The sequence below is a fragment of the Coriobacteriia bacterium genome (genome assembly GCA_018368455.1).
In the GTDB taxonomy this organism is placed as follows: domain Bacteria; phylum Actinomycetota; class Coriobacteriia; order Coriobacteriales; family UMGS124; genus JAGZEG01.
Genome location: JAGZEG010000016.1, coordinates 1 through 57671 on the forward strand (window position 1 = coordinate 1; position 57671 = coordinate 57671).

Sequence of the window (57671 nt, forward strand, 5' to 3'; positions counted from 1 at the left end):
GAGGCCGCGGCCGAGGCTGGCCTTGCGGAGGCCGGCACGAACGACGCCGGCCAGCGGACGTGGACGCTGCACTACACGGTGGCCGAGGACACGTCGGATCTGCCGCTGGGCATGGGGGCCGTCACGGGTTCCGTGAGCCTGACGGTCGTGGTGACCGATGAGGGTGACGGCGTGCTGAGTGCTCTCGCCTCGACGGCCGACGGCGCCGAGGCGGGTACGGCCGAGTACCCGGTCTCGTTCGTAAACGCGTTCGACAACGCCGAGGTAAGCGTGCCCGTTTCTGGCGCGAAGGCGCTCGAGGCGCCCGGCATGAGCACGACGCTCGCCGACATCGCCGGCAAGTTCACGTTCACGCTGAGCGGCTCCGACGGCGCTCCCATGCCCGAGGGCGGCGTGGCGAGCGCCACGAACGCCGCCGACGGCTCCGTCGACTTCGGCGGCATCACGTTCCACCGCTCCGACCTGGGCGGGGAGGCGTCCAAGGAGTTTACGTACACCGTCACAGAGTCCGGCTCGGCTGCGGGCGTGACGAACGACGAGGCTGCGACGAAGACGTTTACGATTACGGTGAGCGATCTGGGCAAGGACGGCCTGAGCGTTTCCGTTGACCCGACGAGCCCTGCGCCACTGTTCAGCTTCACGAACACGTACAAGGCGACGCCGGCCTCCGTTGAGCTCGGCGGCACGAAGGCGATCGACAACGGTGACCACGGCACGACGCTCGAGCCCGTGACCGGCGCGTTCTCGTTCGAGCTGCGCGCGTTGAGCGGCACGCTGGCGGATGGTACGCAGCTTGCCGTCGCTGATATCCCGATGCCCTCGGGTGCCCAGGATGGCGTGGCGAGCGTCGAGAACAACGGCGCGGCGTTTGTGTTCGGCTCGATGTCGTTCGATCAGGTCGGCACGTTTACGTATGAGGTGAGCGAGCGCGCCGGCTCCGACGAGACCATCACGTACGACAAGACGGTGTACACGGTGACGGTCACGGTGAGCGATGACGGCACGGGCGCACTTGCGGCAAGCGTTTCGTACGCTGCGGCTGATGGCGCGCCCGTCAAAGGCCTTGCGTTCACGAACGCCTACGCGCCAAAGGCCGTCGAGGCTCAGATCGGCGCGCGCAAGGTGCTTGAGGGTCGCGACCTGGCCGAGGGCGAGTTTACGTTCGATCTCTACGAGGGGATGCTCTCTGCAGAGGATCTCGCTGCGGGCGGCCACGCGCCGCTGGCGAGCGCCACGAACGCCGCTGACGGTACGGTGAGCTTCCCGGCTCAGAGCTTCGATGCGACGGGTACGCACGAGTACTCGATCGTCGAGCGTGCGGGCGACGCGGAGGGCGTGGTGTACGACGACGCCGTTCACCACGCAACGGTCACGGTGAGCGAGAACGACGATCACGAGCTTGTCGCAAGCGTGAGCTACGACGGCGCAGGCACGGATGTTCCGACGTTTACGAACACGTACACGCCGCCGGAGACGCCCGGCAAGCCCGAGACGCCCGAGACGCCCGAAACGCCGGAGAAGCCCAACAAGCCGGGCATCCCCAAGACGAGCGATGACACGTCGCCTGTGGGAATGGCGCTGACGGCTGCGAGCGGCATGGCGCTGGCCGGCGTGGGTGTGCTGCTCGGCTGGCGTGGTCGCCGGGACGAGCGCGACCAGGGCGGGGATACCCGCTCGCTGTAAGAGGCGCGACGGTTGGGGGCGCCGGGCATTGCGGGCGCCTCCAACCGAGTTCCAACGTGGGGCCGTCTCACGGTGTTCGCTGGCAGGGAGTCTTTCTCCGAGGATTCATACATGCCTGTCAGCGAGCACCATGAGGCGGCCCCTTTTGTATGCGCGACGGCCCTTGGCGGCCAGGAATCCCACCAATGTATGTTGCAACCCGCGCACTCGGATTCGCCCCCGAGATGTCTAAGCACACCGGCAGTAAGCCTACCTGCGAGTTTGCTCCCAGGCGAGAGGCGGGCCGTCCCATCGGCGGCACCTGCTCCGATCGGTGCCATACACGGCGCCGCTTTCTGCCCAGAAGGCGCCTCTCTTTGCGCAGAAGCGCGCCCGGGCTCTCTTCCGGTGCCGACGGCGGGTCTGGTGCGCGCCCAAAGCGGTCTTGGCCCGCTGTACCGCGCATCCAGCCGCGCACGCAAAAAAGAAGGCGCCGCGCGGATGCATGGCCGCGCGGCGCCTCGTGTCAAGCTTGGTGTTCGAGGAGGGCTCGGGCTTACAGTGCTGCCACCGTCTTGCCGACGAGCCAGCCCCACGTCAGGCAGCGCCCGTTGGAGTTGCCCGGCATGTTGATCGGGTAGTCGACGGCGTACAGGTCACCCGAGGTGTTGCCGATGGCGTACAGGCCGGGGATGGCCTCGCCCTGCGCGTCGATGACTGCGAGGTCGGTGTTCACCTTGAGGCCGCCCACGACGGCAAGCATGCAGGGGCCCGTCTTCGTCGCGTAGAACGGCGCCTGCTTGATCGGGTAGAGGAAGTGCGCTTCCTTCTCGAACTGCGTGTCCTCGCCGGCCTCGCACATCGCGTTGTACTCCTCGACCTGCTTGAGGAAGTTCTCCTTGTTCACGCCGATGGCGTCGGCCAGCTCCTCGAGCGTGTCGCACTTCCATGCGGTGACGGCCGTCTCGTTGCCGAGCACGTCCTTGCCCGCGGCGGCCTCGCCCTCCACGAGGTCGACGATCTGCTGCGGGTCGAACTCCTGCTCGACCGTGCGGCTCATCGTGTCCCAGAACATGCCGCCGCCATACTGCAGACTGTCCTTCGTGTCCTCGCCGAAGTTCGCGTCGAAGATGGAGAATGCCACGGCCTCGGGCTGGTTGAGCATCTGCAGCGACTTGGCCTGCACCCAGTTCGCCTCGTTGAAGAAGCGCTGGCCGTTCTTGTTCACGAACATGAACGGGCCGTGGAACATGGAGTACGCCTGCGGGTGCAGCGCCGTGGGCAGCGGGCCGTCCTGCATGACGCCGCCAGCCCACATGCCCATCTTGTGCCCGTCGCCGGTGTTGACGCCGACGGGGGCGTAGTCGTTGCGCAGGATGCGCTGCATGCGGCTCTCGCAGTAGTAGGTCATCATCTCGGGATCGCCGGCGATGTCACCGGTCGCCAGGATCGTTGCCTTGGAGGCGAGCACCTTCTTGTAGCCGTCGGCCGTGCTGACGATTGCGCCCTGAACGCGCTTCGTCGCCTCGTCCTGGACGAGCTGGACGGCTGGCGCCTCAAACATGTACTCGGCACCCCGGTCGATGGAGCTCTGGTAGAGCAGGGCGGTCGGCACGAAGTAGCCCGTCTCAGGAGGCATCGCGAAGTCGCCCATGCCGAAGCTGTGGGCGTCGGGCTCTTCCGGGATGATGGCGTTGCCCGCGTAGCCCGCATAGATGCTGTACGTGGCGCCGTACTGGTCTGCCTTGTCGAGCAGCCAGTCCATGGCGGGGCCGGAGTTGCGGAACCACATCGTGATGAGTGCCTCATTGGCACGGCTGCCACAGGTGCGCACCCAGCGGTACTGCGCGGCGACGGGCTCGATCTCCATGCCGAGCTCCTTGTTCAGGCGCGAGTTGCAGGCGCCGACGACGCCGCCGCGGCCGTTGACCTGGGCCGTCTTCTCGCACACGAGCACCTTGGCCCCGTTCTCGACGGCGGAGCAGGCGGCGGAGCAGCCGGCGTTGCCCGCGCCGAGGATGAGCACCTCGGTCTCGATGGTCTCGACGATCTCGTCGTCGGAGATGGGCGCGGGCTTCGTCGCCCACGACGGCGGGTTGAATGCGGGAGACGTCGGCGTGGGCGCGCCGGCAACGTTGGCGTCAGCCTCGGCACTGCCGGCCTTCTCGCTGGCGAACGCGGAGGTGGTTGCGAGGCTCGACGCGGCTGCGACGGCTGCGCCGGCGACAAAGCTTCTGCGGGAGAATGCCTGGTCCATAAGAGTTCCCCTTTTCTTTTCTGAGGAGGCGCGGCGCCCATTGGCTTCCGAGCTTGTTCGGCGTCGCGCTCGGTACGCCTTCCACTATGTCGCGTGTGGGGACTCTTGGGGAAGGGCCAAATCGTCATGGCGGAAGTACACGGGCAGGTTCGGAGAGTCATGACGAAACGACCTATGTCATCTACCTGCGGAAACTGCGCGTGTCAATACGGGCGAGCGAATGGGCCTGGCGACTACTCTGCGTGATGGTCCCGTCCGTCGGCCTGCTCGATCGCGTTGAGCAGGCCTTGGCGATCCGCAACGCCCGCCTTGCGGTAGATGCCGCTGATGTGGTTCTTCACCGTTCCCAGCGCCAGCGTCAGCTCGTCGGCGATGAACGGGGCGCTGCGACCTCGCGCGAGCAGGGCGAGAACCTCCGTCTCGCGCGCGGTGAGCCCGTGAGCCTGGGCGAGCAGCACACAGCGGTCTTGCTCGGAGGCCGTGCTTTCAAGGGCTTGCGGGGAAGGCGTCTGGTAAAGGAAGCGCAGTTGGACGGAAGAGAACAGGGCGCAGCCTACGATGACAACGATCAGCGCGCACAGCAGAAGAACCGTCTCGGGCAGACCGTCGGGCAGCGGGGCCGCCATGTTGTACGTCATGCGGCCCACGAGCGATCCTGCCCTACCAACGAGCAGGGCCCCGCCCAGTGTGAGGGCGACGGGGCGCCTCGTCAGGAAGGCGAGGTCAGTTGCAGCGAGCATGACAAGGTTGTCGAGGCACGCTCCTCCAAACACGCCGAGTCCGCTACCAACGAACGCGAGCTGTGGGGGAAGCGCCATGGACAGGAGCACGCCGCCGGCGAGAGCGCAGATGGCTGGCGCATGCAGCGCGAACGCCTCGACTTCGGGTCGCGCCGTCATGATGTACAGCAGCAGGCAGGCGAGGCATGCCAGTGCCACGACATAGCCGAGCTGTCCCGATGACAATGCCGCGTCGAGCGAGATGCCGTCGAGTTCGCCCAGGAGCGGCATACCGAGGCCCCACACCAGGTTGAGCGCGAAGGCTGCGACGAGGGCACGGGCGAGCAGGGAGGGGGATGGGCTGCCGGCGTGGGGAGCTCCGCCGGTGCTGCGGCGAGGCTCTCGACGAGCCCAGCGCAAAAAGGCGCACGAGATGGCAGGCAGCGCGACGAGCAGAGCAACGCGCACGATGGCTGGCAGGTATGCCGCGACGAGGTACAGGGCGATGGCGAACAAGTATGACGTGCAGAGGCAGCGTCCGACCTTGCCTGTTGCTAGCGTGCTCCATAGCTCTCCCCACATGGTGAGGAGCAAGGCGTTTCCGAGGGCAAACACCGCAGTGCACGCGAGGTAGGTCACGTCGGCAGGGGCTCCCATCCCCAGCACGCCGGCCGTGACGAGGGCCATGCCAAGCGATCCCGCGCCGCAGAGCAGCGAGCACGCGACGAGCGAGTGGCGTCGCTCGGAGAACGTTTGCCCGCGCATCCCTGCGAGGACGATGACGAGGTATCCCAGCGTTGTGAGAGTGAGGACGATCGTGCTGGGAGTAGCCCCGGCAACGGCGCGTGTGTCGTTAATGATCGTCGGCGAGCAGAGGGCGAGCGTCCACCACGCCTGCCAGAACCCAAGGCCGAACTGGCTCGGTGAGGGGGCGTTGACGCGACGCGGGGCGCTGCAGCCGCCCGGACTGTCGGGCGTGACCCGTGCTCTCTCCGGTGGTGTGTTTGCGTGCGTCCCCATGAATCCCGTCCTCTCCCGTACGCCCCGAGGCGTGTCTGTCGAGAGCATATCGCATGCGGTCCATAAGGATGTGGAAGGCGGGGAAGGGGCAGCGAGCCTCGATGCGGAGCGTCTCGTGGGGGCTGGGGAATCGATCGGAGCATCAGCTCGGGATGTCTTGCGGTGGGCGTTGGCTTCCGCTCCGCGGCCGGTGGTCGGCCCGACTGGGATCTCTGCCTTTCGCTCCGGCTGTCTTGCCATGTCGAGGGCGTCCGCGGTTTTCCGGCGCGTCCCGGGCGGATCTTGCATGGGAGGGACGCTTTTCCGGGCAGAAAACGAGCTCGTGTATATGCCCTCTCGGGCGCACGCCGTTGCGACGGACTTCGACGGCAAGAAGCACGCAGGTAGACGTGCTGCTGGCGAGATCGAACATCCTGGCGACGGGGTGCGCCTCTGGGGGCGCCATGCACGAGCCGGCTTTCTGGCCAGCTGGCGTGATCCCCGCGACAAGACTTGCTCCGCGAGAGGCGCCCCTGTCTCAGCAGTTGCCGACATAGACGTGCCCTAGGTGGCGGCGGGCGACGTCAGCGAGGTGGCGGACGGTTGCGACGGGGGTGGGGGAGGCGTCTGCCATGCGGTGGCGCGGGAAGAACCGCGTGAGGTGGTACGTGATCGATGCATCTCCTGCCGAGACACCGTCTTCGAGATAGGGTAGCTCCGCGAGCCAGGCCGCCATGGCGTCGACATCGGACTCGGCGTCGCTCAGTCCCGGCACGACGAGCGTTGTAACCTCGAGGTGGCAGGCGGGGTCGGCTGCAAGCGCGGCTATCGTCGAGCGGACGCACGCGAAGTCGCCGCCGAGTCGGTTGTAGCCGGCCTGCCCCCACGCCTTGAGGTCGATGTTCGCCGCGTCGATAAGCCCGCAGAGTTCGCTGATTACCTCGGTGCACGCGCAGCCGTTGCTCACGAGGACGTTTGCGAGCTCCCGGGCGTGGGCGAGCCTGGCACAGTCGCGCACGTACTCCCAGCTCACAAGAGGCTCGTTATACGTGAATGCCAGCCCGGTGACGCGTCCGTCGCGCTCGCGCAGCCGGCAGGCCATGGCCACGAGCTCGTCGGGAGCGAGCTCTCGCCAGTCGACGTCGTCGGCCCCCGCTGCTGCGATGTGGGCGTTCTGACAGAACGGGCAGCTCAGGTTGCAGCCGTACGAGCCCACAGACAGCACGAGCGTTCCAGGGCGCCAGCGGGCGAGCGGCTTCTTCTCCACGGGATCGAGCGCCAGCGCCGTCGCGCGCCCATAGCTCAGCGGAATCGTTTGCCCATCGGCTCCGCCCACGCGGGCCCGGCAGCGTCCGAGCTGGCCCGGCCTCAGCCGGCAGTGGTGGGGGCACACGGGGCAGGCAGCCGCGGCCGGCGCTCCCACGCCCGCTCCCTCCGCGCCTGGGCGGCCCGCCGGTGTGCTCGCAACGCCGGCGCCTATGCCCGAGCGGCCCGCCGACGTGCTTGCGGCGTCCACGCCTGCGCCCGGGCTGCTCGCTGATGCGCCCGCGGTGCCTCTGCTCGCATCCGGCCGGCCTGCCGTCGTCCCCTCCCCGCAAGTACCTCCGCCCGCGGGGCTCATCGGTGTCGCACGACTTCGAAGCGCTGCAACGTGACGCGCTCGTAGGGGTCGATGCCGCCCTTGCTGCGCGCGATGTACACCTGCTTCTCGGGCGTGTCGATGCCTTCGAGGTCGGGCAGCAGCACGCCGCGCCGACCGTCGCACGTGCTCACGATGACGCCGTAGCGCGCGGGGTCGAGCTGGCCCGGCCCGTCGATGACCTCGGGCTCACCGAGCACGTCGACGCTGTACACGAGCAGCTTGAGCTCCGTGGGCTTTATGGTGGGGAAGCGCGGGTCGCGCGTCCCGGCGCTGATGGCGTTCTCGACGATCTCGTCGCCCACGCAGCGCCGCGTCGCCTCAAGCGTGCCGATGCAGCCGCGCAGCTCGCCCTTCTTCTTGATGGAGACGAACACGCCCGAGCGCTGCGTCAGCATGTCGTCGGGCAGCGTGAACCCCGCCGTCTCGCTCGTCGACACCCACGGCGTGTCGGGGCTCACCTTGATGCGGCGCTTCGTGAGCACCCAGCTCTCGAGCGCCTTACGGGCGAGCCGCACGTAGGGATCTTCCTGCGAGCGTACCTCGCTGAGGGCGTCGATCTGCTGCTTCTCGAGCGCGTCGCCAAAGTGCCGCAGCGGCGAGGGGCCGAGCGGCTCGAACGCGGCGACGCCGTACCCCACGCCGAACGGTCCTTCATGGCTCAGCAGCTCTGAGCGCACGAACTTGCCGTCGAGCGCGCCGGCCATCATCTGAAACGAGCGCAGGCCGCACTCGGCGGCGTTCTCGCACATCGTCTGGTCCATCTGCAGCAAGGCGCTGAAGTCACCGGAGGCCAGGATCTTGCAGATCTCGCGGTCGAACGCCGGGCCTGCGGCGGAAAAGCCGTACGGGCCGCTCTTCTTCAGCTTGTGCGACAGGTCGCCCGACGCCACGAACACGGCACGGCGGCCCAGCTTCTCGATGGCCCGCGCAACGCACTGGCCGAAGCGGTAGTGGTCGAGCGCCGACAGCCCAGAGATGCCGATGCGCACGATGGGCACCGTCGTTCCGGCCGTCTGGATGAAGTAGAGCGGCACCATCGTCCCGTGGTCGAGCTCCTTGACGCGCTCGCCCGCCGTTCCGGCCGGTATGCGGGCCTTGGACGCCTCCTTGGAGATGGCGGTGGCGAGCGCGGCGTCGTAGGCGACCTCTATGCGGTCGGACGGGTCGTTGTATGCGGAGAAGTCCCCAGCGCCTCGCGTGCCGGGCGAGACGTGGATGTAGTCGTAGTACGACGTGGCGTGGGGCGAGGAAACGATGAGCACGTCGGGCTTGAGCTCGGCGATGCGCTTTGCCACCTTTTTGTACGCCGAGACGGTGCTGGCGATCTGGCGCTCCTGACCGCGGCCGACGCCCGGCAGGGCGAGCGGAGGGTGCGGAACGACGAAGGCGGCGGCTATAGGCATGGCGACGAACTCCCCCCGAAGAGCGTGACGATGCGGGCCAACAGTGACAACGACTCCACGAGGCTGCGGCGAGGCGCGGCTCCGGCTGGAATCGTGGGCGTGTAGGTGTGTGATCCTATGATTCCCCTCAGGGCGCCGTCGGGAAGCCCTCAACCAAGAGCTCTCCGCGATTTCGCGCGACTCCTATAATTGTGGTTTCCGTTGGGCGGGGCCTCGGTTCGGCCACGCCGGACGCGAGGGGAACGTCACGTGTCATCGTAGGGCAGACGCGCCCGGGCGATGTGACGGGCGGCGGGAGATTGGCTGACGGTTTTGCAAGGCGCTGACAGGAGGGGGAGGTGGGGGCGATGGCGAAAGGCGCGGCGCATCGGCGCGGGCGCATGGGCGCGACGCAGGTGGCGACCTATGGCGTGCTTGCAGGCCTCGCCCTCGTCTGCGGCTGGGTCGAGTCGCTCGTGCCGCCTCCCGTGCCTGTGCCGGGCATCAAGCTCGGCCTGGGCAACATCGTCGTCCTCTACGCGCTCGTCGTGTTTGGTGCGCGCCCGGCGGGCGTCATCATGCTCGTGAAGGTATGCGCGTCGGCGCTGCTGTTCGGCAACCCCACCGTGTTCGCGTACAGCCTGGCGGGAGGCATGCTGAGCTGGGCTGCCATGGCCCTGGCGAGCAGGTGGCGAGCGCTGTCCGTGCCCGGGCTGTCCATGGTGGGCGGCGTGTTCCACATGGTGGGGCAGATGGCCGTCGTCGCCCTCGTGCTGACGCCGCGCATCGCCCTGGCCTACCTGCCCGTGCTGCTCGTTGCCGGCGTGGCGAGCGGCCTTGTCGTGGGATACCTGTGCCGCCTCGTGCTGCGCGCGACGGCCTCGACGGGCATTGTGCGCGCCCAGCGGCGCCGTCTCGCGCGAGAGGGCGGGCACGGCGCCCCATCCTCTGAGAAAGGTCCTGAGCATGAGTGAGTCGAACGTGAGGGAGACGAAGCGGCACCCGCTGGGACGACGGGCGTTTCTCGCTGCGTGCGCCGCGCTGCCGCTCGTAGCGCTGGGCGGCTGCGGGCCGTCCGACACCATGCCCGCAGAGGGTGGCTCCGAGCCTGAAAGCGCGCCTTCCTCAAGCGCCGCAGACTCGGTCGCGAAGGGTCCCGGCGTCTCCTCGTCGGCGGCCGACGCTTCCGGTCCCGCCTCGACTGCGTTCTTCGCGTTCGACACGCTCGTGCAGGTCTCGGCCTACGGTGCTTCCGACGAGCTGCTCGCCGACATCCAGAGCGGCTGCGCCCGCTACGAGCAGCTGTTCTCGGTACAGCTCGATGGCTCCGACATCTCGCGCATAAACGCCGCCGGCGGCGCGCCCGTGGAGGTTGACCCCGACACGGCCGACCTCATCGCCCGCTCGCTTGAGCTGTGCGAGCGCACGGACGGGGCCTTCGACATCACGATCGGCGCCGCCAGCCTGCTGTGGGACTTCGAGGACGCCGTGAAGCCTTCCGACGATGCGCTCGAGGAGGCGGCGCGCCACGTCGACTACCGGCGCGTCTCCGTGGAGGGGACGACCGTGACGCTAGAGGACCCCGACGCCCGCCTCGACCTGGGGGGCGTTGCCAAGGGTTGGATAGCGCAGGCCATCACCGACAAGCTCACGGCGGCCGGCGTCACGTCGGGCCTCATCAACCTCGGCACGAGCAGCGTGTACGCGCTGGGCACCAAGCCCGACGGCACGCCGTGGCAGATCGGCCTTCGCGACCCGCGCAACAGCATGGCGGCGTTGATGGGCGACGCGAACGGCCTCATCGGCAAGGTGGGCGTCGCCGACCGGGCCCTGGTGACGAGCGGCCTGTATGACCGGCACTTCGAGCAGGACGGCGTCGACTACCACCACATCCTCGACCCGAAGACGGGCTACCCCGTGCAGACGGACCTCGCGGGCCTGTCTGTCGTTCTGCCCTCGTCGCTGGCGGGCGACGCCCTGTCGACAGCCCTGTTCGTCATGGGCGTGGACGGGGCGCGCTCTTGGCTCGCCGATAACGCCGACTTGCAGGCGGAGGCCCTGTTCGTCGACGCTGACGATGCCGTGACGTTCACCGACGGCTTTGAGCAGGCGTACGGCTACGTGCCCCTGGGGGCGGCGTCGTGAGCGCCGACCCGAACCGGCAGGGTGGCCCCGGCTGCGTGCGTCTTGACGAGCGGGGCTGGTGGCTGACGCGCGCCGACGCCCTCGTTTTGGCAGGCTCGCTGCTCGTGGCCGGCGGTGTCGCCGCGACGACGTGGTTCGGCGTCGGGGGCGGTGCGGCCCCCACGGCCTCAGACTCGGGAGACGCCCCGAATCCCACGGATGGCCTCGACTCCGTCGTCGGCTACGTCGACGGCGCCTCGACGCTGCCCGACACTCCCGGCGCGGACGCCTCGGGCGGCTCTGACGCCGCAGGCTCTCTCCCCGGGGCCGGCCTGTACGCCGTCGTCCAGAACACGCGTGGCTTCTGCGAGGTGCTGCCGCTCGACGCTGACACGACGCTGACGGTGAGCAGCGACCTAGGCGAGAACGTCGTCGCCATCAGCGGGGGAGCGGTGCGGGTCGACAGCTCGGACTGCAAGAACCAGGTGTGCGTCGACAGCGGGTCGGCAAGCTGGCCCGGCCAGGTCATCACGTGCCTGCCTCACCAGCTCGTCGTTCAGGTTGTGCGCGATCCCGCCGACGCCTCGCGCCTCTCATAGCCTGTCGGCGTCGCGGGCTTAGCCTGCGCCTCCCGACCGTTCGGCCCATCTCTCGCAACGTTTGCCTTGTGTAACGGGTACCATGGTGTGCGTGTGCCGGGCTCGGCGTCGACCAAGCGCCCATCCCGGCCGACCCTATCCACGAGGGAAGGACCATCGAGCTATGGCAGACTCAACCCAGGGCAAGACCCGCCTCTGCGTCATATTTGGCGGCACGTCCACCGAGCACGAGATATCCCAGCGCTCGGCCGACACCGTGCTGCGCGGCCTTGATACCAACAAGTACGACCTCGTGCTCATCGGCATCACGGCCGACGGCACGTGGCTGCGCTACCGCGGCGCCATCGACGACGTGTTCGGCGGCCAGTGGCAGACGCACGACTGCACGCCTGCGTTCATCAGCCCGAGCCGCGACATCCACGGCATCGTCGAGCTGCGCGAGGACGGCACGTTCTCGACGGAGCGCATCGACGTCGTCCTGCCGGTGCTGCATGGCCGCGGCGGCGAGGACGGCTCCATCCAGGGCCTGTTCGAGCAGGCTGGCCTGCCCTACGTCGGTTGCGGCATCCTGTCGTCGGCGCTGTGCATGGACAAGGCGACGACGTACGGCCTCGTTGAGGAGGCTGGCGTGCGCTGCCCGCGCTGTCATGCCATCGTCGGCGACCCGGACATGGAGCAGGCGCGCGCTTTCGCGGCGGACCTGGGCTACCCGCTGTTCGTGAAGCCGGCCAACGGCGGCTCGTCGTTCGGCATCAGCAAGGTCGAGAGCGAGGACCAGCTGGCCGAAGCGCTGGCGACGGCACGCTCCATGGACTTCAAGATCGTCATGGAGAGCGCCATCACGGGCAGCGAGGTCGGCTGCGGCGTCCTGGGCGCAGCTGGCGGCGACCTCATCTGCGGCGTGCCCGACCAGATCACGGTGCAGAGCGGCTTCTTCCGCATCCACCAGGAGGCCAAGCCTGGCGAGAACAAGGAGAACGCCAAGATCATCTGCCCGGCGGAGATCTCGGCTGAGGATGCGGCTCGCGCCCAGGAGACGGCCCGCACGATCTACCGCGCGCTGGGCTGCGACGGCCTGGCACGCGTCGACATGTTCCTGACGCCTGAGGGCGAGTTTGTGTTCAACGAGGTCAACACGATGCCCGGCATGACGTACTACAGCCGCTATCCCGCCATGCTGCGCGAGGCCGGATACGACGTGCCCGAGATGCTTGACCGCATCATCGACCTGGCGCTGGAGAAGGGCGCTCGCTAAGTCCTTGCTCTCTGAGACCCGTTTCGGCGGGTGTGCATGAAAAGGGGGAGGCCGCCTCGTCTGGAGACGGCCTCCCCCTCGTTGTTCTCTGGCGATGCGTGCGCTTAGTCCTCGAGCAGGTCATTCGTGCCGTACATGCCGGCCGGGCAGGTAGCGGCGTGCTTCGAGGGACGGCCGGGCTTGCGCGGGTGCTCGATGCGGTCCTTGACGGAGTCGGTCGAGATGAACCACAGGCCACCGTGCTTGCGCGACTCGAGGCGACCGGCGCGGGCGAGGGCGCGGATGCGGCTCGTGGAGACGTTGAGCATCTCGGCTGCGGCCGCCACGGTGCAGTAGCCGGGCAGCAGTCCCTCCTGCGAGTCGAGGTCGACGGATATGCTCATGACGAGCCCGCCAGCGGGGGCCTCGTGGCCGTAGAGCGTCTGCGGTAGGGTCTCGTTGTTGCGCACGCAGCAGCAGACATGGTATGCGATGACGGAGGCGGCAACGGCCGCGGCCTCAGGCTCGCTGCTTGCTGGCCAGCTCACGCCCGGGCGCAGGTCAGGACATTCGACCCGGTATCCGCCAAAGTCGTTCGGTATGATCACAGCTTCGTAACTCACGTGCATCGGCGTCGTCCCCCCGGTATTGACGCCCAGACCGTCGTGCGCGACAGGCGCGCGCGGCGGGTGGTCTGTGCTGTGCCGTCGGAGGCGCGCAAGGAGCGCGCCGCTGGCGGTCGCGATGGGTAGTGACCTGCGTTCCACGGCGCAGTATACGTCGTCCTTCATTTCTTAATGGCTCTACTCGCTCAATGAGAACCAGTATCCATATAACTGCAAAGCATGTTGCGAGTTCGTGATCTAACAAATAATAAATTAATATATTAGGCATTATACGATGCAGACTTCAAATCCTACGCATCAGTTTGTAATTATTCAATAAGGCATGACCGGCCAAGAAGTGGGCGCCGTGCATCATAAAACCATAGTAATATAAGGTGAATATGGGGAGTTGCAGAGATGTGACAAAAGAGGACGCGCCCTGTGTGTTAAGGGAGCGTTTGGGCACATACGAAAGAACCCCTGGGCTGCGAAGCCTCAGGGGTTCGAAGAAGCGAAGATGGTGGGCCGTCAGGGATTCGAACCCTGGACCTTGGGATTAAGAGTCCCCTGCTCTGGCCAGCTGAGCTAACGGCCCATCTCACAGCGGCGATCTTGCATGTGCATGACCTCCAACTGCGACGGGGAACAATACGCCTCCGATTTCGATTGTGCAAGAGGATGAGGCTGATTCGCTGGATTTCGCTATGCGTCTCCCCGGAATCGACACGTTGCCTCGCCACCTCCGTAGTAATGTGCAACGCATCAGATAGGGCAGGCGAGACGGGGGAGGGCGAGGCCATTCATGGTGAGTGCAAGCGAGCGCGAGGCGGCCGACGCTCGAGATCTGGCGGGCCGACACTGCGTGATATTCGACTTCGACGGCACGCTTGCCGACACGAAGCCGGGCATCGTCGCCACGGCCGTCAAGGTACTGCGGGCGTGGGGCATGACCGACGAGCAGATCGGCGATGCGGGGCGCCTCGTGGGTCCGCCGTTTCCGCGTGCCTACTCTGACATATATGGCGTGTCGCCCGAGGAGGCCGTCGAGCTCGCGCGCCGCTACAGCGAGGAGTACGCCAAGCTGGGCCCCGAGTCCCACGCACTGTTCCCTGGCATGGGCGAGCTGCTGCGCGAGCTGCGCGACCGCGGGCGACGGCTGGCCGTGGCGACGTCGAAACATCAGGAGACGGCCGCGCGCTTTCTCGAGGAGGATGGCGTGCTTGACCTGTTCGACGTCGTGGCGGGCAAAGTTGACCCGGCCCACGCTGACAAGGCGACAGCCGTGCGCCGTGTGCTGAGCGGCCTGGGCGTCGGGGCTGACGATGCCGTCATGGTGGGCGATCGCTTCTACGACGTCGAGGGCGCGCGGGCAAACGGCGTGCCCTGCGTCGGCGTGCTGTTTGGCACGGCCACGCGCGACGAGCTTGAGGACGCGGGTGCGGCGGCTGTCGTGAGCAGCGCCGACGAGCTGCGCTCCGTGCTGCTGGGTCTTGAGGCCCCGACGAACGAGGAGGGCGCGCGATGATCTACCTCGACAACGCCGCGACGACGTTTCCCAAGCCCGAGTGCGTCTACGAGGCGTGCGACACGTTCGCCCGCACGGCGGCCGTCAACGCCGGCCGAGGCGCGTACAAGGCCGCCCGGGCCGCCACAGCCATGATCCGCGACGTCAAGGCACGCATCGTGAGCCTTGTCGACGCTCGCGACCAGGCTGAGGTCGCGCTGACACCTTCCGTCACCATCGCGCTCAACCAGGTTATCGGCGGGCTGCCATGGCGCGAGGGCGACGTGGCTTACGTCTCGCCCTACGAGCACAACGCCGTGCTGCGCCCGCTCGAGCTGCTGCGCGAGAGGGTGGGCATCCGCGTCGAGGAGCTGCCGCTGGCTGCTGACCTCTCCATCGACCTCGACGCCTGTGAGCAAGCTTTCGCCCAGCTGCCGCCCGACCTCGTGTGCGTGAGCGCCATCAGCAACGTCACGGGCTACGTGCTGCCTGCGCGCGACGTGTTCGTGCGGGCCAAAGACGCGCGTCCCTCGTGCTTCACGCTGCTCGACGCCGCCCAGGCCATGGGGCTGCTGCGCCTGCGCTTCGGCGCCCTGCGCGCCGATGCCGTGACGTTTGCGGGCCACAAGACGCTCTATGCGCCGTTCGGCGTGGCCGGAGTGCTGCTGAAGAACGGCGTGCAGCTCTCCGAGGTGCTGGCCGGCGGCAACGGCATCCGCTCCGAGGACCCGCACATGCCGCGCACGTTGCCTGAGAAGCTCGAGTGCGGCAGCGCCGACACCGTGGCCATCGCGGGGCTGGCCACGTCCCTGGAGTGGCTGAACGGGCGCGACCTGTGGGGTCACGAGCACGGCCTCATGGCTTACCTGCTGCCGCGGCTCGCCGAGGTGCCGGGCGTCACGATATACCGCGCGCCGCTCGTCGGGGAGGACGGCCTCGGCGTGCAGGCAGGCGTCGTCTCGTTCAACCTCGACGGATTCCGGGCCAACGAGGTCGGTGCCCTGCTCGACGCCCAGGCCGACATCGCCGTGCGCGCGGGGCATCACTGCGCGGGGCGCATCCATCGCCACCTCAATGACCGCGAGCACGACGGCACGGTGCGCGTGAGCGTTGGCGCGTTCACGACCCGCGCGGACATCGACGCCCTGCTGCAGGCGCTACAATCTATCGACCGCGAGGCACTGAAGGGCATCGACGCGAACGTCCTGCGAGGAAACTGCTGAACGCCTGCGAGTGCGGCCACGGAGCACGGAACACTTGCGGCCGCAACTCACGGAGTACGGAGCGCTCGCAGGTGCAACCCAAGGAGCACGGAGCGGCGTCTGTGGTGCCCCAGATGCAAGGCGCCCGGTGGTGATGCGTATTGGACATACGTGAGCCGCCGGGGAACGCGGCAGATGGGGCGCCACAGCCGGCGCCATGCAGGTTGAATAACGATCAGGTAAGAGGGAGTTCACCTATGGCGTATGACAAGCTGTTCGAAAAAGGCTTCATCGGCAACGTAAAGATCCGCAACCGCGGCGCCATGATGCCGATGGCGACGGACCTCGCCGACAAGGATGGCATCGCGACGCCGCGCCTCATCCGCTACTACGAGCGCCGCGCCCAGGGTGGCATCGGCCTCATCGTTAACGAATATACGGGCGTCGACGACGTCGACTCCATCCCCTCGATCCACAACCTGCGCGCCGCGCGCGACTACCACATCTCCGAGCTCGAGAAGCTCACCGACGCCGTGCACCTTCACGGCGCGCGCATCTTCGCGCAGATCCACCACGGCGGTGCCACGTCCAACCCTGCCTTTACCGGCCGACAGAACATCGCGCCTTCCGCGGTGCCCATCGCCGACGGCCGTCCTGTCCCGCGTGAGATGACGCTCGAGGACATCAAGCGCGTCGAGGGCAAGTTCGTCGACGCTGCCGTGCGCTGCGCCAAGGCGGGTTACGACGGCGTCGAGCTGCACGGCGCCCACGGCTACCTCATTGCGCAGTTCTTCTCGAAGTACTACAACCGCCGCACGGACGAGTACGGCGGAAGCGTCGAGAACCGCTGCCGCTTCGTGGCCGAGATCATCGCTGGTATCCGCGAGCGCCTGGGGGCGAGCTTCCCGGTGACGCTGCGCATGTGCGGCGACGAGATGACGCCGGTCGAGGGTTTCCTTTCGCTGGAGGAGGGCGTCGAGATTGCGCGCTACCTCGAGGGATGCGGCCTGGACGCCATCTCCATCAGCTGTGGCAGCGCGCGCAACGGCGACGCCAACTGTGAGCCGTTCTCCTACCGCACCGGCTGGAAGTGGCACGTCGGCCGCGCCTACAAGGAGGCGCTGTCCATCCCCGTTATCGCGACAGGCACCGTCAAGACGCCCGAGGACGCCGAGGCCATGCTCGAGCAGGGCGTGTGCGACTTTGTGGGCCTGGGTCGCTCTCAGCTGGCCGACCCCGACTTCATGAACAAGGCCCGCGCCGGCCGCGCCGATGAGATCCGTGGGTGCATCGGCTGCCTGTACTGCCGCGAGCGCGTGCTGGGCAAGGCGCTGCCCATCCGCTGCGCCGTGAACGCCCAGGCTGCCCGCGAGGACGAGCTGGACGCGCTGCCTGCGGTGCCGGCGAGCTCTCAGGGCCGCGCCGTCGCCGTCGTGGGCGGCGGCCCTGCCGGCATGGAGGCGGCGCGCGTGGCGGCACTGCGCGGCTATCACGCGGTGCTGTTTGAGCGTGCGGGCGAGCTGGGCGGCACGCTGAACATCGCCGATAAGACGCCGCTCAAGGAGAAGCTGACGCGCTTGACGCGCACGCTGGCTCGCCAGTGCGAGGTCGCCGGCGTCGAGGTGCGCCTGGGCTGTGAGGCGACGCCGGCCGACGTGGCGGCGCTCGACCCGGCGGCCGTCATCGTGGCGTGCGGCGCGACGCCGAAGGTGCCGGCGAGCGTGCCGGGCATCGATGGGCCGCGCGTGTGCACGGCCGAGGACGTCATCACGGGCGTCGCGGAGCCGATCGGGAAGGTTGCCGTCATCGGCGGCGGCCTGACGGGGCTTGAGGCGGCCGAGGTGTTGCTCGATCGCGGCCTCGACGTGACGATCGTCGGTCGCGCGCCGATGCTGGGGCGCAACGTGTTTGGCGCCATCCTCAACGACCAGCTCAGCCGCATCATGCCGCACGATCCTACTGTGCTGACCGGTAGCTGCCTCGAGGAGGTACGCGACGGGGCCATCGTCGTGCGCTCCGTGGCAGACGGGGCGCTCTCGGAGGTGGCGGTCGACTGGGTCGTGCTGGCGCTCGGCGTGAGTCCGCGCTGCGACGTCGTGGAGGCGTTTGAGCAGGCGCCCGAGCTTGCCGGCGTGCCCGTTGTGGCTGCGGGCGACGCCGCGAAGGCCGGGCGCGTCGCCGAGGCCGTGTGCGGTGGCTTCGAGGCCGCCTTCGCACTGCAGGCGTAGAGGCGAGACGTGGGGGGTGGATCGCGTATGAGCGATACAGCGACGCGTGGGGACGTGGTTGGTCGCGATCGGCGCCCCACGGACGTCGAGAGCGCTGAGGTGGCGGGCGGCGCGCGGGGGGCGGTACACGACCTGCGCGACCGCTCCGTGCAGCCCGAGGGCGGCATCGACTGGAACGCAGCGTGGCGCGCGTCCCGCTCGTCGGGCGCGGATCGCAGCGAGGACCAGGACGAGGCATACTGGAACGGCCGCGCCGTCGAGTTCCCCATCGGTCCCAAGGCGGGCTTCTACACGGATGCGTTTCTCGAGCGCGCCGCCATCCGTCCCGGCGAGACCGTCATGGACGTGGGCTGCGGCACGGGCTCGCTTGCGCTGCCGCTGGCTCAGGAGGGCCACCACGTCACGGCTGCCGACATCTCGCAGGGTATGCTCTCCAAGCTGCGCGCCTGGGCCGACGAGCACGGCCTGGGCGAGCGCATCGACACGGTGCGCGGCACGTGGCTCGGGGACTGGTCGCACCTGCCCGTCGCGGACGTCCTCATCGCGTCGCGCTCGTTTCGGGCGGACGACCTGCGCGCGGCCATCCTCAAGATGGAGGCGCATGCTCGCCGCCAGATCTGCGTGACGCTGGCGACGACGCGCTCACCGTTTTTCGACCCTCTGTTCACGACTGCCATCGGGCGACCGCTGCCCATGGAGCAGGAGTGCGTCTATCTCGTGAACATGCTCTACCAGATGGGGCGCCTCCCCGAGGTGAGCTACCTCACGCACGTCAAGCCGCCCACGGGCGCTACGCTCGACGACGTGTTCGCCGACTATGCCCGCTTCTGCGCGCCGTATACGGAGCAGGAGGAGGCCGCTGCTCGCGCGTTCATCGCCGAGCACTTTGCGTCGGGACCAGATGGCCGGATCGCGCGCGACTACGAGTGGCGCTGCTCGTGGGCGTTCATCCGCTGGGAGCCCGTTCGTGGGTAGGCCTGCCCCGAGAGCGGGGGCGCCCCGCGCCGCTCTGCCAGCCGGCGCTGCCCCGATCCGGCCCTACGTGCTGACGCAGCTGCTCGCCGACTTGGGAGCCTCGCCGACGGACCTCACGGAGCGCGCCGTGGGGCGCATTCATCGCGCACTGCCTGTGCCTGCTGAGCAGGAGATTCTCTGGGCCGACGTCGAGTTTGGGACGCGCATTCACGGCGTCGTGCTGACCGACGCCGCGCTCTACCTCAAGGATGGCCCCGCCGAGGACGACGAGCAAGATGACGCCGACGAGGATGAGGGCGTGCTTTCGACGCTGCTCGGCGCCGTGGGTGGCTCGCCGTCGAAAGCGCTGGCGAAGGCTGGCGCCCGGCGCAGGGAGGCTCCCGACGACGAGCCCGACGGCGTCGAGGTGGACGGCCTGGGCTATGTCGCCGTGCGTTGGGAGAGCTTCGACCCGGCGCGCGTGAGCCACGTCGACGGCGCACCGACGCTCGACGGCGCCCCCTTTCTCGACGGCCGCATCTTCAGACAGCTCGCCATGGCGTGTGTCCGCATAAACAACCGTCGCGTTCGTATGCGCAGGGCCGGGCGCAAGCTTGCCCGCGAGCTCGGCGTACTCGGCCCCGACACGGCTGTCCGCTCTGTGTGCCGCAGCTCTGCCGGAGCGACGGTCGACTTCTGCTTCGACGCTGACGGCGAGTACAAGTTCTACGATGACGCCGGCAATCCGATTCTGCTCGAGGTGCCGTCCGACCAGTACGACGCTGCCCTGCAACGCATGCGTCGCCGCATATCCGACGGTTGCGTGCCACCGCTCGACGATCCCGACCTTGCCGGGGCGCTCGTGCGATGCGGCTGGTACACGCGTACGCAGGCCGTCAACCTGGCGCGGACAGGACGCGTCCCCAACGTGGCCCTGAGCGAGCGGACGGGGTCGGTCATCTGCCGTCGCCCCGAGGGGCTTGGCTTCTGGCTTGACGCGTGGCTGCGGGGGCGCGTGGGGCTGGCGCCCGGCGTGCTGGATGAGGGGGCGGCTGAGCGCTCGGAGCAGCTGGGCGGCACCGTGGGACAGGCGCTCGTTGCGGGCGCCCGGGTCGCGCAGGATGCGAGCGCCTCCACGAAGCAGCTCGCGACGCGGCGCGTGGGCGAGCTCGTTGCCACGAACGCGGCCTCGCAGGCGAGCTACATGGTGGGCGCGACGGGGGCGCGCGTGCTCATGGGGGCCGTGGGCGTCGTGTCGGGCCCCCTCGCCATGGTGGCAAGCCTGGCGCTGGGCAACGTGTGCGGCAAGGCAGGCATGGAGGCGTTCTCCATGGTGAAGGACCTCTTTGTCGAGCCGAAGGCCCGCGTGTTCGAGCGGCTCTTCGGCGGCGTGCTCGCCAACGTGGCGTCGGAGCACGCGCTGACTGGCGCGGAGCAGGCGCTGCTCGCCGAGCTCATGGGGCGAGCCGACCCGGCAATCTTCCAGCGGCTTGGCGCGACGCTTGCCGACTCCGCGCATCAGGAGGCCGACATCCGGGCGCTGCTCGAGCCGATGGCCGCCGCCATTCGCCGGGTGTAGGGGCTCGACCTTCGAGATGGCACCCTCAGAAAAGGACGCCACGTCTTACGCGCGCTAAGAAAACGCGGTTAGGCGATCTGACGAAGGACTGCCTGCTAAGAAAAGCCAGTTTGGTGATTGCCCGAGGGGTCAAGAGGGACTTTTATCCCCGAGAAACGGTGCACTCGAGCCGGCTCGAAAAGCGCGACCTGGGGTTTTGCCAAGAGCACGGTTGCTCCGCGATCAGGCAGGATCACCAGAGCGTAGAAATATAGCAGGCACGGGACGCGAGGCTCGCCAAAGCGGCAATTCTTAGCGCGAATCGGTTGGGCCGAGCCCCTCCGCCAGTGCCTCGCGGCATGCAAAAGGGGCCGGAACTCGTCGGCGCCCAGCGCTGCGACGTGTTCCGGCCCCTCTCGAAGCCCTATCGTGCCTCGCGGCTCTTAGTCCTCGAAGTCGCGGTTGTGCTTGAAATGCCCGGGGTTGGGCACGGGCGCGATCGTCGAGATCCAGCGGTTCGTGTAGTTGAAGAAGCCAGCGACGAAGGCTGCCTCGAGGATCTGGTGGTCGTCCAACCCGGCCTCGCGCAGCTTGTCGACCTGCTCCTGGTCGATGTCCTGCGGGTGCGCCGTCACGTACCAGGCGTACTCGCACAGCGCGTAGTCTTCCTTGGAGATCTCGCCCTTGAGCGAGCGATAGTTGTACGACAGCTTGTCGACGAGGCGCGCATTGCCCCACAGGCCACGCAGGTTGTCACCGTGCGTCGTCAGGCAGTAGCAGCAGCAGTTCACCGACGATACGACGACGCCGATCATCTCCTTCTGCGCGTCCGTCAGGTAGCACGTGTCGTTGAACAGCGACCCCTTGAAGTTCAGGAAGCCGATGTACTCCTTGGCGTTGAGCGGCAGGATCTTGAACAGGTTGTTGATGAAGCCCCAGTTCTTCTCCATCGCCTCGACGTTCTTGGCGAAGACGGCATACTCCTCGTCCGTCATGTCGGCGCGCTCGGGCTTCTGCAGGCGGGAAAGCTGCTCGTCAAATTCCAGGCTCATGAGGGTTCCTTTCTTGGCGCTCTGTGGGGTGCGCCCCGCGAAGGAGGCGCGTCCGGTATCTTACTCCTGTTCGTCGCGCTCCCAGACGGCCTTGTTGCTCTCCGTCTCCCACACCTCGACGCGCCAACACGTGGGGCCCACCTGCTCGGCGCACCAGCGGGCGATGTTCTCGGCCGTGGGGTTGTAGGGCAGCGTCTCGTTGAGGTTCGTGTGGTCGATCGTGCCGTGGATGAGCTTCTTGATGCGCGTGAAGTCCACGACCATGCCGTCGGCGTTGAGCTCCTTGGCGCGGCAGTGCACGACGATGATCCAGTTGTGGCCGTGCAAGTTCTCGCAGTACCCCTCGGCCGAGCAGTTTACGGCGTGTGCCCCGCTGATCTCGAGCCGCTTGCTCACGTAATACATCGCGGGCCTCCCTATGCCTCGGGACCGTCGGGCGCCGCGCCGGCCTTGACGCGCTCGAGCAGGGCACGGACCTCGTCGACCGTGAACGTGTACGCGCTGTTGCAGAAGCTGCACTTGAGCTCGACGGGCTCGCCCTCGTCGACGAGCTCCTGCAGCTGCTTGGCGCCCAGGGCGATGAGCACGCGCTCCGTGCGCTCGTGGCTGCAGTTGCACGCGAACGATACGGGGCTCGTCTCCATCTCCTTGAAGCCGAGGCCGTCCAGGGCTTGCTGCAGGATGTCGGTCGGCGTCAGCCCCTCCTCGAGCAGGTCCGTCACGGAGCGCAGGCTCGTGAGGTTCGCCTCGAGCTTGTCGACGAGCTCTGCGTCATGGTCGGGCATGAGTTGCACGATGAAGCCGCCGGCGCGGCGCACGCTCAGGTCAGTGTCGACGAGCACGCCGAGGCCTACGGACGTGGGCACCTGCTCGCTTGTCACGAAGTACGCGGCCACGTCGTCGCCGATCTCGCCGCTCAGCAGGTTGATCTGGCTCGAGTACGGCTCGCCCCACGGCTGGTCCTGCACGACGGTGAGCGTGCCGGCGCCAACGGCGGCACCGACGTCGAGCTTGCCGGCAGCGTTGAGCGGCAGCCACACGTCAGGGTTGCCGACGTAGCCCTTCACGTGGCCCTGCGCGTCGGCCGTCACGGTGATGCCGCCGAGCGGGCCGTCACCGCGCACGGCCAGCGTCATGAGCTCGCCGGGGTCCTTGAGCATGGCGCCCATCATGGCGCCGGCCGTGAGCAAACGGCCGAGCGCCGCCGTGGCCACGGGGCTCGTCTGGTGCCGGTCGCGCGCTTCCTGGACCACGGCGCGCGTGTCGGCCGCGAAGGCGCGGATCATGCCGTCGGCGGCCGTCCCGCGCACGATGAGGCTGGTCGTCGTCTCCATAGCCACGCTCCCTACGCCTGAGCGGCGGCGCCGTGGTACTCGGCCATGAGCGCGGCGAACGCGGGCAGCGAGCGCTCGATGACGCCGCGGTCGACGCAGTACGAGATGCGCACGAAGCCGCCCACGCCGAAGTCGTCGCTGGGCACGAGCAACAGCTCGTGGTTGTCGCGGGCGCGCGCCGAGAACGCCTTAGCGTCCGGCTCGAGCGCGCGGACCATGAGGTAGAACGCACCCTGCGGCTCGATGCACTCGTAGCCGAGCTTTGTGAGCTCGCCAAACAGCAGGTCGCGGTTGGCAGCGTATGCGGCCACGTCGCTCGGCTCGTCGACGCAGGTCTCGACGACCTTCTGGATGAGCGAGGGGGCGCACACGTAGCCCAGGGCGCGGCCGGCACCGCAGATGGCGGCGTAGACCTCCTCGTGGGCGGGCACGGCGTCGGGAACGAGCACCCAGCCGATGCGCTCGCCCGGCAGCGACAGCGACTTGCTGTACGAGTAGCACACGATCGTGGCGTCGTAGAGCGCGGGGACCCAGGGCACCTCGACGCCGGCGTAGGCGATCTCGCGGTACGGCTCGTCGGACACGAGGTAGATCGTGCGGCCGATGCGCTCGCTGGCCGCGCTCAGCACGTCGGCGAGGCGGGAGAGCAGCGACGCGGGGTAGACGGCGCCCGAGGGGTTGTTCGGCGTGTTGATGATGACGGCGCGCGTGCGGGGCGTGATGCGGGCGGCCACGTCGTCGACGTCGGGCAGCATCGTGGCGGGGTCGGCCGGCGAGAGCACGCACGTGCAGCCGGCGTGCTCGATCCACACGCGGTACTCGGGGAAGAACGGGGCGATGACGATGACCTCGTCGCCGGGGTCGCACACGGCGTTGAACGTGGCGTCGAGTGCTGCGGCGGCACCCATCGTGAGGTAGAGGTTCGCGGCGGTATAGCTCGTGTCGAAGCGGCGGTTGAGCGAGTTCGCGATAGCCGTGCGCGTCGAGGGCAGGCCCTGGGCCGGCGTGTAGCCGTGCAGGGCGAGCGAGGGCTCCTCGAGCGCGGCGATGACGGCCGTCTTGACGGAGGCGGGGGCGGGGACGCTTGGGTTGCCCAGGCTGAAGTCGTAGACGTTGTCGTCGCCGATCTGGGCCTTGCGGGCCTGGCCGTAGGCAAACAGCTCGCGGATGGACGAGCCGGCGGCACCGAGGGCGTACATGGTGTCGTTGCAGCTAGACGGCATGGATGGGCCTCCTTATCTCGATGGGGCGGCGCGGGCGGCGGTGTTGCGTCCTCGCGTGCCTCTCGTGGGTGACCCGTGCATCATAGTTCTGTTGTGCGTCGGCGCGGGCCGGGGCGGGCGAGATGTGTGCCAGAATGCAGAGGTGGATATGCGTGCGTGGCTCCCGCAGGGCCGCGCTGTGAGGGGAGGGTCCGTGGATAGCAAGCAGGACGCCATCATCGTTGCCATCACTGTCGTGCTCATTGTGCTGGGCGCAGTGGCGCTCATCTACGGGCTCGTGCAGGTCGTGCGGGCGCGGCGGCTTGAACGGGGCTGCACGAGCACGGCGCCGGGGCGGGTCGTGGAGCTCGTAGACCACGCTTCGGGGCGGATCTCGGCGTACAGGCGTGTGGCGCGCGAGGAGAAGGTCGAGGCTGCCAATGAGGCCATCGCTGCCAAGAAGCGCGCGTACCAGGCCAAGCAGCGCGAGAAGGCCCGCAAACGAGCCGACGAGCCGCTTGCGACGTGGAGCGTCATCGTGAGCTGGGAGCCGTCGGGCGCGGGAGCGGTCCGCCGTCTCGAGGGGACGCGTCGGCATCGCCAGACGCGCTTCAAGGTGGGGCAGACGCTCCACGTGCGCTATGACCCGGCCGATCCCGGCGTTGCATACCTGCAGGAGGAGGGCACGCCCAAGTCGTTTGGCCTCACGATGCTTGCCTGCGGTGCTGCGCTGATCGTGCTGGGCGTCATCTGCTGGTTCCTGCTGCCCGGCATCGCGGCGCAGTATTAGCGTCGGACTGTTGTGGAGGCCCGGATGCTGGGGGAGGGGAAGGAGACTCTCATGTCTTTGGAGACGCGCGGCGCCTGTTCGGTCGGTGGCCCTGCCGGCCCCGGCTCCCGGGGCGACGACACGTTCGAGCTGTACGACCTCAAGGTTGAGGTCGTGGCTGGCGACAAGCCGTTTGTGTGTTCGCACCACGTGGGCGACTCGTTTCTCGTACAGGGCGAAAACCTCGTGTTTCCCGAGGGTGCGTCGTTTTCGATGTATGCGCTTGCGGCCCTGCTGCCCATGCTGCCGGCCAAGCAGCGCCCCCTGCATCCCAACGACTGGATGCTGTCCGATGCCGAGATAGCCTGCCCCGATCCCAACTGCGGCGCGCGCTTTCGCATAACGCGCGTGGCGCGGCGTACCCAGAGCCACGCCGTCTGCACAGTCGTTCCGCTGGCGGAGGTGAGCGAGGCCTCGGGGGCGCATGCCGGGACGACGGGGAAGGCCGCGGCCCTCGAGGGGGCTCGATGGGAGCGCGGGGACGGCTATGTGCTGCGTCCGGCCTGCGCGGAGGATGTCGAGGCGTACTGGCGCAACTTCGACCCGCTCGATCCTGAGGTCGTGCGCATGACCGGGTGCAAGTCGAAGTTTGCACGCGAGGAGGTCGTTGGGTTCTTCCTCGAGTGCTTGTTCGACGAGAGCCGCTGCGACTTCGTGCTCGTCGCTCCGGACGGCCGCATCGTGGGCGAGAGCGTCGTCAACGAGATCGACCCGGACGAGCGGTGCGCAAACTTCCGGATTGCCCTGTTCCAGCCCGATGTGCGCGGTCGGGGCCTGGGGACGTGGATGACGTGCGCGACGCGCGACTTCGCGTTCGAGAGGCTGGGGCTGCATCGCCTCGAGCTCGACGTGTTCTCGTTCAACGAGCGCGCCGTGCGGACGTACGAGAAGGCCGGCTTTCAGCGCGAGGGCGTCCGCCGCGGGGCCGTTCGCGATGGCGACGGATGGGCCGACGACATCCAGATGGCCCTGCTCGAAGACGACTGGCGTGCGCTGAGGTAGAGGGTGGGGACGCGCGGGGTGGCGCTGGCATTTGGAGCCTGGTTCCATGAGATTGCTCGGAAAGCGGACACGATTCCAAGCGTGCGTGGTGACAAAGCCTACTTTCGAGGGGTACAATAATGGCACCAGCGAGCCCGTAGGCCGGTTAACCTATGTGCGGGCGGCGCGGTATTCATTCTAGGGCCGAGGACGGCAATCCTCGGCCCTACTTGTTTTCGGAAGTCTTCTCGACCTCCTCCCGAGCCTCCCGTGCGTGCGAATTCTTCCTCTTGCGGAGCCGCAGGAGCTTCTCGAGGGCCTCCATCAGGAAGCTCCCGATTGCCGCGACCGCCGCGAGGGCGTTGAGGATTTGTGTGACCATGGCGAACACCCCCAATCGCTTGGAAGCGCCGCCCGCAGCCGGGACACCGCTGGCACCGCACTCGATTCTACAGGGCGGTAATTGATTACCTTGCGAGACGGTCCTCGGGTCGAGTCCGTCAACAAAATTTCCTCGTTTGTGGCATATTGGTTCCACGCGATGCTGAGAGCAACCCTCTCGGGGTTGATTCGGAGCTTCTTGCTCAATGCCTGAGGGCGGTTAGAGAAACCCTGATAGGGCATGTGGTACGAGCTGGTTCAAAACAGGCGATTTACCAAGATTCGTGCCAGAAACTCTTGCGAGAGATCCTGCGCGCGGGCCGCTTACGGATGGCTCCGGCGCTGTGCCTGCTTCGCGCGCTATACTGCCTGAGCTGCGAGAACACTGCAATCAGGCCGGAGGGAGCCCCATGCACCGCATCATGTTCGTATGCCACGGCAACATCTAGCAATAGAGTGAAACCGCCTTATAAATAAGGCGGTTTCACTGGTAGGAGTAGCTTTTTACGACGTTTTTACGACTTTGAGCCCCAATGCGATATTGTGCTTCGCTGCAATCTGGTTTGTTATGGTATTGGACGATGCCTGGTTCTTGTACGACATCGCTCGCACGATCGAAGCGATTTCGTATCGCTATCGTCTACATACCTTTGATGCTCAGAATCATGCTGTTACAGCTTCTCTTTTCGGGACGCAGGAGAATAGTGTCTTATAATTGCCATCGCCAGATATGAATTGGGGACGTGATTGCCCCCGACTACGAGGTGGATGCGGGCAACTTGTTCCACCGGAAAGCGGTGAATCATGGAGCTCGATGAATCCAAAGCACAGCTTGACCTGAGCTTTTCCGATGAGATCGAGGGTCGCGAAAGTTTCTATCTCGACTTTCTGCCGAGAGTCGATTCGGCTCTGAGCACAAAGGATGTACTTAACGACTACAACGACGGGGTGGTTCGCGGCAATCTCCTTGAGTTTAAGCTCCGGATTACTGATTTGAATCAAGTTCTTTTTCAGGCGGTCAAATACCTTTCGGCAAGGCGCGTGAAAGGTAAGCCTGTCCCCGCGACTATTCACCTCATCTCTTTGGAAGACGCTATAGATTACGTCTACCGTTCTGAGGACTACCGAGATCATATCGAGGTTGTTTACGTTGGAGGGGCCTCAAAGAATAACTCCGCCTTTTTAGGCGAAAAACCTGACTTTGCGCTTCATTATAGGAACAGTCAATTAGACGCTGAAAGTCTGGTCGAACTCCTCCGCGAAGAACGCTGGATGCGAATCAACATAGATGAGAACTGTATTGTTGGGTGGGCTGAACATTTCTATCGCATATGCCCGAATGCCAGCAAGGGCGACTTTCTTGGTGATGCACAAGGCAAAGTAAAGGTTATCGGAGAGATTCGTAAGCCCAATATTCTTTCTGATTATATTCTTCCGTATGCGGGCGAAACGAATGTGCGCTTCAAATACCTGATGGACCAACTTAATGACTTTCTTCATAAGAAGGATCTGGGCGCATTTTATACACCGCCTGAATTTGCCGAGATTGCCGTGCGCCTGCTCAGGAAGGCAATCGATCGAGTTCCTTCTGGAAATGATTATGTCATTATCGACCGTTGCGCTGGCACAGGAAATCTTGAGCAGTTCCTCACAGATGAAGAACTTTCTCACTGTATTGTTTCGACCTACGAGTATTACGAATATAAAGTATTAGCGGAACGTATTGGTGATAAGGTTCGCCACATTGTGCCTCCTTTCGAATTGCCTGACACTTTTTTGCAGGCATGGTGAGAGGGTCTGACGCTTTGTCGAAGTCTTTCATCGACAATGAAGTCATTACTCGCTACCTCTCCGATGAGAGCTGTTCCATTATTCTTTTCGAAAATCCACCGTTTGCTGAAACAACTTCGATGGAGCATCAGAAGAAAAGAGCCGGGAAGACTTCTTCTGCGTGGAAGCAATCGTACGTAGTTGGAGAAATGCGAAAGGCAATTAAAGCGTCAGGGAAGATCGCTCCTCAGGCTCTAAATGAGATGAGCAATGCATTCGTTTGGTCTGGCTTTGAGTACTACCTCCGCCAGCCAACGGATAGCTACGTCGTGTTTTCTCCAATAAAGTATTGGAAGAGTCAATTCCTTATCGATCGTGTCCTTGTTGATGGCTTTGCGGTGGATAGGGAAAAGTTTCACGCTCGCAAGCACTCTTGCCTTGTAGTGGCCCTCTGGGCAAACGCTGAAAGCGATGTAACTCAATTCTCGGTCCCGGCTTTTGATTTGAGCCGAGATGGGATAACTAGACGCGATAGCTCGCTTGACTTTAAACGCGTTTACAGCAAATTCAGTGACGTATATTACGATCGCCGCAGTTTTCCTGATGACGTTGAAGGAGGAATCCTCGTTCAACACGATGGAACCGAAGCGGGCGATCAGAAGAAGCGTCTCAAACCGAAATATGCCAAGAATATTCTCGGCTATATGGTCGCTGATGGTCAGGGCTTTGAGCAGCCCGACCTGCATTCATGCCTAGTTATCGCAGGGATGTACAACGGAAACGGCTTCTATCTTAGGGCAGACAACTATTTGGAGAAGCTTCCGTTGTTTGCGGCATCGCGTTACATCTCTTACGTTTCTGACTGGACCGAACGTGGCCGAATAATGAAGTCCGCCGATGGTGCCACTCGCTATCAGAACGATATTAATAGCGGGAAACTGGACTCTTGGCTCAAGAAGTGTTTGATTTTTACAACGTGTGAGATAAGAAACCATCTTAGAAGCTTCGTGGGCTCCGATGGCAGGTTTTATAGAAATGAGCTTTGCCTTGATACTACAAATGGAGAGACCGTAGCATCTTTGGATCTTAAAAACTATTCATTTGACGAGCGTGATGCGGAGCTTGTAAGAGCTTGGGACTTGGTTCTCTCTGCTGCGCGAGACACGCAGGGATATGATGACAGCCTGACTTATGGCCTGTATCAAATTGATGTGGAGCTCAACACTCGTTACAAGGACCCGCAAACTAACGAAATGGTTTTCGATTATCCCGAGCTGAATGGTCACATCCGATCTTTGAAGGCTCTTGTTAGGGAGTACTTCGTGTCTGAGCTTGTCCCTGTTTTGTTTAAGTATGAGTTCCTGAAATAGAAATCTGGCCGCGGTACGCAATGATGTTCCGCGGCCAGGTTCTGATAACTAGACGCCTTACTCGGTGATTTCTCCTCATAAATGAGAGGGAAATCACTTCAAAAAATGCCGCTTGACCTGCGGTTTTGATTGATATAGACTATTCCTGCCTCGAAAAGATCGATCACCTTTCTTAAGGCTAGGGCGATGAGCCCGAAGCTGTTATGGCGCGGGCCCTTTCGGCCAAGTCCAGTCTTTATCCATAACACCCAGCGAGATGTATACGCATGCCGCGGCGCGCGTATGACACACGCTGTGCATTACTGGTTCTTCTTTTTGAAGGAGGTGTTTTGGATGCCGAATATTAATCGCGCTCGCGAACTTCTGCTGGAGCAGATGTACGGCCGCATCATGTACCGTCAGGCGCTTAATGCCTACACCCATGTCTACGATGCAGCATTCCACAGCACTAGCGAGGCTGATAAGGCCCTCAAGCTAGAGCTGGCCGAGGAAACGCTCCGCAACCTTTTGCGCATGTATCTTGAGGTCCACGACGGGCCGGACAATTCCATTCATTGCGAGTAGATCAGAGGTGATCTTTTATGAAGAAGCTTAGTCAGTTTCTGGTGTTCGACTGGGACGCATTTGCGAAGGACAAGCGGTTCCTTTGCGTTGGCGGCGGCGAGTGGGTCGACTTTGAGACCAAGACCCACAAGGGTACGAAGATCGAGGTGGTGATAACCACCGACCACACGCCGTACAAGCTCCGCGATGGCGAGGTGGTCAGCAACCGCTTCGAGAAGCTGGCCTTCAAGGTCGCTGCTGACGTCGATATTCCCATCGACCAGTACGTGGAGCCTACGGGCGTGACGGCGAAGGTCTACGGTGACTACCGCAACCTGCTCTCCGTTGAGGCGGGGGGCATCACGGTGCAGCCCAAGAAGCCGTAGCGTGAGGTGATCGCATGCGCTTTTCAAAAGAAGTGCCGGCGATCGTCTATGCGGCCCCCGGCACTAAGACTATCGTGCTGGGGGCCGTTTTGGCTTTCGCCGCCGCGTGCTTTTATCTCTTGGGCGTGTTGGTCGAACGTCTCTTCGCCCCTGTGGCAGAGGACGTGACGGGGGTTCATCTTCTTTCTGGAAACCTCTCCGCGATCGCCCTTGTGACTTTGGCCGTTGGGATGCTTTCCATCGCTGTGGGAGTCGTTTGGCTTCTCCGCCTTCCTGAGCCTGAGAGGCTCAAGGTCCGCATTCGCTCTGGAATCTTCGATTCCCGATACGGTAACCCGCTGCACCTGCGTGAGGGAGAGGTCCTTCCGCATGTGACTTGCGAAGAGACGGGCGAAGGCCGGTTCGAGCTTGCCGTCTCCACCTCCTCTTCGACGGTGGAGGAGATCGCCAAGCTTGCGCCCAGCATCAGCAGCCGCCTCTGCGGCCGCTTCTCGCGCTATGCCGTCGTTCTGTCCGAGGCGGACGAGGCGTGCAACCGGGTGACGTTCCATATCGAGGATGTCACCGTCCATCGCGAGATAGTGGCGGACTCCGTCTCCGAGCTTCAGCCGCCGAGCGCGTACAAGCTTCGCGTGCAGGACGGCACGAGCATCGACCTGCGCACGTCGGGCTCGATGCTCGTAGCGGGGAAGACCAGAAGCGGGAAGACGACGGGCATCATATCCCTCGTTCTTCAGGCATTGCTCGCCGGGCCCGACAGCTACGGGTCGAGGGTGCTCGTCGTTGACCCCAAGAGGGCGGAGCTTTCCCGCCTCCCTCACGTGGCAACGCTTGACGAAGACGGAAACGCCCGTGGCATCCTCGCCGCACTGGGCTCGTTCGCCGAGACCATCACGGAGCGTCAGCGCGTCCTCAACGAGCTTTCGGCCGAGACGGGGGATGCCGTTCACTGGTGGGACGCGGGCTTCCATGTTTCGCTCCTCTTCATCGATGAGTACGTGGCCCTTCGGACCGTCCTCCCAAAGAGGGCGAGCAAGGAGGACCCGGACTACTGCCTCGCGACCTTCGACGGCCTGATCAAGCGCATCGTCACGATGGGCGCGAGCGCGGGCTGCTACGCCATCATCTCGATCGCGGAGGCGTCCGTCGAGGAAGGCGGGCTCCCGTCGATGATCCGGTCTGCTTGCAGCACGCGCGTCCTGTTCAGGCCAACGCTTGACGAGGCGCGTTTGATCTGGGGCTCTGATCGGCTCAAGGACTTCGCCGTCTCCCGGACGTACGGGCCGGGGGACGCATGGTTCAGCAGCACGGACGGGGAGCACGACCGCATCGGCTTCGTGCACTTCCCCGTCATGAGGTTCCCCGTGTATCGCGAACTTGGCCGTCTTCTTGAGCTGTACGTCGACTGATTGATTATCGCGGCACTCGCAGAGCGCAGCGAATGCGGGTGCCGCCTCTCTTTGTTCCATTTGTTTGATTTCCGTTCATATATGCGCCTTGGGGGGCTTGTTATCCCAAGGCGCATCCGAAAGGGGCGTTCCAAGTTTCGCCCCGAAACACTGATAAACGAGAAGGGAGGTGGAACCGATGACTGGCTCAGCGCCCAGGAAGACCCGGGCGATGATGTACGAGCAGCAGCTCTGTCATCTGCCCGCCTCAGTGGACGAGATGTACGGGCGCATCGAGGCGCTGGCGCCCAAACGGTACGCGGGCATCGTGCACGACCGCGACATCACGGACGCTGGCCGTCCAGCGGCCGACCACCTGCACGTGATGATGGAGTTCGCGAACCCGCGCTCCGTTCGCAGCGTGGCGAAGTTGCTCGGGGACAAGGCCGAGCGGCTGGAAGCGTGGAAGGCGGGAACGGAGAACGGCTTCTCCTACCTCTGCCACAGGACTGACGGCGCGCGCTCCAAGTACCAGTATGACCCGTCCCTCGTCCGCGCGAACTTCGATTACCCTGCCGCGCTGGCGTCCATCGAGTCGCGCGTCTCCAAGGCGCGCTCGCACAGCAACATCAAGATCCTCCTTGACGATCTGCTTGAGGGGAGAATCGACAGGGAAGGTCTGATATCGCAGCTTTCGGGCTCCGAGTACGCTCGCGCCAAGCGCCAGATAGAGGACGTGTACGCCCGCCGCCTTCAGGTGAGCGCAGCCGAGTGGCGCGCGAAGATGCGAGACGAGGGAAGGCGCGTTCAGACCATCTGGATTTTCGGCCCCGCCGGGACAGGCAAGTCCAGCCTCGCCAAGCAGTACGCGCAGAGCAAGGGCGAGCCCTTCTTCGTCTCCGGGTCGACGCGCGATGTCTTTCAGGGGTATGCCGGGCAGCACACCATTATCTTGGATGAGCTGCGGCCCTCGTCCATACCCTATGCGGACCTTCTTAGGGTTACGGATCCCTATGCTATCGAGCACGAGGTCATGGCCCCCGCCCGCTACGCCGACAAGGCTATCGCGGCAGACCTTATCATCGTCACCACTCCGTACAATCCGATGGAGTTCTACTGCGAGCAGGTGAGAAGGGCCACGGTCGGGCGGCCCAACGACGATATCGACGGCTTCGGGCAGCTCGAAAGACGGCTTTCCCTCGTCGTGGAGATGCAGCAGAAGGAGATATGCCTCTCGGAGTTCAGGGTCGAGCTTGGGACGTATTGGCCCGCCGATGGATCATCCCGGCCGAATCCCTATTCGAGCTTCGCACGTGGATCGTCCGGCTCGGGTGACTCGGCGCACCTCTACGAGGCCCTGCTCGATTCCGGCACCGTCACGGCAGACTAACAATTCGGGCCCCGTGCGATAGAATTCAGCTATCGCATTGGGGCTCTTTTCTTCTATGGAAAGGAGCCAAGGGATGGCTACTAGAAAGGACATGAAGGGGCGCATCCTCCGTCGCGGGGAGAGCCAGAGGAAGGACGGCCGCTACTGCTTCAAGTACGTGGACGCAAAAGGCAAGACGCGCAGCGTCTACTCGTGGACCTTGACAACCCATGATTTCACGCCGAAAGGGAAGAGGTTGGGCCCGTGCCTGCGCGAGCTTGAGCAGCGGATCCAGCGGGACCTCTTCGACAACGTTGCCCCCGAGAACATGACCGTTCTCGAGCTCGCCGCCAAGTACACGGAGACCAAGACGGCAGTGAGGCCGACCACGCGAACCGGGTACAAGACGGTGCTCAACTTCCTTACGGGCAACGAGTTCGGCGGCAGGAGGATAAGCGACATCACGACCCTCGACGCGAAGGAATGGCTCATTTCCTTGCAAAGGGATCACGGGAAGCGTTACAGCTCGATCCATACCATACGCGGCGTTCTGCGACCGGCGTTCCAGCTCGCGGAGGAAGATGACCTCATTCGCCGAAACCCGTTCAATTTCGAGCTTGCGACCATTCTTGTGAACGATCAGGTTGCGCGTGAGGCGCTGACCTCCAAGCAGGAGAGGAGGTTCCTCGACTTCGTTAGAGGCGATAGCCACTACTCCCGCTATTACGACGCGTTCTACATCCTGCTGAACACGGGGCTCCGCATCTCCGAGTTCTGCGGGCTCACGGTGGGGGACATCGATTTCGAGCGCGGGAGCGTCTGCGTCAGCAAGCAGCTTCAGCGCTCCAGCGACATGCGTTACTACATCGAGCGGCCGAAGACCAGCAGCGGCGTGCGATACGTTCCGATGTCCGAGGGCGTTGCGGAGTGCTTCAGGAGGGTGGTCGCGAACCGTCCCAAGCCGCCGATGGAGCCCGTGGTGGACGGTGTGAGCGGGTTCCTGTTCCTCGACAAGAACCAGAAGCCCCGTGTGGCGCTTCACTGGGAGAAGTACTTCCAGTATGCCGTGGCGAAGCACAACCGCATCTACAAGGACGAGCTGCCGAAGATCACTCCCCATGTTTGCCGCCATACGTTCTGCTCGAAGATGGCGCGCAAGGGGATGGATCCCGTGAAGCTCAAATACGTTATGGGCCACTCCGACATCGATGTGACCTACAACACGTACACGCACCTTGGGTTTGATGACGTGAAGGCGGATGTGCTCCGGTTCGAGGAAGAGGCAGCATGAGCGAGTGGCGGCAAATCGTAAATCTTGGAGTTTTACGACGTTTTTTACTACGATGAACGAGAGAAATAACCGCTCATATATGAATGGATTTGCCACTTCGGTTTGAGTGGGATAATTGGAACGACGCGATTTACCTGCGAAAACTCTGATATATGAGAGGTTTTGAGAAATGATAAAAATCCTGTTCGTCTGCCACGGGAACATCTGCCGCTCGCCCATGGCCGAGTTCGTGATGCGTGACCTCGCCATGAGGGCGGGGCGCGCTAACGAGTTTCGCATCGCGTCGAGCGCGACGACGACCGAGGAGATTGGCAATCCCGTGCATGCGGGAACGCGTCGGGTGCTGGCGGCCCATGGCGTTGCGTGCGTCGGAAAGACGGCTCGCCAGGTGCGCCGCGACGAGTACAAGAGCTGGGACCTCTTCGCTGCGATGGACGACGAGAACGTGCGCGACCTGCGACGTATCTTCCGCAACGACCCAGACGGCAAGGTGCGTAAGCTGCTGGAATTCTCCGGAGCCCAGGATGGTATGCCGCCCTCGCGCCCCGTGCGCGACGTTGCCGATTCGTGGTACACCGGCGACTTCGAGGCGGCGTGGGACGACGTGCTCGCCGGCTGCGAGGGGCTTCTCGCTGTCCTGCGGTAGGGGGAGGATCCTCCCGTTTTGCACGGAGCTCTGCCATTTCTGGGCAGGAATCCTTGTCGTGTATGCCATGCCCTGGCGGGCGGGCGCTTGTCTGCAGGAAATCCCAGCTCGGCGGAGTCTCTAGGGCTCGCATGTGGCATCCGCTAGCGGGAGAGGCATGCACGAGCGGGCTTTCTGGCCACCGAAGCGCCATCCCTCAACAGGAACGTGCTTGTGGGCTTGGGAGTGATGGATTGTCACTGTCCACAAACCGCTCTCCTGGCCACGGGTATGCCGTGTTTGCGGGCTCTTCGAGTCCGTCATGAAGATCTGCCCGCTGTGGCCACGAAGAGGCGATGTGTTTGCGGGGCTTTGGGTTGCGAGCGGCCGCTGCCTGCAAGCAAGCTTTCTGGCCACGGAGGCTTCGCCCTCTGGCGGGAGCTCGCGGCGCGCCGCCGGTCTGCGAGCAGTCATTCCGGCGAAACTTTCCATGCACGCTTCTCGCGGGCCTGCTACTATAGGCCGCCAAGGACGCGCGGTCGGTCGGAGCCAGGCTGCCCGCGCGACGGATGCCGCGATGCCAGCGCCCGAAAAGACGGTCGACGCGACGCGCGGCGCGAAAGGAAGATGCTCCATGGTTGAGCGCTTTGAGCTTGCGCCCGGGTATTCCATCAGCCGCGTGCTCAACGGCTGCTGGCAGCTGTCCAACGGCCACACGTTGCGGGGCCACCTTGACCTCGACGACGTCATGCACGCGTTCCGCGAGCTCGTCGCCCGAGGGTTCACCACATTTGACTGCGCCGACATCTACGGGTGCGCCGAGGAGTTCATCGGCAAGCTCGTCTCTGAGCTGCGCGCCTCGGAGGGCGCTGCGGCCGCCGATCGCATCCAGGTCCACACGAAGTTCGTTCCCGATATGGACGACCTGCGCTCCGTCGACCTCGCCTACGTCGAGCGCGCCATCGACCGCAGTCTCGCCCGCACGAACAAGGACGCGCTGGACCTCGTGCAGTTCCACTGGTGGGACTACGACGTGCCCGGCTGCGTTGAGACAGCTGGCTACCTCGTTGACCTGCAGCGCAAGGGCAAGATTCGCCACATCGGCGTTACGAACTTCGATACGGATCACCTGGCCGAGCTCGTGGACGCCGGCATCCCCATCGTCTCCATGCAGGCGCAGTACTCCGTGTTCGACCGCCGCGTCGAGCGACGCATGCAGGCCTACTGCGCCGAGCACGGCATCAAGCTCATCTGCTACGGCACGCTGGCTGGCGGCTTCCTCGCTCCCAAGTGGATCGGTGCCGCGAGCGCCGAGCCCGAGACGCGCTCGCAGGTCAAGTACCTGCAGGTCATCGATGACTCGCTGGGCTGGGATGGCTACCAGGGCCTGCTAGCGCTGCTCGGCGACATCGCGAGCGAGCACGGCGAGGGCGTGAGCATCGCCAACGTCGCGACGCGCTACGTGCTGGCGCAGGCCGACGTCGCCGCGGCCATTATCGGCATCCGCAACAGCCGCCACGTGGCCTCCAACGAGCGCATCTTCGACTTCGAGCTCTCGCCCGAGGAGGTCGCAAGTATCCGCGACTACATCGGGCGCTACCCGACGGTCGAGGGCGAGCCGTTCGAGCAAGAGCGCACGCCCGGCTCGAAGTACCGCGAGATCATGCGCATGAACGAGAACGCCGCTGACGAGGCCGCGGGCGCGCAGGCATAGCCGTCGCGCTTCGTGCGAGGCCGTCGAGGGGCGTGGGCCCTGCTGTCCGAGGGCCTTGGGCGGCGGCGCCTCCCGCTTCGCCGGTATCGCGAGGTATTTCCCGCATCGACACGGACACGCGGACACATCGATCTCCGGACGCGCTTCCATCGCGCGCCACATACGCTTTCTTGTCGAATCGTCGCGGATGACCCGCAGGAATGGACCTGACAGGGCGTCGCGGCATGACGAAAGGGGCACCACATGTCGACCACCGCTCAGGCGACCGACACCAGAGAGGGGCGCTGCCAAGACGCGGCGCCCGCCGCCAGCGAGCCTCGCTCAGCCAGCTCCGGCGGCGGGCGGGGTGGACGGGCTGCAGAGCCGGAAGCTCTCGTCGCCAACCGCCTGGAGTTCCGCGGCGGCTGGGGCGCGGCCTTCATCCCCGTGGGCATCTTCCTGTTCTTCTGCGTGCTGTACTTCATCGTGTTCCAGGCGTTCGAGATGTACGCGCTGGCCATGGGCGCTCTCGTCGGGCTGCTCGTCGGCGCGCTGTTCGTCAAGCCGGGCCAGTACGACCGCTTCTGGAACGCAGCCTACGACGGCGCCAAGGAGTCCATCCAGATCCTCATCCTGCTGCTCATCATCGGCATGTTCTCGTCGCTCGTGAAGGCGGCGGACATCTCGTCGGGCTTTGTGTGGCTCGCAGAGACGCTCGGCGTGGGCGGCGGCGTGTTCACGGCCTTCATCTTCTTCGCCGTATGCGTCATCGCGATGGCGACCGGCTCGTCGCTGGGCACGATGTTCATCTGTTTCCCGATCTTCTATCCGGCGGGCGTGCTGCTCGGCTGCAACCCGGCTGCCCTGGCGGGCGCGATCGTGAGCGGCGGTATCTTCGGCGACAACATGGCGCCCATCTCTGACACGACGATCATCTCGTCGAGCACCCAGGAGTACAGCCGCAAGCGCGGCGTGGCCGACGTGGGTGGCTGCGTGTCGCACCGCATGAAGTACGCGCTCGTCGCGGCCGTCGGCGCGCTGGTGCTCTTCCTGGTGCTGGGCGGTGGCGGAACCGTGGGCGAAGGCGCGCAGGACATCCTCGCGCAGAGCATGGACCCGCGCCCGCTCGTCATGCTGATCCCCGTCGCCATCATGCTGGCCGTAGCCATCCGCACGCGCAGCATCTACAAGGCTATCACGGTGGGCCTGCTGCTGGGCACGGCAGTGGGTCTGGGCTTCGGCCTCATCGCCCCGGCCGACATCATCTCGGTGAGCGACGGCGCGCCGGCAGGCTTCCTAACGGACGGCATCAGCTCGATGATGGCCACCGTCGTGCTCGTCATGTCCGTCTACGGCATCATGGGCGTGCTGACGGCCGCCGGCGTGCTCGACCGCATCGCGAGTGGCATCCTGAACAGCCGGATGGGTCACTCCGTGCGCGGTACCGAGTTTGCGATGATGCTGGGCATCTCGGCGACGACGCTCGTGTTTGGCGGCGTAACGAGCGCCTCGATCGCGACGTTCGGCAAGATCCAAAACGAGCTGGGCAAGCGGGCGGGACTGCACCCGTATCGTCGCGTCAACGTGTTGGACTGCTTCGCCAACGCCATCGTGCTCGCCGTGCCGTTCCTCAGCGTGTTCGTGCTCATCGGCGCGACGCTGACGCAGGGCTATGACTTTGTCGCGCCCCTGTCGTTGACGCAGGTGAGCTGCTACATGTTCTATAGCATCCTTCTGTTCGTCGTCATGGTGGCGTCGGTGCTGACCGGTTGGGGCCGCATCTACGAGGGGCCCGACGGCGAGCCTGCCAAGGAGCCGCCTGCGCGGTTTGGGGGCGCTGCCGCGGAGACGCACACCGCTGCACCGGTGCCGTCTCGATAGCCTTCTCTTCCGTGCGTTTTTACGGGCGTCTGCCGGGTCTTATGCTGCCCAGCAGACGCCTTTTTTGCGCAGGGGCGCGGGCGAGGCAGCTGCGGCTGCCAGGGGGCTTCCAGGTTCCTGCGTGCGGAGGACCGCCGGGCGCTCTCGGTGCTCGCTACCCCTCGCAGCGATCGTCGAGCCATGCGTGCAGCTCGGCGGTCATCCGGGCGATCTCTCGGGCGGTCTGCGCGTTTGTGAACGGGCGGTCGAGCAGCTCGAAGACGCGTCCCTGTTCGCGGGCGGCTCGACGGCTCTCGGGATAGACGAGCTCGAAGACAAAGCACGCGAACCCCACGACGTAGTCGGCCGGGTGTCTCCGCTCGTCGCGGCGCACGGTGCGCCGGGTGTCGAACGCGGCGACGACAGCGGGGGAGAGTTCGCTCGCGTCGATCTGTCCTTCGCTGACGCCGAAGATGGCCTCGACCGGCTCGAGGCACACGGCGTTCATGATGTCGATCTTGTCGGCGTCGCGCAGGATGTCGCAAAACAGGCGCGTATGCTCGTCGAGGTCGGCGGGGAGGCGAAAGCCGCTGTGTGTGGCGATGGCCGTGCGGATGAGCTCGTCACAGGCGTCGCTGTCGACAAAGGCTCGTATGGACGTCGTGGCGGGCGCATCGAGCGCGGGCGTCTCGCCGAACAGCACATCGATGCCGAGCGCCGCGTGGCTGACGGACGCGCCGTCGCTGAACGTGTCGTAGCGGCGCACCTGCTCGAAGCGGCCGATGTCGTGAAGCAGGCCGCACAGCCATGCGAGATCGACGTCCCGCTCGTCCAGCTCCAGGCTGCGCGCGATACGCTCGCACAGCTGCGCCACGCGATACGTGTGGTCGATCTTGAGCTTGATGCGGGGGTTGGCCGCATCGTAGGCCCCCACGTAAGCGTCGAACGCCCGGCGTGCCCGATCCCGGTCTATGCGGACGCGTGCGTGCTCTGCCGTGCTTGTCGGATCTGTCCCCATGATGTCTCCGTTCTCGCCTGCTGCCTGCGGGTCGGGCGGGCTGAGCGGCGCTGCTGCTTATGGGATGGACACAGTGTCATGCTATAACTGTACTCCGGTGAACTTCCTTGGTTGTGTCGCGCCTGAGAGGTGGCGCGTCGAGTGCGGGCTGTCTTGCGAGGGCATTTGTTATACGGAGAGGCCTCGATCGGAAAGGTTGCAGGGCTATGGCGAGCGACATTCTGGTGGGCATCGACGGCAGCGAGCGCGGCCTGAGGGCGCTCGAGTGGGCGGCGCAGCAGGCCGGGCGCGAGTCGGGCCAGCTCACGCTGCTGGCTGTCGTCGATCCTGACGAGGCGAGCGCAGCGGGCGCCGACATGGCGACGGCGCACGAGCTCGCCCGGCGCGTGTTGGACGAGGCACGCTCCGTCGTCTCCGAGAAGTACCCCGACGTCCCCTTGGACGCGATCGTCGCCCAGGGCAAGATTATCGACCGCATCGTCGAGGCTGCCGACGAGCATGACCTCGTCGTGCTCGGTACGCATCACGGCGCCGGCAGTGACGTTGCCCTTGGCGCGGCGCGTGGCCTGCGCGTCTCCGTCTCCACGCGCACGCCGACCGTCGTCGTTCCGTGCGACTGGGAGCCTGCGGCGGGCGGGTCGGGCATCGTCGCCGCCGTGGGGCCGGACGACTCCTGCGACGCAGCGCTCGAGTTCGCCGTGCGTGAGGCGCTGCGCCGCGAGCTGCCGCTGACGCTCGTCTCGGCGTGGGCCGTCTCTGCGATGCTGGCCCGCTCTGCGCGGGCGAAGGCCGAGGGCGAGGGCTCGGTAGGCGAGCGACGCCAGGCAGAGCTTGACGAGCGTGTGCGAGAGATCGAGAAGGCGCACCCGTCACTGGTGGTGAGCGGACGTGCTGTCGAGGGGACGTCTCCGGCCCACGTGTTGCTGTCGTGCAGCAGGGGGAGCGACTTGCTCGTGTTGGGGACGCACTCGCGCGGAACGCTCGGTCGTGCCATGTTCGGCTCCGTGACGCATGCGGTGCTGCTCAACCCCAACGTGCCGACAGTTGTGGTGCCACAGCGCTGATGTGGTGCCCCACAAGTTCAAATTAGTTCAATTTTCTCGAGAGTTCAATCTCAGGAGATGGTAGACTGACGTCTCGATTGAACTCTCGATGTCGTCTGGGCCACGGCCTGTTCTCGGTAGTTCAATTTGTACGCATAAAATTGAACGTGCCGTGAGAAGGGGAGTGAGCATGGACGAAGTGTCGGAGAGCGAGGCGTTTGCCCAGCGCCTGCGTGGCGCCATGGAGCGAGCGGGCCTCAAGCAGGCCGATCTCATCCGCCTCGCGTCCGAGAGGGGGCGTCGCCTCGGCAAGAGCCAGGTGAGCCAGTACGTCAGCGGCAAGACACTGCCCCGTACCGACGTCATGCGCCTGCTCGCCATCGTGCTCGACGTTGACTCGGGCTGGCTTTCGGGCGGCCTCATCACGCGCGACACTCCACTCGACAGCACGGCCGTCCTGACGCGGCGCTCAAGCGGAGGGACTGCGCGAGCTACCAAGGGCGCTTCTGGTCTCGCCCCGAAGCCCGCGGTGACCTCCGAGGTTGCCGGGGCTTCGGATGAAGAGAAGGACGCGCCCTCTGCCGACTTGCCATCCGATTTTTCCGCCGGCGCCGCCGCGTCGTCCGTCTTCCAAGGAAGTGCCCCCATGAGTATGGTTACCCGCGAATTTGCCAAGTCCGCCAAGCTTGCTAACGTCCAGTATGACGTGCGCGGCCCCGTTGCCGACCAGGCCGCCAAGATGGAGGCTGAGGGTCTGCGCGTCCTCAAGCTCAACATCGGCAACCCTGCTCCGTTTGGCTTCCGCACGCCCGACGAGGTCGTGCAGGACATGGCGCACCAGCTCACGGAGTGCGAGGGCTACTCTGACACGCGCGGCCTGTTCTCCGCGCGCAAGGCCATCATGCAGTACGCCCAGATCAAGGGGCTTCCCAACGTCGGCATGGAGGACATCTACACTGGTAACGGCGTGTCCGAGCTCATCAACCTCACGATGACGGCCCTGCTCGACCCCGGCGACGAGATCCTCATTCCCGCGCCCGACTATCCGCTGTGGACGGCGTGCGCGACGCTGGCCGGCGGCACGCCCGTGCACTACATGTGCGACGAGCAAGCCGACTGGAATCCCGACATCGCCGACATGGAGCGCAAGATCACGCCGCGCACGAAGGCCATCGTCATCATCAACCCGAACAACCCGACGGGTGCCGTCTACTCGCGCGAGGTCCTCGAGGAGATCGTCGAGCTTGCCCGTCGTCACCAGCTCATCATCTTCTCCGACGAGATCTACGACCGTCTCGTTATGGACGGCATCGAGCACGTGTCCATCGCGTCGCTGGCGCCCGACCTGTTCTGCGTGACGTTCTCCGGCCTGTCGAAGTCGCACATGATCTGCGGCTGGCGCGTCGGCTGGATGATCCTGTCCGGTCCCAAGGACTACGCGTCCGACTTCGTTGCCGGTCTGCACCTGCTGTCGAACATGCGCCTGTGCTCCAACGTGCCGGCGCAGTCCATCGTGCAGACGGCTCTGGGCGGGCACCAGAGCGTCAAGGACTACATCCGTCCCGGCGGGCGCATCTACGAGCAGCGCGAGTACGTGTATCGGGCGCTCAACGAGATTCCCGGCATCAGCGTCGTCAAGCCCAAAGCGGCGTTCTACATCTTCCCGAAGATGGACGTCGAGAAGTTCAACATTGTGGATGACGAGAAGTTCGCCATGGACCTGCTGCGCGAGAAGCGCATCCTCATCACACGCGGCAGGGGCTTCAACTGGCCCGACCCCGACCACTTTCGCATCGTCTACCTGCCGCGCATCGACGTCCTGCGCGAGGCCATGGGCGACTTGCGTGACTTCTTCGCTCACTACCGTCAGCGCTAGGAGGCCGGTTCGGTTCGCACCCAGCAGACGGCGGGCTCGGCGAGGTTTTTGGGCGTGCCGGTGGAGCGGTGGGAAAACAAAACCCGTCCGACTGTTATGAGTCGGGCAACGTGGGTATCATAGAACGCCTTGTTGTGCGGGGTGCCGGCAGGATGGGCACCCCGCACGTTTGTGCGTCGTCGCTTTGAAGGGAGTTCCCATGGCCGTTGAGCCCACCGCAGCCGACTCGAATCCCACGTTAAACCCGGACTCCTCCCCACTGAACCCTCCATCGACTCCCTTGAACTCGCAGGAGGCTCCTCTGAACGCGGTGTCCGGCGTTGAGGACTGCGACGCTCCTGCTGACGATCCCGTTTTCATCGAGGAACAGCGCCATCTCAGCCAGACGTACGCCACGCTGTGCGAGCTTGAGCGCAGTATCTCCGACCGCCTGGAGTCGGATCGCGCCGAGATGCAGCAGTTCAAGGAGAACGCCGACGACGAGCTCTCCACGGACGTCGACCGCGGCGATGACGGCGACGACTTCAGCGCCTCCATGGAGACGTACGCCGCCTACGCCGCGATGAACAACGTCGTCGACAGCTTCAACATCTCCATCGACATGGCGGAAGAGAACCTTGCGCGCACGCGCCAGCTCATCCATCACGCCTACTTCGCAAAAGTGCGCCTCAAGTTCGCCCACCGCGACGAGCCGCGCGACATCTACCTGGGCAGCACCGGCATGACGGACGCCGACCACCGCCAGCTCGTCGTGGACTGGCGCTCTCCCGTGGCTGAGACGTACTACAACCAGCAGACCGGCCCGATGTCCTACGTCGCCAACGGGCGCACGATCCACGCCGACCTGCAGCTGCGGCGCCAGTTCGACCTCGCGGAAGACAAGCTGCACGCGTACTTCGACACGACGGTCGCCATTGAGGACCCGCTGCTGCTCGCCTCGCTGTCCCAGCGCCGCAGCTCGCAGCTTGCCGCCATCACGGCGACGATCCAGCGCGAGCAGAACCTCATCATCCGCCACGCCGACGTGCCGGCCCTGCTCGTGCGCGGCGTCGCGGGCTCCGGCAAGACGTCTGTCATGCTGCAGCGCATCGCCTACCTGCTCTACCAGCAGCGTGCGAGCCTCAACGCAAACCAGGTTTATCTGCTGAGCCCCAACCCGGTCTTCGCGCGCTACATCAAGAACGTCCTGCCCGAGCTGGGCGAGAAGAACCCGCACACGCTGCTGTGGTCCGAGCTCATGGAGCGCATTGGGCCCGGCGACCGCAACCTGGGCGCCGACGTGTCGCCCGAGGATCTTCTGCTCATCGACGAGCGCGCGAAGGACCTCGTGCTCGACCCCGATGACGTGCGCGAGCTGCGGGCGGGCGAGCGCGTGCTCATGAGCGGGCCGCAGGTGTGGCGCTGCGTCGAGAAGTACCTGCGCAAGGACCCGACCGTGGGCCCACGCCTGTCGGCGCTCGTCGAGGATGACCTTGCCGAGAAGCTTGAGCGCCGCATCGCGCAGCTCGTGGGCGACGACAAGGTGCACGCCGACATGCTCGCGCTCGACGCTGATGAGCAGGACCGCGTGTTCGGCGGCCCCATCAACCCCATCGAGGAGGACGAGCTGGCCGAGTGCGCCCGCACGTACCTCGACGACCTGTGCGCGCCGCTGTTCGCGCAGATAGAGAGCGGCGGCTGGCTGCGCCTCGACCGTGTGGGCATGCGCATGCTCGGCAAGCAGAGCCTGACGGCGCTCGAGTGGGTCTACCTCAAGATGGTCGTCATGGGCAAGGTCGACCCTGCCGCGAAGCTCGTCATGGTCGACGAGGTGCAGGACTACTCCGTGACGCAGCTCATGGTGCTCGCGCGCTACTTCAGCCGCGCTCACTTCCTCATGCTGGGCGACCCCAACCAGGCCATCCGCCCCGGAACGGCGAGCTTCGACGACATCCGCGCGCTGTTCGAGCGCGAGCGGGGCGGCGTGAGCGAGTGCGAGCTCATGACGAGCTACCGGTCGTCGCCCGAGATCACGGCGCTGTTCTCGAGCCTGTTGCCCGAAGACGAGCGCCTGCGCGTGTCGTCGGTGCTGCGCCCGGGCATCGAGCCCAGCGTCAAGGCCTGCGCCGACCTCGACGAGTACCGCTCGACGCTCGTGGGGGCCATCGAGTCTGCGCGCGGCGAGGGGGACGGCTTGACGGCCGTCGTCGTCAACAGCAGGCGCCGCGTGAAGTGGCTGGGCGACCTGCTCGGCGAGGCAATGGGCGAGCGCGCCCCCCAGCCCATCTTCGAGGGAGACGCGCTGCCGCCGAGCGGCGTCGTCCTTATCGATCTGAGGCTGGCCAAGGGTCTCGAGTTTGACCGTGTTATCATCGCCGACGCCCAGGCGGAGGAGTTCCCCGGCGACGACCTGTCTCGCCGTCGCCTGTACACGGCCATCTCCCGCGCGACGCAGCGCGTCACGATCGTCGCGCAGGGCGATCTCACGCCGTTGCTGGGCGCCTTCGCCAAGTAATTTCGTTCGCTTGTCGGGAAGGGCTCGCGTGCCTCGCCGCACCTGGCGTGGAAACGCGGGCCCTTCCCGCGTTTGTGACGGCACTTCGCGCTCGGTGACCCACTCTCTCGACGTCCGCCTTTCACGCATGGCACACCGCACCCGGGCTTCGCGCTGGGGTTGATGCGGTATAACTGTGCGATCGAGGGAAAGGGGAGGGAATGGGGTGCATGCGCGAAGAGCGCCCGGAGGTCAACGCCGGCGAGGCGACGGCGCCTCCAGCTGCGTCCGAGGTGCGCAAGGGTGCCGGCCGAGCCGTGCGTGCTTGGCTCGCCGCGCTGCCGAGGATCCCGCTGCCGTTTCTCGGCCTGGGCGTTTATCGCGCATGGCTCAACGTCCTGTTCGAGGACGACCTGACGGCCGGCGCCGCGAACGTCTCCGTATCGCAGGACGCGTTCGACCTCGTCATGATCGCCGCGCTGCTCCTCTGTGCCCTGTGCGCCCGTCGGCTGACGCCGCTGTGGCCCCGTCGCTGGGCGCGGCTGGCGTGCGCTGGTCTTCTCACGTGCTCGTCGCTGCTGGCCTACGCTTTCTGGATCGGGGGCATTCCTGTCGCCCTCGTCACCGTGCCCTACACGCTCATGGGAGGCGTCGGCATCGCGCTGATGATCCTGCTGTGGTCCGAGCTCTACGGCATGCTGAGCCCGACGCGCATCTGCCTGTACTACGCCGCCTCGCTCCTCGTGGGCGCGGCGCTCGGATGGCTGTTGCGCGGGTTCGACCCGACGATGCTCCCGCTTGTCGCCGCGCTTCTCCCACTCATCTCGCTGCGCTGCCTCTGGAACTGCCATCGTAGCGAGCAGGTGCCCGACGTCGCCTCCCTGGAGTGGGCGCGTTTCTCGTTTCCGTGGAAGCCCGTGCTCGTCATCGCCGTATACTCGTTTGCGTACGGCCTGCTGCAGTCGTCCATCGCCGACGTCGCGCGGCCTAACACGGCGCCGGGCACCGTGCTGTGCGCGCTGATAATCGCGCTCGCCATCGTCGTGCTGCACGACCGGGTTGACTTTGGCGCGCTACAGGGGGCGGTGCTGCCGTTCGCGTCGGCCGTCTTCCTGGTGCTGGCGGCCGTCGGAGGCCTGAGCCCTTGGTGGGCGAACCTATGCGCCAACGCCGGCTACACGGCGAGCCAAGTGTTTATCATGACGATGATCGGCTCGCTCTGCTACTACTGGGGCGCAAGCGCCATATGGCTGTTCGGCATCGAGCGGGCCGTGCGCTCCCTCGCCATGATGGCGGGGCGCGGCGTCGAGGGGGCACTGGGCGCGGCGGGGCTGTCGTACGTGCCGCTGCTCGTGGTCGTCGTCATGGCGGTAACGTTCGTGGCGCTGCGCGAGGGGCGGCTGAGCTCGGCGTGGGGCGTGCGGCTTGCGGAGACGGCAGGCGTCGGGGGAGGCGGGGCGCGCTCCGTCGAGGATCGCGGCTCGCTGACGAGGGCGTGCTCGGCGTTGGCGAGGGAGCGCAACCTGTCCCAGCGCGAGGAGGAGGTGCTGCTCCTGCTGGCCCAGAAGAAGACGGCCCGCGACATCGAGCGGGAGCTGTGCGTCGCCAACGGGACGGCCAAGGCCCACATACGCCACGTCTACCAGAAGCTGGACATCCACGCGCGCGAGGAGCTGTTCGCGATGGTGGAGGGACGCCGGGTCGAGGGCTCGGGTGGCGCCGGTTCCCGGTAAGGAGCCTCCCGGGCCTTGGGGGCGCTGCTGGGCCCGGGTTGTGCCTCGCGGGAGCCCCTTTTTGCGGGAGACGGCGCTTGGCTGGCCAAAGGGGGACGTTGTGTATGGGCGCCTCTCGGCCCGGGAGCCCCCATGGGCGCCTGCGGCCCGAGAGGCGCAGCGAATCCGCAGGTCATCTTCGCTCGGCAAGCGATGGCCGCGCGAGCCTTCCGTAGACAGCCATACACGATGGCTCGTTTTGGCCACGCCGAGGTGTCTTTGCTGCAGAGAGTGCCCGAATTCCCCGCCGCTGCGTGGCGTCTCTCGGAAAACGCGGGAAGAATTCGCCTCGCCTTCCTCCCCGCGTCCTCGCGACCTGCTAGGCTGCATATGTAAGGGGAGGGGAACGGAAGAGGGGTGGGGCATCCGTGGACGCATCGACGCAGGCGCGCCAAGGTGACGCTCGCTATACGAAGGGCGCGCGGGTCGGCGGGGTTGGTGCCTGGATCGCCGGCCTGCCGTGGGTGCCGCTTCCCTTCCTGGGACTGGGCGTGTTCCGCACGTGGCTGCACATGCAGGCACCCTGCGTTGCACAGGTCCCCTCTGCCCTGGGCACGCCCGCGCTGCCGTCCATGCAGCCCGACCCGCTCATCGTCGCGGTGTTTTTGCTGCTCGTGCTGTTCGCGCGTTCTCTGACGCCTCTGTGCCAGCACCGCTGGGCGTGGGTCGCCTGCGGCACTCTGCTCACGGTGACGCCGCTGTTTCTGTACCTCCCCGTTATTCTTCCCGCTGTGCCGTCCCTTGTCGTGATGTTGCTGCGCACGCTTACCAGCGGCGTGGGTGTTGCATTGATGTTCCTGCTGTGGTTCGAGCTGTACGGATCGCTCGGCCCGGCGCGTGTGTGCCTGTACTATGCGGCGTCCTTCGTTGCGAGCTCGGCGCTCAGCTGGCTGTATCAGGGATTTCAGCTCGAGTGGCTACCCCTGGCGGTGGCGCTGCTGCCTGTTGTGTCACTGCGCTGCTTGCAGAACTGCTATCGACGCGAGGCGATTCCCTGCCTGGCGGAAGACAATTCCGACGAGACGGTAGGGGAGCACGGGAGCGCCCCGGTAGAGGCGGAGACCGTCGCGCATGCAGATGCCGGCTGGAAAGGCGCGTCCTGGGCCCAGTTCTCCTTCCCCTGGAAACCCGTGCTCGTCATCGCCGCTTTTTCGTTTGCCTATGGCCTGCTGCAGTCGGGCACGATCTCCGGTGCCCCGCATCCCAGCCTCACATTCTGGGCCATCCTGAGCTCGGCCGTGTTTGCGGGTGCCCTGATGCTGGTGCACGAGCGAGCCGGATCGGGGGCCATCTACCCGGTGCTGGCGGGGCTGACGGCATTGTGCCTGATGCTTGCGTGTATCGTCGGCCTTCCTGCCTGGGTGAGCGGCGTGCTCGTGGACTGGGGCTACATGGGCGGGCAGACGTTCATCATGACGATGATGGCTGCCATCTGTCAGCGACGCCACGTCAACGCGATCTGGCTGTTTGGCATCGAGCGTGCCGTCAACACGTCAGCCGTGTTTGTCGGAGGGCTGGCGGAGGGTTTGCTCTCCGCGCGGGGCTTTCCGACGGCGATCCTGCTTGTGGTCATCGTGCTGGTGGCGACGCTTGTCGCGTTGCACGAGGGCCGCTTCGGCTCGGCTTGGGGCATGCGCCTCGCGGAGAGCCAGGTGGATCCCGAGGGTGCGCGCGAGGTGCGCGAGTTCGACTCGCTCGAGCAGCGTTGCGCCGAGCTCGCCCGCGTCTACGGGCTTTCTCAGCGCGAGGAGGAGGTGCTGCTCCTGCTGGCCCAGAAGAAGACGGCCCGCGACATCGAGCGGGAGCTGTGCGTCGCCAACGGGACGGCCAAGGCGCACATACGCCACGTCTACCAGAAGCTGGACATCCACGCGCGCGAGGAGCTGTTCGCGATGGTGGAGGGTAGGCCTGCGGGGCGCTAGGACCGGCGGGGGCGAGGGGACTCTGACCGGCACGGGCGGGGCGCCGGTCAAAAACGACGGCTGTGCGAGATTCTGTTTTGGCGGCGCCTCGTGATGGGCGCGGATTGCGGTTCTGCGAGGTTTGCGCGAGCGCTGGTGTTACGAATGCATACATGCAAGCTCAAAAGTGCAGGTCACAATCGCAATCGTATTACGCGCTCGACGCAAGGCTCCAGAAAGACCGACGCAAACCTCGCAGGACCGCGTTTCGCGCCCAAATCAAACCGCCCGCTCCGCAAGACCTCGCACAACCGCGATTCCTGACCTGGCGCAGAGGGCGCACAGACTACCTCGAGTGTGGCGCGGGGCGGTCGCTGTAGTACAATATCCGCAAGAGGGGAGGCGTCCATGTCGCAGTCGGTGCTTACGCGCAGCCATATCTCGGATGTCTTAGGTCAGCTCGTCGGGCGCTATGGGGCGCAGTCCGCCTACTTGTTTGGATCGTACGCACGCGGCGAGGCCACCCCGGATTCTGACGTCGACATTCTCGTGGTTGGTGGCCCGTCTTTTCATCCGGCTGATATTTTTTCTATCGCGGAAGATGCCCATCGTGCGTTCGGCAAACGTATCGATGCGTATGAACTGAGCGAGTTAAATGAAGGCACACCCTTCTATCGGTCGGTCATGGCCGAACGGGTGAGCGTGGCATGAGACGCACCGACAGGGAGTATCTCGAGATCGTTCAGCGTACCGGGCGCGCTCTTATGGCATATCTTTCCAAGAACGGTGTAACGCGCGAGGGTATTCTGGACGACCAGATCGTACAGTGGACGATTACGACGCCTCTCTATAACATCGGGGAGAATGTCTGCCATATATCCGACGCCTTCAGGGGCCTACATCCCGAAGTGCCGTGGGCTCGCATTGCGGGCATGCGACACCGTCTTGTGCACGACTATGAGGGCACGAACTGGACGATTGTTGCCGATACAGTGCTGCAGGATGTCCCGCAGTTTCTGATGCAGATTGATGCAATTCTTGGTTCGCAGGATGCCAACTAATTCTGGTCGCGACTAGCCATCAGGTCGATGAGTTCCTGCTGGCTGTGGACGTCGAGCTTGCGGTAGACGTTGCGCGCGTGGTACTTGACGGTGTTGTGCGAGATGCACAACTTCTGCTCGATGTGCGCTGCGTTGTTGCCGCGGGCGAGCAGCGTCAGCACGTCGGACTCGCGCTGCGTGAGTCCCCGCTGCTCCGCCATCCGCTCGCATCGACCGGGTAGGTCGTCGACGGGACGCGCCACGACGCTCGGCGTCTCGGTGGCGATGCCCTCGATCGTCTCGTCAAAGCTGAACGTCCTTCTCGTCGCCACGACGTAGAGCGTGACGGCGGCGATGATAACGACGATGACCGTGCACGCCACGACGGTGCCCACCCCGCCCACCCCGCCCGCCTCTCCGACGCCCGACGCCAGCGCGATAAGCGCTCCCGCGAGGATACCCGCGTAGTCGACGGCCAGACCCCATGCAAGTGTGGGCAGCGCGTCGATGGCGCTGCGCCGCGCCGCCGCGCATAGTGAGAACCACGTGAGCAGGTTGAAGCACAACGACCCGCTGACGAGCAGCGCGGGCGCGAGCCGCGTCGCCGGCCCAATGACGAGGAGTACGAGCAGGTAGCCGACGAGCACAAACGCGAACGAGACCGTGAACAGGGCGTCCATGCGGGGGTGGCGCCGGGCGAGTAACGTGTAGCCCACGAGCGTGAGCATGACGAGGGCCGTGAGGGCGTAGCGCTGCCATGCGCTGCCCGGGCTGGCCAGACGCAGGCCGTAGCCATAGGCGAGGCTGAACGCGAATATGTAAATAAATAGGTGGCTACGCATCGGAAGGAACGCTAGGGGGTGCGAGACCTCGGCGTTTGACGGTACCCCGAACTTCGCGATGCGTCCGAGCAAGTCGCGGGCAACCGGCAGGGAAAGCGCGAGCATACCCAGGGCGGCCGCCGTGTTCACGGCGTTGGCGAGCTGGTAGGAGCTGCCTAGGCTGACGAGGGCCGCAATCGGCATGGCGAGGACGCTCGCTCCTGCGAAGCACAACAACGCGGCCCGCAGGCTCAGACTTGCGCACGCGAGCAGCCACAGCGTCGTCACCCACGCGCCCGCTGCGTTGCCGACGCACGAGCCTGCCGTGATGAGCGCCGGCATTCCCAGGGCATCCCCGACGGCGCAGAGGGCGCATCCGAACAGGCTGAGCGCACCGACGATGGCGCAGGTGATCCCGGGCCGAATGGTCAACAGGCGCGGTCGGGTGCGGCCCAGAGCGAGCAGGATGAGAAATCCGGCGACGGCGGACATCGTGGCCCAGTCGCGCGACCAGTCGAAGGCGCCTGGGTGCGTCGTCGCGAGCGGCCCGTTGAACAGCAGCACCATGAGCATGGAGAGCGCCGAGGCACCGAGGCAGCGCGCGAACGTCGGGCGAGGGCTGACGGCGTACTTCTCGCCTGTGTCTCGAGCCCCTGCCTCCTGTGCGTGTCGGTCCATGCGCCACCCTCTCCGCTTTGGTACAGCCTGTGTTGTTAGCCTATCCTTAGTATAGGTCTACCTGCGGGTTCTCTGTCCCCACCCTGGCGGGGTGGGACGCATCCCGCCCCCGATCCTGCCCCGTGCGACTCGTTCTCAATACCGACGGGGTGGGGCGGTGGATGGCCTCGCGCCGTACGGTGAGGTTGTTCGCAGGAGAGGCGGTGCGGGTCGGACACACGCTTGCGATCGGGTGCCGGGCGCGACCTGGCATTCGCGTCGCTGGCACCGCGACCATCCCTCTCCGCACTCAAGCCGTACGCAGAAAGGATCATCCCATGGACTCGATGAACGTGAACCGCCGCAGCTTCGTCAGGGGCGCCTCGCTGGGCGTCGCCTCGATCGTCGCCGGCAGCGCGCTGGCTGGCTCGGCGCTCGCCTCTGAGGGCGCACCCGCAGCCTCGGCCGCTGTCGACGGTGCCCAGCCCGCTGCCGCTGGCGCCGCCGCTCGCTACGCAGCCGGCACGAGCGTCGCGACGGACGCCCCCGCCTGGCTCGGCGAGGAGCCGGTCGTCGCCCCCGAGGACATCACGGCCACCTTCGCCTGCGACGTCCTCATCATCGGCGCAGGCTGCGCGGGCATCGCCGCCGCGGCGACAGCCTCCGACCTCGGCCTCAACTTCATCGCCGTCGACAAGGCCCAAAGCGTCGCCGAGACGCGCGAGTACCTCGGCGCTATCAACTCGCAGTACAGCACGCAGCTGCGCGAGGAGGATCCCGGCCGCGTCCTCAACGAGATCAGCCGCTACGCCTCGGGCAAGTGCGACCGCGACCTCATCAAGCTGTGGATCGACAACTCTGCCGAGATGATCGACTGGGTTGCTCCGCTTATGGAGGCCGCCGGCAAGGTGCCCTCCGTCGCTGATCCCGGCGAGCACGAGACGGGCGGTACGGATTACCTTACGCCGGTCGTCGAGCACAGCTGGCCCATTCCCTACGTCCCGCCGACACGCAACGACGTGCTGCTTGCGCACATGCAGGAGCAGGGCGACGACGTGTGGTTCGGCTACGAGCTCGTGCGCCTCGTGCACGAGGACGACATCGTGACGGGCGGCATCTTCAAGGGTGAGGACGGCTACATCGAGATTGACGCCCCCTATGTCGTGCTGGCGACCGGTGGCTACGCAGCCAACCCCGTCATGATGCGGGCGCTGCAGCCCGACGCGTGCAAGGTCGTCACGGCCGCCAGCTTCAACGCGTTCTGCGACGGAAGCGGCATCAAGGCCGGCATCTGGGCTGGCGGCGCCAAGCAGAACGACCCGACGCCCATGCTGTTCGACCGCGGCGCCGTGCTCGCCGGCGTGAGCGCGGGCTACGTGGGCGAGGGTGCCGGCGCGACGCTGCCGGGTGAGATCTTCCAGCTCAACATCGGCAGCCAGCCCTTTCTCAAGGTCAACCGCCGTGGCGAGCGCTTCGCCAACGAGTCGACGCCCTACGACAACATGCTGTTTGCGACGGGTCGCCAGCCTGGCGGCGTGTTCTGCCAGGTGTTCGACGGCAACGCGCCCGAGGATATCAAGCGCTTCGGTATGATCGGCTGCGCGAGCTATACCCGCATGATGATGGAGCAGGGCATGCCGCTCGACGACTTCATCGCCATGGACAACGGCTCAGCCGTCATGATGAAGGCCGACACGCTCGAGGAGCTTGCGGACATGCTCGGCTTCGTCGACGCGGACTGCGAGACGTTCCTGGCGACGTGTGCCCACTACAACGAGCTGTTCGACGCCCAGGCTGACACGGACTACGGCAAGGAGGCCTATCGCCTCTCCGAACTGCGTACGCCGCCGTTCTACGGCTGCTGGTACGGTGCAAGCCTGCTGACGACGCTCGATGGCCTGCAGATCAACGCGAAGATGCAGGTGCTTGACGCCAACTTCGAGCCGGTGAGCGGCCTGTATGCCATCGGCGACTGCTCGGGCGGCTTCTTTGACACGAACTATCCCGAGTACCTTCCGGGCCTGGCCGCGGGTCGCTCCGTCACCGAGGGACGCCAACTCGTGAAGATGATCGCGGCGTCGCCCGACTTCGTGGCGACGGAACGCACAGCTGTGAAGCCGAGCAGCGAGCTCGACCTGTCGGCCGTGAAGGACGGCACGTATACGGGGACGGGCGCCGGCATGGGCGGCGACATCAACGTGACGATCGAGGTGTCCGGCGGGCACATCAGCGTGACGGACATCTCGCCGAACAACGAGACGCAGGGCATCGGCGGCTACGAGGCCATCGCCGACGGTACGTATGCGCAGCAGGTTGAGGCGGCTCAGGGCCCGCAGATCGACGGCGTGGCCGGCGCGACGATCACGAGCAAGGCCATAGAGCAGGCCGTGCGCGCGGCGCTCAAGCAGGCGATTGCGTAGAGGGGAGCCCAGACGTCCTGCGGTTGGGGTCTGAACGGGCGAATGGCGCCCCGCGAGCTGGTTTTGTCGGCTCGCGGGGCGTTTTTGGACAGGAAGCCCGCTCGTGTATTGGAGCTCTTCCACCGGTGGATTATGCGAGAACGGCTTTCTGCCATATCAGCAAGTGCGGTTTCACTTCTCGCATATCTCACAGAAGATTATGCTGCTCGCCAAGGCTTGCGATCCCGCTGCCAAGCAGGCTCACCAGGGGCCCCATACACGAGCGGTTTTTCTGGCCGCATCTTGCGAGAAATCTGACAGGGCCGCGTGCGCGAGCGCGGTCCGCAAGCGTCGGTCGGGCCCGAAATGGCGAAGCTGCGGGCGCGCCCGTGTGTGTCCCGTGTGGTGAGATTGCAGGTGGGACGCTATGAGAGTTATTCGTTACATCTCAACAACTTGTTGACAGACCCCTGATGAACCGCGTGATAAAGTATGCGCGTCTAACAGGCCGGGTATGAGGGAGGTCGAGCGCTACTATGTCAACATCTGCGGTATGCGCCACCTCCGAATATACGCTCATCAACGGTGCTCTCCCGACTGCCGTATCCACCGCATGTCGTGAAATGACTGCGGGGGGGGGTCTTATTCTGAAGCTTTAGGGCGGGCCTTTGCACGACCCATTCCCCAGGCTGCCCCTTCGTGCGACCAGAAGGCTCCCTTTCAAGGTAACCAATTTTCGCACGCATTTCTGATTGATCCCGCATATAAACCAGTCGAAGCCTCGGTGGCGCGCCCTGCTGCCTGGCCGCTGTTCGCCGTCCATGTCGGCGCTGGCCGCGAGGCATCCGTGGCGCGTCGCGTCGCACAAGCGTGTCGCGACATCGTCCGCGACGCTTTTTCGCTGAGCGCCCAATTCCTGCGTCGCCATCAGGGGGCGTGGACGCTCGAGGAGCGGGCTCTCTATCCTGGTTACGTCTTCGTTGAGGCGGAAGAGTCCGAGCACGTGGTTCATGCGTTGGACATGCTTGCCGCAGGTGCGGGCTTTGTCGTTGCCGGTGGCGAGGCTCCCGTTGCACTTTCGCAGCGCGAGCAGGCGCTATTTTCCCTGGCTGATTCTCATCACACCATAGCGTTGTCGCGCGGCCGCATCGTGAGCGGCGAACTCGTGGTGGACGAGGGCCCGCTACAGGGTCGCGAACAGCTCGTCACGCGCATCGATCGGCACAAGCGCCTGGCGTGGCTCGGGGTGATTGCGTCGGAGAGGGGCGCGTTGGGCGGCGGCGCTCCGAAGGTGGGCCTGGAGGTGGTCGAGAAAACGTAGGAGAGGAGTGGTGGGGGTGCGTGGGCATCTGCTCGCGCGAGGTCCGGCGGGGCGCGGAAGCGCTCACGTCGTCGGTTCTCGCGCGGTCAGCTGACCGCTCGCCGGAACCGGGTGGTCGCGAGGCGTCTCCGGTTCTTTGGGCGAGAGTTCGTACGGATGGGGCGTGCGCCGGAGGCCATAGGGCCGGGCGCGCGCCAAAAGGAAAGCCATACCTCTCTTGTCGAGGCAGCGCCGCGAGCGTGCCTCGACGGGTTGAGGGAATGCATACGCCCCGGCGAGGGGCAGGGCTGTCGGGCCGGATCTCGTGGCGAAGCGCTAGGCGGAGCCGAGGAGAGGCCAAGCGAAGCGGTAGCCAAAAACCTCGCGGGCGTTGTGCATTCCCTCCTCGTCGAGAGCCACGCGAAAGGCGGTGATGCCCATGCTTATTTCAACTGAGACAACCGAGATCGAGATGCCCCGAGCGGTGGAGCTCGACCGACGTGATGTCGGGCAGCCGCTGCGCTGGTATGTCATCCAGGTGCGGCGGGGGAGCGAGGCCGCCATGGCGGCGCTGCTGAGCAGGGTTGTGCCCGGCGACGTGCTCGACGAGTGCTTCTTCCCGCAATACCAGACCGAGATGAAGGTGCGCGGCCAGTGGGTGCCGTGCACGCGGCCGCTATTCGACGGCTACCTCATCGCGGTGTGCCGCGACCCCGAGGCGCTCGAGGACGCGCTGACGCACATCCCCGAGTTTGCCCGCGTGCTGGCCATGGGCGAGCGATTCGTGCCGCTGGCTCGCGAGGAAGTCGAGCTTATCGGTGGGTTCACGAGCAAAGGCGAGCGCGTCGTTCCAATGTCGTATGCAGTGAAGGACGGCGAGCGCGTCGTCGTGACGAGCGGCCCGCTCGTGGGACGCGAAGGGCTCATCACGAGCATCAACCGCCGCAAGAGCGTGGCGTATCTCGAGACGGATATCTGCGGGCGGACGGTCGCTGTGCGCGTGGGGCTGGGGATCCTCAGCCCGCTGCAGACGAGCGAGGCCAAAGCGCTCGCGGGGGCCGGGGCGGGGCGCCGGACATATCCGGCAAGTGAGGCATGCCGTGCCTGCTAGTGGAATTGGCATCGGAATAGAGACAGAGGAGCACGTGGAGGCCAACGAGCCCATGCTCACGGATCGTCAAAAGGCGGCACGCGCCGAAGACGCAATCGAGCATAAGAGGAACCTGCAGGAGAACGGCATTCCGCAAGAGGTACTCGGTGCCTTGTTGCTCTTGTCCTTCGTCCTTTTCGGGCATCTGAACGGGGTTTCCAGGCGTGTTTTGATGGCTTGCACCGCTCTGCTGAGTGGGTTTGAAGAAGCATATTTGCAAGTAGCTTGGATCGATGCCTGTGTCGTCGCGGACAGGGCGGTGGTCGCATGACGGCAGAGGAGGCTACGGCCGCGTTTGCCGGCACGACCCAGGACGATGCAATAGGACGCGCCATCAGAGTATGCAAAGGCTATTTCTTTAATTTTCTCGTTGATTGCAAGAGTGCCGATTCTGCACGAGCAGCGGCTCCGAGTTCGAACTGCGAGACACGTTAAATGACTGACTTCTACTACACTGCCCTGCTGCTCATCGCCGTCGCCTTCGTTGTGACGCTGGCCACGGTACCCCTGGCGTCCAAAATAGCCTGGAAGGCGGGCTCTGTCGACTATCCGAGCCGCAGGCGCGTGAATACCAAGCCTACCCCGCGCATGGGCGGCATCGCCGTGATGCTGGGCGTGGCCGCGGGCTTCGCGGCATGGGCGCTGCTGGCGGGCCCGCTGGGGCTGCCGACTCCGGCCGAGGCTATGTCTGTCAACGGGGTGAGCGTCGCGGGGCTGGCGGTCGCCGTAGTCGCCATGTTCCTGGTGGGCGTGGTGGACGACGCCATACAGCTGACCGCGCTCAACAAGTTCTTCTGGCAGATCGTGGCCGCCTGCGCCGCGACGGCGTCCGGCGCCGTCGTCGGGGAGATCGCCAACCCCTTCACGGGCGGCATGCTCAGCCTGGGGTGGCTCGCGTACCCGCTGACCGTGGCCTTCCTGGTCTCGTTCGCCAACATTATCAACCTTATCGACGGCGTTGACGGGCTGGCCTCCGGCATCACGTGCATCTGCGGCGTGGCCCTGTTCGCCATCTCGGTCATGGCCGGCCACACGGCCGCCGCCGCGGTGGCCGCGGCCCTGGTGGGCGCGACGCTGGGCTTTCTGCGCTGGAACTTCAACCCGGCCAAGATCTTCCTGGGCGACTCCGGGTCGCTGCTTTTGGGCTTCTCGTTGGGCGTGGCCGTGATCCTGCTCAACACGGGGGAGACGGGGGTGTCGATGCTGCTGGTCCCGATGGTGATGGTGGGTGTGCCGATACTGGACACCTTCGCCGCCATCGTGCGCCGCACGCGCGTGGGCGTGAGCATAGGCACCCCCGACAAGGGCCACATCCACCATCGCCTCCTCAAGCGCGGCTTCGGGCAGAGGGCGCTGGTGGTCATTATCTACGCCATAACCACCATCCTGTGCGCCTTCGCCTTCGTGATAACGCAGGTCGGCCTGGTCTGGAAGCTCGTCATCCTCGTCGTGCTGGTCGCCCTGGCAATCCTGCTGGG

General features: G+C 65.4%; 44 protein-coding genes, 1 tRNA gene and 2 pseudogenes (1 of these 47 running past the window's edge). 34 read left to right on the plus strand and 13 right to left on the minus strand.

Annotated features, from left to right (window positions below; translation table 11 throughout):
• A partial coding sequence (locus tag KHZ24_09860; protein ID MBS5451492.1) for a hypothetical protein occupies positions 1–1683 on the plus strand: 1683 nt, incomplete at its 5' end.
• Between the two features lie 535 nt (positions 1684–2218).
• On the opposite strand, the gene KHZ24_09865 is transcribed toward KHZ24_09860, so the two are convergent.
• The 4 genes from KHZ24_09865 to amrA form a co-directional block, all read right to left on the minus strand.
• Positions 2219–3919, minus strand: a complete 1701-nt coding sequence (locus KHZ24_09865) for an FAD-binding protein (GenBank protein MBS5451493.1) — start codon at positions 3917–3919, stop codon at positions 2219–2221.
• Between the two features lie 233 nt (positions 3920–4152).
• Positions 4153–5658, minus strand: coding sequence for a helix-turn-helix transcriptional regulator (locus KHZ24_09870; GenBank protein ID MBS5451494.1), 1506 nt, complete (start codon positions 5656–5658; stop codon positions 4153–4155).
• 517 nt (positions 5659–6175) lie between these two features.
• The gene (locus KHZ24_09875; GenBank protein MBS5451495.1) at positions 6176–7258 is read right to left on the minus strand and encodes a radical SAM protein; all 1083 of its coding nucleotides are present in this window, start codon (positions 7256–7258) and stop codon (positions 6176–6178) included.
• Positions 7255–8682 carry an AmmeMemoRadiSam system protein A gene (amrA, locus tag KHZ24_09880; protein ID MBS5451496.1) on the minus strand — a complete coding sequence of 476 codons (1428 nt, stop codon included), beginning with the start codon at positions 8680–8682 and terminating at the stop codon, positions 7255–7257. Before amrA ends, KHZ24_09875 begins: the two co-directional genes overlap by 4 nt.
• A gap of 410 nt (positions 8683–9092) precedes the next feature.
• Between amrA and KHZ24_09885 the strand changes: the two genes are divergently transcribed.
• The 4 genes from KHZ24_09885 (at position 9093) to KHZ24_09900 (ending at position 12639) form a co-directional block, all read left to right on the plus strand.
• A complete protein-coding gene (locus KHZ24_09885) occupies positions 9093–9635 on the plus strand; it encodes a Gx transporter family protein (protein MBS5451497.1) in 543 nt (180 codons plus the stop codon).
• Positions 9628–10806: an FAD:protein FMN transferase gene (locus KHZ24_09890; protein MBS5451498.1), complete on the plus strand. Its 1179-nt coding sequence runs from the start codon at positions 9628–9630 to the stop codon at positions 10804–10806. Before KHZ24_09885 ends, KHZ24_09890 begins: the two co-directional genes overlap by 8 nt.
• Positions 10803–11384 (plus strand): NusG domain II-containing protein, encoded by a 582-nt coding sequence (locus KHZ24_09895; protein MBS5451499.1) that lies wholly within the window; start codon positions 10803–10805, stop codon positions 11382–11384. Before KHZ24_09890 ends, KHZ24_09895 begins: the two co-directional genes overlap by 4 nt.
• Positions 11385–11547: 163 nt before the next feature.
• The gene (locus tag KHZ24_09900; protein MBS5451500.1) at positions 11548–12639 is read left to right on the plus strand and encodes a D-alanine--D-alanine ligase; all 1092 of its coding nucleotides are present in this window, start codon (positions 11548–11550) and stop codon (positions 12637–12639) included.
• A gap of 104 nt (positions 12640–12743) precedes the next feature.
• On the opposite strand, the gene KHZ24_09905 is transcribed toward KHZ24_09900, so the two are convergent.
• Positions 12744–13241 carry a helix-turn-helix domain-containing protein gene (locus KHZ24_09905; GenBank protein ID MBS5451501.1) on the minus strand — a complete coding sequence of 166 codons (498 nt, stop codon included), beginning with the start codon at positions 13239–13241 and terminating at the stop codon, positions 12744–12746.
• 500 nt (positions 13242–13741) lie between these two features.
• Positions 13742–13818: transfer RNA gene (locus KHZ24_09910), tRNA-Lys, on the minus strand.
• 207 nt (positions 13819–14025) lie between these two features.
• On the opposite strand from KHZ24_09910, the gene KHZ24_09915 reads away from it, so the two are divergent.
• The 5 genes from KHZ24_09915 (at position 14026) to KHZ24_09935 (ending at position 20690) form a co-directional block, all read left to right on the plus strand.
• Positions 14026–14748, plus strand: coding sequence for an HAD hydrolase-like protein (locus KHZ24_09915; protein MBS5451502.1), 723 nt, complete (start codon positions 14026–14028; stop codon positions 14746–14748).
• Positions 14745–15950, plus strand: coding sequence for an aminotransferase class V-fold PLP-dependent enzyme (locus KHZ24_09920; protein ID MBS5451503.1), 1206 nt, complete (start codon positions 14745–14747; stop codon positions 15948–15950). Before KHZ24_09915 ends, KHZ24_09920 begins: the two co-directional genes overlap by 4 nt.
• 236 nt (positions 15951–16186) lie before the next feature.
• Entirely contained in the window at positions 16187–18157 is a 1971-nt protein-coding gene (locus KHZ24_09925; protein ID MBS5451504.1) for an FAD-dependent oxidoreductase, read from the plus strand.
• A 27-nt stretch (positions 18158–18184) separates the two neighbouring features.
• Entirely contained in the window at positions 18185–19132 is a 948-nt protein-coding gene (locus KHZ24_09930; protein MBS5451505.1) for a methyltransferase domain-containing protein, read from the plus strand.
• Positions 19133–19199: 67 nt separating this feature from the next.
• Complete coding sequence (locus KHZ24_09935; protein ID MBS5451506.1) at positions 19200–20690, plus strand: hypothetical protein; 1491 nt, start codon at positions 19200–19202, stop codon at positions 20688–20690.
• Between the two features lie 422 nt (positions 20691–21112).
• Here KHZ24_09935 and KHZ24_09940 read toward each other — a convergent pair whose 3' ends face one another.
• Genes KHZ24_09940 through KHZ24_09955 form a run of 4 tightly spaced genes read right to left on the minus strand, consistent with a single transcriptional unit; the run spans position 21113 to position 24278 of the window.
• Positions 21113–21721: a peroxidase-related enzyme gene (locus KHZ24_09940; protein ID MBS5451507.1), complete on the minus strand. Its 609-nt coding sequence runs from the start codon at positions 21719–21721 to the stop codon at positions 21113–21115.
• A gap of 60 nt (positions 21722–21781) precedes the next feature.
• A complete protein-coding gene (locus KHZ24_09945; GenBank protein MBS5451508.1) occupies positions 21782–22126 on the minus strand; it encodes a 6-carboxytetrahydropterin synthase in 345 nt (114 codons plus the stop codon).
• 11 nt (positions 22127–22137) lie between these two features.
• Positions 22138–23055, minus strand: coding sequence for an Hsp33 family molecular chaperone HslO (hslO, locus tag KHZ24_09950; GenBank protein ID MBS5451509.1), 918 nt, complete (start codon positions 23053–23055; stop codon positions 22138–22140).
• Between the two features lie 11 nt (positions 23056–23066).
• Positions 23067–24278, minus strand: a complete 1212-nt coding sequence (locus tag KHZ24_09955; GenBank protein MBS5451510.1) for a pyridoxal phosphate-dependent aminotransferase — start codon at positions 24276–24278, stop codon at positions 23067–23069.
• Positions 24279–24471: 193 nt separating this feature from the next.
• Between KHZ24_09955 and KHZ24_09960 the strand changes: the two genes are divergently transcribed.
• The 3 genes and pseudogenes from KHZ24_09960 (at position 24472) to KHZ24_09970 (ending at position 26088) form a co-directional block, all read left to right on the plus strand.
• Positions 24472–25047, plus strand: a complete 576-nt coding sequence (locus tag KHZ24_09960; GenBank protein ID MBS5451511.1) for a DUF3592 domain-containing protein — start codon at positions 24472–24474, stop codon at positions 25045–25047.
• A 51-nt stretch (positions 25048–25098) separates the two neighbouring features.
• Positions 25099–25488: pseudogene (locus KHZ24_09965) on the plus strand (TIGR04076 family protein).
• Complete coding sequence (locus KHZ24_09970) at positions 25489–26088, plus strand: GNAT family N-acetyltransferase (GenBank protein ID MBS5451512.1); 600 nt, start codon at positions 25489–25491, stop codon at positions 26086–26088.
• 205 nt (positions 26089–26293) lie between these two features.
• On the opposite strand, the gene KHZ24_09975 is transcribed toward KHZ24_09970, so the two are convergent.
• Positions 26294–26449: a hypothetical protein gene (locus KHZ24_09975; GenBank protein ID MBS5451513.1), complete on the minus strand. Its 156-nt coding sequence runs from the start codon at positions 26447–26449 to the stop codon at positions 26294–26296.
• An 803-nt stretch (positions 26450–27252) separates the two neighbouring features.
• Here KHZ24_09975 and KHZ24_09980 point away from each other — a divergent pair.
• The 9 genes and pseudogenes from KHZ24_09980 (at position 27253) to KHZ24_10020 (ending at position 38764) form a co-directional block, all read left to right on the plus strand.
• Positions 27253–29588, plus strand: a pseudogene (locus tag KHZ24_09980) (hypothetical protein).
• 186 nt (positions 29589–29774) lie between these two features.
• Positions 29775–30152: a hypothetical protein gene (locus KHZ24_09985; GenBank protein MBS5451514.1), complete on the plus strand. Its 378-nt coding sequence runs from the start codon at positions 29775–29777 to the stop codon at positions 30150–30152.
• Positions 30153–30169: 17 nt separating this feature from the next.
• The gene (locus KHZ24_09990; protein ID MBS5451515.1) at positions 30170–30517 is read left to right on the plus strand and encodes a hypothetical protein; all 348 of its coding nucleotides are present in this window, start codon (positions 30170–30172) and stop codon (positions 30515–30517) included.
• Between the two features lie 14 nt (positions 30518–30531).
• Positions 30532–31926 carry a hypothetical protein gene (locus KHZ24_09995; GenBank protein MBS5451516.1) on the plus strand — a complete coding sequence of 465 codons (1395 nt, stop codon included), beginning with the start codon at positions 30532–30534 and terminating at the stop codon, positions 31924–31926.
• Positions 31927–32137: 211 nt separating this feature from the next.
• Positions 32138–33295, plus strand: a complete 1158-nt coding sequence (locus tag KHZ24_10000) for a hypothetical protein (GenBank protein MBS5451517.1) — start codon at positions 32138–32140, stop codon at positions 33293–33295.
• A 73-nt stretch (positions 33296–33368) separates the two neighbouring features.
• Positions 33369–34565: a site-specific integrase gene (locus KHZ24_10005; GenBank protein ID MBS5451518.1), complete on the plus strand. Its 1197-nt coding sequence runs from the start codon at positions 33369–33371 to the stop codon at positions 34563–34565.
• 169 nt (positions 34566–34734) lie between these two features.
• Positions 34735–35211 carry a low molecular weight phosphotyrosine protein phosphatase gene (locus tag KHZ24_10010; protein ID MBS5451519.1) on the plus strand — a complete coding sequence of 159 codons (477 nt, stop codon included), beginning with the start codon at positions 34735–34737 and terminating at the stop codon, positions 35209–35211.
• 613 nt (positions 35212–35824) lie between these two features.
• Positions 35825–36904 carry an aldo/keto reductase gene (locus KHZ24_10015; protein MBS5451520.1) on the plus strand — a complete coding sequence of 360 codons (1080 nt, stop codon included), beginning with the start codon at positions 35825–35827 and terminating at the stop codon, positions 36902–36904.
• A 243-nt stretch (positions 36905–37147) separates the two neighbouring features.
• Entirely contained in the window at positions 37148–38764 is a 1617-nt protein-coding gene (locus KHZ24_10020; GenBank protein MBS5451521.1) for a Na+/H+ antiporter NhaC family protein, read from the plus strand.
• A gap of 154 nt (positions 38765–38918) precedes the next feature.
• Here KHZ24_10020 and KHZ24_10025 read toward each other — a convergent pair whose 3' ends face one another.
• Positions 38919–39761 (minus strand): HD domain-containing protein, encoded by an 843-nt coding sequence (locus tag KHZ24_10025; protein MBS5451522.1) that lies wholly within the window; start codon positions 39759–39761, stop codon positions 38919–38921.
• A 206-nt stretch (positions 39762–39967) separates the two neighbouring features.
• On the opposite strand from KHZ24_10025, the gene KHZ24_10030 reads away from it, so the two are divergent.
• From KHZ24_10030 to KHZ24_10060, 7 genes are all read left to right on the plus strand, one after another.
• Entirely contained in the window at positions 39968–40825 is an 858-nt protein-coding gene (locus KHZ24_10030) for a universal stress protein (protein ID MBS5451523.1), read from the plus strand.
• Between the two features lie 169 nt (positions 40826–40994).
• Positions 40995–42680 carry an aminotransferase class I/II-fold pyridoxal phosphate-dependent enzyme gene (locus KHZ24_10035; protein ID MBS5451524.1) on the plus strand — a complete coding sequence of 562 codons (1686 nt, stop codon included), beginning with the start codon at positions 40995–40997 and terminating at the stop codon, positions 42678–42680.
• A 199-nt stretch (positions 42681–42879) separates the two neighbouring features.
• Positions 42880–45174: a UvrD-helicase domain-containing protein gene (locus KHZ24_10040; protein MBS5451525.1), complete on the plus strand. Its 2295-nt coding sequence runs from the start codon at positions 42880–42882 to the stop codon at positions 45172–45174.
• Positions 45175–45383: 209 nt separating this feature from the next.
• Positions 45384–46886 (plus strand): helix-turn-helix transcriptional regulator, encoded by a 1503-nt coding sequence (locus tag KHZ24_10045; protein MBS5451526.1) that lies wholly within the window; start codon positions 45384–45386, stop codon positions 46884–46886.
• Between the two features lie 407 nt (positions 46887–47293).
• Positions 47294–48847, plus strand: coding sequence for a response regulator transcription factor (locus KHZ24_10050; protein MBS5451527.1), 1554 nt, complete (start codon positions 47294–47296; stop codon positions 48845–48847).
• A 387-nt stretch (positions 48848–49234) separates the two neighbouring features.
• On the plus strand, positions 49235–49537 hold the full coding sequence (locus KHZ24_10055; protein ID MBS5451528.1) for a nucleotidyltransferase domain-containing protein: 303 nt from the start codon (positions 49235–49237) through the stop codon (positions 49535–49537).
• 53 nt (positions 49538–49590) lie between these two features.
• Complete coding sequence (locus tag KHZ24_10060; GenBank protein MBS5451529.1) at positions 49591–49887, plus strand: DUF86 domain-containing protein; 297 nt, start codon at positions 49591–49593, stop codon at positions 49885–49887.
• Here the strand turns inward: KHZ24_10060 and KHZ24_10065 are convergent.
• Positions 49884–51365, minus strand: a complete 1482-nt coding sequence (locus tag KHZ24_10065) for a hypothetical protein (GenBank protein ID MBS5451530.1) — start codon at positions 51363–51365, stop codon at positions 49884–49886. The genes KHZ24_10060 and KHZ24_10065 overlap by 4 nt on opposite strands.
• A 317-nt stretch (positions 51366–51682) precedes the next feature.
• Here KHZ24_10065 and KHZ24_10070 point away from each other — a divergent pair, with 317 nt between their 5' ends.
• The 5 genes from KHZ24_10070 to KHZ24_10090 form a co-directional block, all read left to right on the plus strand.
• Entirely contained in the window at positions 51683–53764 is a 2082-nt protein-coding gene (locus KHZ24_10070; GenBank protein ID MBS5451531.1) for an FAD-binding protein, read from the plus strand.
• A gap of 763 nt (positions 53765–54527) precedes the next feature.
• The gene (locus tag KHZ24_10075; GenBank protein ID MBS5451532.1) at positions 54528–55064 is read left to right on the plus strand and encodes a hypothetical protein; all 537 of its coding nucleotides are present in this window, start codon (positions 54528–54530) and stop codon (positions 55062–55064) included.
• Positions 55065–55515: 451 nt separating this feature from the next.
• Positions 55516–56154: a hypothetical protein gene (locus KHZ24_10080; GenBank protein MBS5451533.1), complete on the plus strand. Its 639-nt coding sequence runs from the start codon at positions 55516–55518 to the stop codon at positions 56152–56154.
• Between the two features lie 34 nt (positions 56155–56188).
• Positions 56189–56464, plus strand: a complete 276-nt coding sequence (locus KHZ24_10085) for a hypothetical protein (GenBank protein ID MBS5451534.1) — start codon at positions 56189–56191, stop codon at positions 56462–56464.
• Between the two features lie 164 nt (positions 56465–56628).
• A protein-coding gene (locus tag KHZ24_10090) for a glycosyltransferase (protein MBS5451535.1) crosses the window boundary here: on the plus strand, positions 56629–57671 show its beginning. It continues 1408 nt past the right edge of the window; the window shows 1043 of its 2451 coding nt (coding positions 1–1043); its start codon is at positions 56629–56631; the stop codon falls past the right edge of the window.

What these genes read in the sequence shown, in the direction of transcription:
- KHZ24_10055 (MBS5451528.1), top strand. Translation starts at nt 49,235, where the DNA reads ATGTCGCAGTCGGTGCTTACGCGCAGCCATATCTCGGATGTCTTAGGT.
- KHZ24_10080 (MBS5451533.1), top strand. Translation starts at nt 55,516, where the DNA reads ATGCCCCGAGCGGTGGAGCTCGACCGACGTGATGTCGGGCAGCCGCTG.
- KHZ24_09945 (MBS5451508.1), bottom strand. Translation starts at nt 22,126, where the DNA reads ATGTATTACGTGAGCAAGCGGCTCGAGATCAGCGGGGCACACGCCGTA.
- KHZ24_10070 (MBS5451531.1), top strand. Translation starts at nt 51,683, where the DNA reads ATGGACTCGATGAACGTGAACCGCCGCAGCTTCGTCAGGGGCGCCTCG.
- KHZ24_10045 (MBS5451526.1), top strand. Translation starts at nt 45,384, where the DNA reads ATGCGCGAAGAGCGCCCGGAGGTCAACGCCGGCGAGGCGACGGCGCCT.
- KHZ24_09915 (MBS5451502.1), top strand. Translation starts at nt 14,026, where the DNA reads ATGGTGAGTGCAAGCGAGCGCGAGGCGGCCGACGCTCGAGATCTGGCG.
- KHZ24_10065 (MBS5451530.1), bottom strand. Translation starts at nt 51,365, where the DNA reads ATGGACCGACACGCACAGGAGGCAGGGGCTCGAGACACAGGCGAGAAG.
- KHZ24_09875 (MBS5451495.1), bottom strand. Translation starts at nt 7,258, where the DNA reads ATGAGCCCCGCGGGCGGAGGTACTTGCGGGGAGGGGACGACGGCAGGC.
- KHZ24_09990 (MBS5451515.1), top strand. Translation starts at nt 30,170, where the DNA reads ATGAAGAAGCTTAGTCAGTTTCTGGTGTTCGACTGGGACGCATTTGCG.
- hslO (MBS5451509.1), bottom strand. Translation starts at nt 23,055, where the DNA reads ATGGAGACGACGACCAGCCTCATCGTGCGCGGGACGGCCGCCGACGGC.
- KHZ24_09865 (MBS5451493.1), bottom strand. Translation starts at nt 3,919, where the DNA reads ATGGACCAGGCATTCTCCCGCAGAAGCTTTGTCGCCGGCGCAGCCGTC.
- KHZ24_10005 (MBS5451518.1), top strand. Translation starts at nt 33,369, where the DNA reads ATGGCTACTAGAAAGGACATGAAGGGGCGCATCCTCCGTCGCGGGGAG.
- KHZ24_10040 (MBS5451525.1), top strand. Translation starts at nt 42,880, where the DNA reads ATGGCCGTTGAGCCCACCGCAGCCGACTCGAATCCCACGTTAAACCCG.
- amrA (MBS5451496.1), bottom strand. Translation starts at nt 8,682, where the DNA reads ATGCCTATAGCCGCCGCCTTCGTCGTTCCGCACCCTCCGCTCGCCCTG.
- KHZ24_09995 (MBS5451516.1), top strand. Translation starts at nt 30,532, where the DNA reads ATGCGCTTTTCAAAAGAAGTGCCGGCGATCGTCTATGCGGCCCCCGGC.
- KHZ24_09940 (MBS5451507.1), bottom strand. Translation starts at nt 21,721, where the DNA reads ATGAGCCTGGAATTTGACGAGCAGCTTTCCCGCCTGCAGAAGCCCGAG.
- KHZ24_09925 (MBS5451504.1), top strand. Translation starts at nt 16,187, where the DNA reads ATGGCGTATGACAAGCTGTTCGAAAAAGGCTTCATCGGCAACGTAAAG.
- KHZ24_10015 (MBS5451520.1), top strand. Translation starts at nt 35,825, where the DNA reads ATGGTTGAGCGCTTTGAGCTTGCGCCCGGGTATTCCATCAGCCGCGTG.
- KHZ24_09930 (MBS5451505.1), top strand. Translation starts at nt 18,185, where the DNA reads ATGAGCGATACAGCGACGCGTGGGGACGTGGTTGGTCGCGATCGGCGC.
- KHZ24_09920 (MBS5451503.1), top strand. Translation starts at nt 14,745, where the DNA reads ATGATCTACCTCGACAACGCCGCGACGACGTTTCCCAAGCCCGAGTGC.
- KHZ24_09890 (MBS5451498.1), top strand. Translation starts at nt 9,628, where the DNA reads ATGAGTGAGTCGAACGTGAGGGAGACGAAGCGGCACCCGCTGGGACGA.
- KHZ24_09900 (MBS5451500.1), top strand. Translation starts at nt 11,548, where the DNA reads ATGGCAGACTCAACCCAGGGCAAGACCCGCCTCTGCGTCATATTTGGC.
- KHZ24_09955 (MBS5451510.1), bottom strand. Translation starts at nt 24,278, where the DNA reads ATGCCGTCTAGCTGCAACGACACCATGTACGCCCTCGGTGCCGCCGGC.
- KHZ24_09975 (MBS5451513.1), bottom strand. Translation starts at nt 26,449, where the DNA reads ATGGTCACACAAATCCTCAACGCCCTCGCGGCGGTCGCGGCAATCGGG.
- KHZ24_09985 (MBS5451514.1), top strand. Translation starts at nt 29,775, where the DNA reads ATGAGCCCGAAGCTGTTATGGCGCGGGCCCTTTCGGCCAAGTCCAGTC.
- KHZ24_10060 (MBS5451529.1), top strand. Translation starts at nt 49,591, where the DNA reads ATGGCATATCTTTCCAAGAACGGTGTAACGCGCGAGGGTATTCTGGAC.
- KHZ24_09870 (MBS5451494.1), bottom strand. Translation starts at nt 5,658, where the DNA reads ATGGGGACGCACGCAAACACACCACCGGAGAGAGCACGGGTCACGCCC.
- KHZ24_10020 (MBS5451521.1), top strand. Translation starts at nt 37,148, where the DNA reads ATGTCGACCACCGCTCAGGCGACCGACACCAGAGAGGGGCGCTGCCAA.
- KHZ24_10010 (MBS5451519.1), top strand. Translation starts at nt 34,735, where the DNA reads ATGATAAAAATCCTGTTCGTCTGCCACGGGAACATCTGCCGCTCGCCC.
- KHZ24_10025 (MBS5451522.1), bottom strand. Translation starts at nt 39,761, where the DNA reads ATGGGGACAGATCCGACAAGCACGGCAGAGCACGCACGCGTCCGCATA.
- KHZ24_10000 (MBS5451517.1), top strand. Translation starts at nt 32,138, where the DNA reads ATGATGTACGAGCAGCAGCTCTGTCATCTGCCCGCCTCAGTGGACGAG.
- KHZ24_10035 (MBS5451524.1), top strand. Translation starts at nt 40,995, where the DNA reads ATGGACGAAGTGTCGGAGAGCGAGGCGTTTGCCCAGCGCCTGCGTGGC.
- KHZ24_10030 (MBS5451523.1), top strand. Translation starts at nt 39,968, where the DNA reads ATGGCGAGCGACATTCTGGTGGGCATCGACGGCAGCGAGCGCGGCCTG.